Source organism: Neobacillus sp. PVCKKU3 (assembly GCF_058323225.1).
In genome coordinates, this window is record NZ_JBLVQN010000042.1 from 1 (window position 1) to 55,778 (window position 55,778).

A 55,778-nucleotide genomic window follows, 5' to 3' on the forward strand; every position below is an offset into this window, starting at 1 on the left:
GTCCTGAGCCAGGATCAAACTCTCCAATAAAGTTGAGTTGATTAGCTCGAAAATGTTACGTTGGCTTCATTTCATAAAGAAATGAATATTATTGTTTGTTGACGTTTTTGTTTGTTTAGTTTTCAAAGAACTATTTTTCTAAAGTGGAGCGGGTGATGGGAATCGAACCCACAACAACAGCTTGGAAGGCTGTGGTTTTACCACTAAACTACACCCGCATATAAAATTATGATGGTCGGGAAAACAGGATTCGAACCTGCGACCCCTTGGTCCCAAACCAAGTGCTCTACCAAGCTGAGCTATTTCCCGATATTGGAGTTAAACTTTAGAACGCGCCCGACAGGAGTCGAACCCATAACCTTCTGATCCGTAGTCAGACGCTCTATCCAATTGAGCTACGGGCGCTCTTTTTAATCAACTTTTATATCTTATCACATTCGATTTATTATGTCAATATATTTTTTGGTGCGGCCGAGAGGACTTGAACCTCCACGGTGTTGCCACCACTAGGCCCTCAACCTAGCGCGTCTGCCATTCCGCCACGACCGCATTTTAAATTAGTGACAAAGAAAATCATAACATGTTTCCCGATGTTTTGCAACAGGAAGTTATTGGTGCGGGTGAAGGGAGTCGAACCCCCACGCCTTGCGGCGCCAGATCCTAAGTCTGGTGCGTCTGCCAATTCCGCCACACCCGCATAAAAATGGCTGGGCTAGCAGGATTCGAACCTACGAGTGACGGAGTCAAAGTCCGTTGCCTTACCGCTTGGCTATAGCCCAATATATTTATTTTTCAAGAGAGAAAGAAACAGGAAATGAATTTGTTTCATTCCCCATTCCTGATGACCCCTACGGGATTCGAACCCGTGTTACCGCCGTGAAAGGGCGGTGTCTTAACCGCTTGACCAAGGGGCCGATATTTTAACCTGGCGGAGAAGGAGGGATTTGAACCCTCGCGCCGCTTACACGACCTACACCCTTAGCAGGGGCGCCTCTTCAGCCACTTGAGTACTTCCCCAATATGGCTCCGCAGGCAGGACTCGAACCTGCGACCGATCGGTTAACAGCCGATAGCTCTACCACTGAGCTACTGCGGAATAATAGCAAATATGAAGCTAGTCCAATAAGGCGTTGCCCTATCGACTCTTTAAATTATAATGACGTCTTTATCTAAAGTCAATACGAATTTTCATAGAAATAAATGGTTCTTCAAACTTTTATTCCAAAAGATATTCTTTGACCTTTTCTAATTTCCCTTTGCATTTTCCACAAACATAGCGACTTGTATCAATACTTCTTCTGCGCTGATATGGAAGGCTGCACTTTGTGCATTTATATAAAAGTATTTTTTTAGCTTTACGTTTTCTTTTTGGGACATCCGGAAGCTGATTGCAAAACCTTGGTGCTCCCACCTTTTTTAAGAGTGTTTTAAAATCTAAATCACGATGCTTGTATCCCTTGCCTTCAAGGTGAAGATGATAGTGAACTAGTTCGTGTTTGATGATCCCAATTAATTCTTGTTCGCCAAGCTGCTCCAAATACTTTTTATTAATTTCGATATTATGTGTCCCCAAAAGATATCTGCCGCCAGTTGATCTGAGCCGAGAATTAAAGGATGCCTTATGTTTGAATGGCCTCCCAAAGTACTCCATCGAGATATTTTCCACCATCAACTGAAGCTCCGAATCCTTCATTTAAGGTTCCCTCACTTTCTTTGCGAACGTGACAACCTATTATAGCATATATTGTATATACCCTTGTGGAGAAACTTTTCGGGAGGTTTAATTTATGCCTACTTGGTTTCAAAACCAAATGAAAAGAGCATTTTATGAAAAAAATCGATATCAAATTAAGATGTTAAATCAATGCTGGTTTTTTTACAGAAAAAAACACTGCTAAGCAAGCAGTGTTTTCATTTATTTTGCTGGAGGAAGCATCGTTAGTGCTACCCGGCCTTTTTTCATATCAACCGAATCTACCCAGACGGTTACTACATCCCCTACTGAAACAATATCGAGCGGATGTTTGACGAATCGAGTACTTAGTTTTGAGATATGAACTAGCCCGTCCTGTTTAACACCAATGTCTACAAAGGCTCCAAAATCAACAACATTTCTGACTGTACCTTGGAGCTCCATTCCGGATTTTAAGTCTTCCAATTTTAAAACATCTTTTTTCAAAAGCGGACGGGGCAGGTCGTCACGCGGATCACGTTCCGGTCTTACAAGTGCGTCAACAATATCCTTCAATGTTAACTCACCAATGGATAACTCTTCAGAAACAGACTTCAAATCAAGTCCGTTCAAGGCAGATATCAACTCTTCAGACCCTAGGTGAGCAGTTGTAAAGCCGAGGTTTTTAAGGAGTTTTTCTACCTCTTTGTAATTTTCCGGGTGAATTCCGGTCCGGTCCAGCGGCTGTTTTCCATCTAATACCCGCAGGAAGCCCACTGCTTGTTCATAGGTCTTTGCACCAAGGCGCGGAACCTTCTTTAATTGCGAGCGGCTGTTGAATTTCCCTTCCTCATCGCGCATTTTCACGATATTATTGGCTGCTGTTTTATTAAGGCCGGCAACATACTGCAGCAAGGAAGATGAGGCAGTATTCACATTCACGCCGACCTGGTTAACTGCCGTTTCCACGACGAAATGGAGTGATTCGGACAAAAGTTTCTGAGATACATCATGCTGGTATTGGCCGACGCCTACTGATTTCGGATCTATCTTAACCAATTCCGCAAGCGGGTCCTGCAGACGGCGGGCAATTGACACGGCACTCCGTTCTTCAACTTGGAAGTTAGGGAATTCCTCTCTTGCAAGATCGGAAGCAGAATACACACTTGCCCCGGCCTCATTCACAATTAGATAAAAGATTTCCCCCTTAACTTCTTTTAAAATATCAGCAACGAATTGCTCTGTCTCTCTTGAGGCGGTCCCGTTTCCGATAGCAACCATTTCCACCTTATAGTCGTTAAGTATTTTGATAAATTTATCTTTCGCTTCCTCAGGCTTCGCCTTCGGTGGGTGCGGGTAAATGACATCAATCTTTAACACTTTCCCGGTTTCATCCACAACCGCCAGCTTACAGCCTGTCCGATAGGCAGGGTCGACACCTAAAACGATTTTTCCCTTTAACGGCGGCTGGAGGAGAAGGTTTCTCAAATTCTCTGAGAATATATGAATGGCTTGGTTCTCAGCCTTTTCTGTCAACTCACTGCGGATTTCCCGCTCAATAGATGGCTGGATTAACCTTTTATAGCCGTCTTCAATTGCTTCTAATACCAATGGGGCTGACGGCGAGTGCTCCTTTTTAACCCATTTTCTGGACAAATACGAAATGATGATATCTGAGTTAATTTTGATAGACACTCTTAGAACGTCTTCTTTTTCGCCGCGGTTTAGGGCAAGGATACGGTGCGGAACGATTTTATTTACCGGTTCCTCGTATTCATAGTACATTTCGTAAACGTTTTTCTCATCCTTTTCCGTTTCCTTTACAACAGAGACCACCGTACCGGATTTGAAGGTTTCCCGACGAATCCACTTGCGGCCTTCCGCATCGTCTGACACCATTTCCGCAATGATATCCTTTGCACCAGCTAGCGCATCTTCTATTGTAAGAACCTCTTTTTCTTCCGATAAAAAATCTTTCGCCTTTTCTTCAACACTTTCTTTTGGGAGTGTCAGTAACCATTCGGCCAGCGGCTCAAGGCCTTTTTCTTTAGCTATAGTAGCCTTTGTTCGTCTTTTTTGTTTATAGGGGCGATATAAATCTTCTACCTCTTGGAGCTTTTCAGCTTTTACGATGCTTTGCTGGAGCTCTTCGGTCAGCTTTCCTTGTTCCGCAATGATCCGGAGAACTTCTTCTTTTCTTTGTTCGAGGTTTTGTATGTATTGCCAGCGTTCTAGAATGTTCCGGATTTGCACCTCATCGAGGGCACCGGTCATTTCTTTCCGATAGCGAGCGATAAATGGGACGGTATTTCCTTCATTCAGTAAGGAAATGACATTTTTTACTTGCTTATGATTGATTGCCAATTCAGCTGAAATTTTTCCTAACAGCTGATCGTCTTTTACTATTGTTTCGGCCACTGAATTTACCTCCAATTTCCTTTTATACTTATTGTATCAAATTAGCGCGGGGGTTTCATTAAACGGTAAATTAGTACGTTCTTCCTTAATATTGATTTCACTGTGTTTGATAAACGGAAAAATTCCGTTAAAATTGGGAAATACCTATATTTCCTTAAAAATAAGGGGAGTTTTTCCGTTTATACGGTCCAAATCTCCGGATTTTGCCTTATTTAGAGCTTTTAATCGGAATATCTCCGCTTATATCAGCTTCTTAAGCTTCCCCTACATACATTAGCCGGAAATTCTCCGACTATGAATTCTCATACCTACACGAAAATCAACAATAAATAATAAAAGAGCCTAAAAAATAAAAGAGGCAAGCTTCCATGAGCTTGCCTTAGCAATATGAGGGCAGAATTATGTACGAAAAAACGCTCTTTTTTTCACAAAGAGCGTTTTAAGTTAAAATTCGATGAGACCAAGACTTACCTGCAAGGCTTCATCCACTTTTTCCATCATTTCGTCATCGAGATGGGTAATTTTATCGGTTAACCGCTGCTTATCAATTGTGCGAATTTGCTCTAACAGAATGACTGAGTCGCGTTCAAATCCGTAGCGCTTCGCATCAATTTCAACATGAGTAGGGAGCTTCGCTTTCTGAATTTGAGCTGTAATCGCTGCAACAATCACTGTGGGACTAAACCGATTCCCGATGTCGTTTTGGATGACTAGTACAGGGCGGACGCCGCCTTGTTCAGAACCAACAACTGGGGAAAGGTCCGCAAAATATACGTCACCACGCTTGACAATCAAGGGATTATCCTCCGCTTACAAGACGTTCAACAGTATGCTCTGCCTCATATTCTGCTTGAAATGCTTCTGACGCAATCCGTAGATTAATCTTTGCCATTTCCATGTATCCACGTCTCATGGATTCGCGAATTTGTCTCGTTTTTCGTTCGCGTAAATACATTTTTGTTGCTTGGTAGATAAACTCACTGCGGTTTACATTTTCCTGCTTTACGAAACCATCTAATTCAGTTAATAGATGCTGCGGTAATTTTACCAAGATTTCCGTAGTTGCGCTGGATTCAGACACCCAACATACACCTCCACCATCACTACACACCATTTTTTTATCTATACCATATTTTATAATAACACTAAACGTTCTTCATGCATAGACTAAATATGATTCCTACTGTATTATAAGCCAACTAAACAAGCTTTTATGCACAAATTACCGCAATATCATAAATATGTTTCCTATGCATGATTTACACCTATACCAGGTAATTTTTTATCTCGACAATTCTTTCACTTTTCTTATAAATGCGCGGGACCCTGCTCGCAATGATACACGGTATCTCGTAATTAATGGTGTCAAGCTTGGCGGCAATTTCATTAACGGAAATCAGCTCGTCCCCTTCGCTTCCAATTAACGTGACGGTTGTTCCAACAGGAATCTCAAAAGGAAGACGGATCATGCATTGATCCATACATACCCTGCCGACAATTGGTGCACGAAGCCCCGCAATTATAACCTCTTGCCCCTGCAGCCTGCGAATCCACCCATCAGCATATCCGATTGGCAAAGTGCCAATCCATTCTTCCTGTTCACTTTCATATGTGGCCCCGTAGCTCACTTTATTGCCTTTTGGCAGCTTCTTAATATGGACAAGCTTTGTCTTTAACGAAAAAGCCTCTTTTAGGGGAAAAGGAATTTCCTGTTCCATTTCCGGTGATGGGGTTAACCCGTACATTACAATTCCAAGCCTGACAGCATTGAAATAGGCTTTTGGAAACCGGATAGCCGCTGCACTGTTGCTGGCATGAATATACTTTGGCCGTTCAGCCAGTGTGCCTACAAGTTCTTCGAATTTGCCTAATTGCTCATTGAAATAGGCAGTTTCCAACTCATCAGCCGTTGCGAAATGCGTAAAAATCCCTTCAAACAAAAGTCGGCTATCAGTTGCAATGGTTTGTTCAACAGCTTTTAATTCCTCGACAGTGCGGACGCCGATCCGTCCCATTCCTGTATCCACTTTAACATGGACCTTTAGCTGATCATTTGCATCCAACTGCTGTTTTGCTTCCTCGAGCCATTCCTTTTGAAAAACAGTTAGGGTGATATTATTTTGAACAGCCACCAAGGCGTCCCCTGGACGAGAAGCCCCTAAAACAAGTATAGGTGCTGTTATCCCTTTTTTTCGCAGTGCAATCGCTTCATCAATAAAGGCTACCGCCAGATACACCGCCCCTGCATTCAGTGCGGTTTCCGCCACTTGGATATCCCCGTGGCCATAGGCATTAGCTTTCACGACGGCAAAAATGTCCACCCCTTCAGGCAGTTGTTTTTTGACAGATGTGATATTCTCCGCAATACAATCCAAATCTACTTCTACCCATGTATCCCGATAAAAAGAATCTTGTTCTCCCATAATTCCACTTCCTAGAAACATTAATGTCAGTTTATTATAGCATATAAAAAAACAGGCCCCTAAGAGCCTGCTGGTGTAAATTATTGGTTCCAAATTACGGCAGGTGCAACACCACCAAGGTTTGAAACTTTATTTATTTTACTGCTTCCCCTTGGACGGATTTAGCGATCTCGACCATCTCTTTCTTCGTCAGGTTTTTGGAGGCAATCATATAATCGACTCCGCCCTGTGACCAGGAAATCGAATGATCAGTAACGGCCCCAATCGTAATGCCTAGGTCAACCAAGTCACCTTCTACATAAGTCGGAGTAGTCGAGGCAACCTTCGATTTCACCTTTTCCTGAACAAGGGTGAATGATTTTTTACCGTCGTAAGTAAGGACAACCCGTTTTCCATCCTCAATCTTGACAGTTTTCTCCTCAATCAGTTTTGTGCCTTTAATTTCATAGGTTGGATATTTAACCGTAAAGGCTTTATCTCCTCCATCTGCCATCGCCGGCATATTTAGCTCTGCACGGGTCATGTTCTTCTTCATATCGAAGTCGTCCTTGTCAAAGCTGGCGTTGAATTTAACCTTTGTAAATTCTACTGTTACAAGAGCATTTCGATCAGGGTCCATCACTTTAACGACTGCTGGTGACAAATCCTTTTTATTCAGCTTAATTTCCTGGATCGGAAGCATACTATTATTTTGATAGCGGGTTTTTGTTTCAAACACGTAGTGTTCTTTCGTAGCGGAAAATTTGGCTTCTTTATCGGCCACAATATCTTTAATTAATGATTCATAAAGATAAGCCTGGCTGCTGTTTTGCGGCCAATCGCTTTGGAAGCGGAAGCTCTTTTTCAGGGCAGGTGTTAACACAAACACGCCTTCATTATTTCTTAAAATCATTTGGCTTTGGTCTTTTTCCGCATTTTTTAGGTTAACACGGTAAAAGTTTGGGTCCATATGCCAGATTTCCACGTCGTAAACCTGCGAATCCGACCCCATTTTGAGGGTCATTTTTGCTTCAGCTTTATAGCTTGATAAGTCCTTTTGCTTTCCATTTAAATCTTTTACCACATCATCCTGTGATTTAGAACCGCAGGCAGCGAGCATGAAGATTGCGATCAGCCCCGTGATGAGCAGCACTAACTTTTTCCTCATTCCTTCAACCCCTTCTTGTCTCATTTCAGTGTTTGAGAAGAGAAAGGCAGGGATCAGGCATGATAACCAAAATGACCAAGCTGACCTTGTCTCTCCTTTTTCCCTATGAATATATGAGACAACCTTGGGGAATATGCTAACAGGCCTGACAAGCTTTTTTTAAATTAGTGATCCTCTTCAATCACAACCTGGGCGACAGCGTAATCCCGACTATGGGAAATGGACAAATGGGCACACACTTCCGGCTTTTTAATGACCGGTTTGCCCAACTCATCCGAACTAATTTCGATGTCCAAAAAGGAAAGCTCTTTACCAATCCCCGTTCCAATCGCTTTTGAGAAAGCTTCTTTTGCTGCAAATCTTCCAGCTAAAAATTCGACCTTTCGACGCTCTGCCAATTCTGAGAATCTTTGTTTTTCGCTGGCCGTCAAAACCCGGTCGATAAATTTGGGCTGCCGGCTGATGATTTCGTGTACTCTGGAAAGTTCAATAATATCAATACCAATTCCTTTAATCATCGCTAATCTTCCTTCTATTTCATTTCCTGTCAGCATAATAGTGTACAAGATAAAATAATAGTCTATGATGGTAGTAAGAGGTGGAAAATAATGTTTACTCGAACAGAAAGTCTTCGCGAGTTTCTTCGCTATTACCCGGTCGTTTCTATTATTGTGGCCATTCATCTCATTCTTTTTATCTGCACCATTTTACCAATATTCCCTAATTCCTGGTTTATTGAAACCCTCTCCGGGGTCAATCTTTACATTATGGAGGGAGAGTATTGGCGGCTGATTACACCGATCTTTATGCACAGCGGTTTCTCCCATATGCTTTTTAATAGTTTTGCCCTTGTATTATTTGGACCAGGGCTAGAGCGGATGCTCGGCGGCGGGCGATTTTTGATTGTATATCTGGTTTCCGGATTAATCGCCAACGTTGCCACCTTAATGCTTGAGGCGCTCACCTATACACATGTCGGATCAAGCGGGGCAATATTCGGGCTGTTCGGCTACTATTTGGCGCTAATTCTTTTTAAAAAGAATACACTTTCCAAAGCGAATTCCCAGATAATCATCACACTTACGGTTATCAGCTTAGTAATGACATTTCTTGAACCTAACGTGAATATTACCGCCCATCTTTTTGGGCTGCTGGGCGGGCTTTTGCTTGGGGCAGTTTCACGACAAAGCCTAGAATAGAGGGAGGCTTCAACCGTGCGCCCCCTCCCTCTTTTTCTGTTCCTTAGAGTACCAGCCGAAAATCTTCTCTACCTCACTTTTTTCCATGTCGACAACTGTACCGCCGGCACCGCCTAGTCCCGATTTTACAAAGGCCTCAATTGTCCCCAATTCTTTATTTCGTTGAAAATAACTTTCCCTTATTTCCAAACTTTGAATCTTGTTTTTCTTCATAAAGACAGTGGTGCGGTTGGTGGTCTGAAATCTAAGGGTCAGCTGCTGACCATCCAAACTCCAGCCTGCGGTTTTATATTTCAGTATCGCCCAAAATGTAAATATTCCAATTAGGATCAGCGAAAAGAGACCCCATATTTTGAAAAAAAAGATGGCTGCCGCTGCGATCGGAACTGGAATGAACCAGCTCCGGAAAATATAACGCCTTAATGCCCGCTTCGGGACTGGCGTGAAGGACGCCGTGAAATGATACTCCGGCAGGTAAGGACCAATTAATGCAGACAATTCCTTTACCTTCATGATTGGCAGTAGGATGACATTTGCGCCATCCTTGTTCTCAATGGATCCCCCGGCACTTTCCACATACACCGTTCCATAACCAAGCAATTGCCTGATTGGATTCTCACTGATTCTTATGGCTTGAATCCGGTTTAAAGGGATGGTGATTTGTTTTTTCTCAAGAAGCCCCTGTGAAATAACGAAGTTCTTTTCTGTTTGTACTACCGTAAAATGCGCATATTTCAGCATCGTCATCACTAAGGCAATCAGCCATGCCAGGAAAAAGCCGGCAAAGACAAGGATGGCGATAAGGATAAGATTGTGAACCGCCCAATCTTCCAACCCGCCAAAGACTTTTTTAAAAGGTATGAAATCGTCAAACTGGGAAAGCAGTGCGAATAAAGCAGATATCACCACCCCGATGCCTCCTGATGTTAACGATAAGAGCAATAATTCCGGTGTGGTTATTTTAAAAATTGGCTTAGCCACTTGGTGGCTTGCTGTTTCTGAATCACCCGTTTTAGCTGCTGCGACATACTCTTGAATGAGCTTTGCCTCTTCCTTGGTAATGGCTGAAAGAACGGCCTCCGCTTCCTCGTCTCCACTTGAGCCGGCTGTTTCAATCTGTACCTTCACAAGCCCAAACAGCTGCTGCAAAATGCCTTCTGTCAAATCGATACTTTGGATTCGTTCAAAGGGGATATATCGTTTTTTGCGAATGAAAATCCCGTATTCAACTCGAAGCTCATTATTTTCAAAACGATAAGTATATTTTAACCAAGATATCAGGCCGGAGATAAAAGTGGAAATAACAACAACAAAGGCTATACCAAGTGTAATGAAAAGAGATTCCTTGCCTTCTCGCCCTCCCGATAAAAATATTGCAGCTAAGGGGATGAAAAGGTTTTTTAATCTTTTTCCGGTATTAATGACGCTGGCGATGGGATGAAGCCGTTTTGGTTCAGACATCATCCTCAGCCACCCTTGCCAATTTTGAAATATAGAATCGTAATTCTTCCGCTTCGCTCTCCTCCAGGGCAGGGATTTCATGAGCGGTGGCCGCCGTATGGACGATGACCGATGCCAGCTTATATTTTCTTAAAATTGGGCCTTGTAAGGTATCGACATGCTGAACACGGACCATCGGCACGAGCGTACGACTAATGATAAAAATCCCTTCCAATAGTTCAATTTCTTCTTCACGGACATCGTACCGCCAGCGTTTCCATCTGATTGATGGGAATAAGAAAACATGTAAATAGGTTAATATGATGGCGAGCGCTATAAGGATAACCGATACCCAAATGGGTCCGTTAAATATATGTATTATTATGATGGCTGTAACAGCTATAGCCCACTCTATCGCCGCTTTTATAACACCAGAAATGCGCCAAACTTTTAGAGCTTTTTCCGATATGCGTTTTTGCGGTTCTGTTTGCACCTTATTCCCCCTCCCTTTTATAAGACCCACTTCACCAGTCTTTCTCTACTGCTTTTGGTCTTATAAATCCTTTATAAGACCACTTTACAGGGCTTTCTCTTCCGTTTCCGGTCTTATAAACCTTTTATACGACCACTTCACTGGGCTTTCTCTTCCGCTTCTGGTCTTATGAATCCTTTATAAGACCACTTTACAGGGCTTTCTCTTCCGTTTCCGGTCTTATGAACCTTTTATATGACCACTTTACAGGGCTTTCTCTACCACTTCTGGTCTTATGAACCTTTTATATGACCACTTCACAGAGCTTTCTCTACCGTTCTGGTCTTATGAACCTTTTATAAGACCGCTTCACAAGGCTTTCTCTGCTGCTTCTGGTCTTATGAACCTTTTATATGACCACTTTTTCCCTTCCCCATAAACCATTCTAGCCCTTTGAATCTCCAAAGAGGAAAATCGGCAAACTTTCACATATAAGTATACAAAGAAACGAATGGAACCACTACTACTATTCCATCAGAAAACTGGACTGATCCAGCATTTTGATTCCGCTCTTACCTTGCAAGTCCCGAGAAAGTTGAAAGAGTGCGGCATCCTTTTGCTTCGCTTCAATCATGCAATGAATCTCCGGAACCGTCCCCTTGATTTGAGCAAGAAACCGAAGGAACATCTCAACATCCACATAATCCGCATGAGCACGAAAGTCACGTTCGGACCGCGGGCTGGAAATATGCATTTTTATTGGCAGAGGAGAATCCTTCCAGGTCTCCACCACCCGGCCCCAATCCTCCTGCCAATTTTCGTCCTCGTGATTAGCCAGATGATGATGATAATCAAACACCATGGGAATGCCCAGTTTTTCACAAAGATATAAGGTCTCTTTAACGGTAAATGTCGTATCATCATTTTCCAGCATAATCATTCTTTGGATGGAGGGAGAAATATAGGCCCAGTTATGAATAAATAATTCGAGAGCCTTTTCCTTATCATCATAGCCGCCTCCGACATGAAGGACACAGCGGTGTTCCGTTTCGACCTCCATACCCTTCAGCAGGGCTTTATGCATAACAAGTGTTCTCAATGAGTTTTTTAAAATCTCTTTATCCGGTGAATTAAGAACAACAAAATGATCAGGATGGAAATCAATTCTTGCTGGGTGCTTCTTAATGTAGTCTGCCAGCTCTTTTAAGGGCTCTTTTAATGGTTTCATGTAATTCCAGTCGAGTAATTCCTCATGGTTGGCCAGTGGGATGAGCCGCGAGCTTAACCGAAAGAAGTGAATTTGATTGGCTTCATTATGCTTTAGGAGACGGAGGCAATTATGTAAATTTGATTCAGAAATTCTTTCCAGTTTACGAATAGCTGCATCCCTGTCTTTAATTTTGCTGAATTGCGCAAATGTCATTGTTTGCGATGGGGATGCATTTTGAAGTTCCACACTCATAGCAACATATCCGAGACGTATAATCATGTTAAATCCTCCAAAAAGTATTTAACATTAGCCTTCCCTTATTTCAAACATATAAAAAAGCATGGACACCTCCAGCATCCATGCTTTAAATCATCTTAATATGTCTTTGACTTCGGTTTGCCGCCGCCGGTTTTTCTTTCACCGCGAGGTTTTACCGGTGCTTTTTTTCTGCGGTCAGAATTATAGTTCCGTGAATCGTCTCTTCTGCGGCGATCCCCGCCACGGTCTCCACCACGGTCATGAGGTCTTCTTTCCTTTTTCGACTGAAGCGGCGCCTCTTCAGTCAATTTAACCGGTGTTGTATCAGGCTCTTTTGTCAGCATCTTCAACACTGCTGCAACAACCGTTGAAGCATCATTGGCTTCTAGTAATTCTTCGGCCGCATTCTTATAATAATGAAGATTGTTGGATTCAATCGTCTGCAGGATTTTATCAACAACAGCCCGCTGCTGTCCTTCCAATGCCTCATCAAGAGTTGGCGGCTTCATTCGCTCCATTTTGCGCTTCGTTGTTTTTTCCACCACAAATAAATATGGCTTTTCACGTGGTGTAATAAATGTCAACGCTACACCCGTTTTGCCGGCACGGCCAGTACGTCCGATACGGTGTACATAGCTTTCCGGATCCTGTGGGATATCGAAGTTATAAACATGGGTAACGCCGGAAATATCAAGTCCACGTGCCGCTACGTCTGTTGCAACAAGAACATCGATTGTACCTTCTTTAAACTTACGTAAAACAGAAAGGCGTTTCGCCTGGCTTAAATCACCATGGATGCCTTCTGCAGTATAGCCGCGAAGGTTCAATGCTTCCGATAACTCATCAACACGGCGTTTTGTCCGGCCAAACACAATCGCTAATTCAGGTGATTGGATGTCAAGAAGTCTTGTTAAGACATCAAATTTATTCTTTTCCTGCACTTCCACATAATACTGTTCAATTAATGGAACCGTCATTTCTTTTGTCTTTACACGGACAATCTGCGGATCCTTCATAAACTTTTCAGCAATACGCTGAATTGGTCCAGGCATAGTTGCCGAGAACAGCAATGTTTGCCGTCCTTCTTCAGGAACACCAGCCAAAATGGATTCAATATCCTCAATGAATCCCATGTTTAGCATTTCATCTGCTTCATCAAGTATAACCGTTTTAATCTGATCTAAACGCATCGTTTTGCGGTTGATATGGTCAAGAATCCGCCCTGGAGTTCCGACAATAATATGAGGTGCTTTCTTTAAAGAGCGAATTTGCCGGCCGATATCCTGGCCGCCATAAATTGGCAATACTCGGACTCTTTTACCGGCGCCAATTTTATAAAGCTCTTCAGATACTTGGATGGCAAGTTCTCTAGTTGGGGCAATAATAATCCCTTGGATGGCCTCTTGTTTCGTATCAACCTTTTCCACCAATGGAATTCCAAATGCAGCCGTTTTCCCTGTTCCAGTTTGAGCCTGACCGATAACGTCTTTATTTTCCATGCTCAATGGAATCGTCTCTGACTGAATAGGAGTTGCTTCTTCAAATCCCATCTTAAGGACAGCTTTCAACGTAGCCTGGCTAATGCCTAAATCTTCAAACTTCGTCAATGTATTCATTCTCCTTCATCTATTTAACAATATTTTTAATATCTAAAGCTAAATCTATTCTCAAGAAACACATCAAGTAACATCTTTATTTTACCAAAAAAAAGACATTCCTCCCAAGGAGTATGCCCATTTTTCACCAATCTTTAGACACATTGCTATTAATGATAACATTATCAATAGTATTATGCAAATAAAGTTTGGATGGTTCGTGCCATATTGTTTAAGAATTGCTTAAAAAATCCAGCACTTGGAAAAAGAGGACATTTCGCTCCTCACAGTGACAAATATGATGTTTAGATTCCCTTATATAGGTAATCTTTTTTTCCTTTGCACCAATCGTTCGATATAAATATTCCGCGCTTTTCGGCGGGACAATCCCGTCAGATTCCCCTTGGGCGATAAAGGTCGGCACCTTTACCTGATTCAGCATTGGCCGGATATAGGCAACAAGCCGGCGGAATTCCAGTGTTGCTGCAAGCGGGGTCTCAGTTATTTTCCTTTTATAACGCAGGAACAGCTCATTATTCCGGATGCTGCCGGTAAATATATCCTTAATAAACATCTTTACATCAGCCGCTAGTTGTTTGGGATGAATATAGTAGGCAGCAGCACTAAGCAAAATGAGCTTGTCCACAGGATAATGTGCTGCAAGAAAGCTGGCAATCAAGCCGCCCATGGAAAAACCAACGACATACACCTCATCACAAACTTCCAGAAGTTCCTTTAATTCTTCCTCGGCATGGCGGATCCATTCCTGGTAATGAACTCCTTTTAAATGAAGGGTTTCACCATGCCCCGGCAGCGTAGGAACACGAAAAACCCAATCTGTACGGTTCTTTAAATACTCCACCAAGGGCTCCACTTCATATGGGGCGCCCGTAAAGCCGTGAATGCACAAGCAGCCTATCATCCCTTTGTCACCTGCCCCATGGCCAAAAGCGGATTAACCTCCCGTCTGCAAGAGACTCAAATAACCGCTCGGCCAATCCTTATTTTTGCAGTGCCTTGACAACTTCCTCCAATTTCATCCCTCTTGATGCTTTAACAAGCACGAGAGTCTGCTCATTTAGATATTTTTTTAACGACTGAATTAATTCCTCTTTATCAAGAAAGTCAAAAACTCTTTCATCACCCAATACGTTTCTTGCCCCCGCAGCGATATGGCTGCCAAGTTGTCCATAGGTGAACAGGAACTCAATTTTGTCAGCATTTAAACCTTCACCTATTTGCAAATGATACTGCTCCTCCTGCGGTCCAAGCTCGAGCATGTCGCCGAGAACGAGGATTTTCCGCTCATAGCCCTGAAGGTTTGACACTAATTCAATTGCCGCCATCATGGACGTAGGGCTTGCATTATAAGCATCGTTAATGATTTTCTCACCATGCTTCCCTTCCACAAGCTCCATCCGCATATTCGTCAGTTTAGTTGTTTTTAACCCTTCAGTTATTTCTTCAAAGGAAACGGAAAAATATCGGGCAATCAGCATCGCCGCAAGTGCATTTAAAATATTGTGTGTCCCTAAAACCGGCAGTTCAAAGGTTTTATTAGAAGCATTAATCTTGAAGCTATTCCCCTGTTCAAGCTGGGTAATTTCAGTTGGAAATAAGTCATTCGTATCGCTTCTGCCAAAGGTTTGAACTTGAACATCTCCTTTAAATTGATGAATACGCTCCATCAACAGCGGCTCATCACCATGGAGTACTGCCAGTCCGCCTTTTTGAAGTCCCTGAAGAATTTCAAGTTTGGCTTCAGCAATCCCTTCTCTTGAGCCAAGATCAAGCAGGTGGGATTCACCGATGTTTGTAATGACAACGGCATCCGGACAGGCCAGTTTGGTAAGGAATTCAATTTCGCCGCGGCCGCTCATCCCCATTTCTAGGACAGCTATCTCCGTATCCTCATTTAAGCCAAGCACTGTTAAAGGAAGACCGAGATGATTGTTGTAGTTACCCTCGGTTTTTTGGACCTTATATTTAAGTGACAATAAACTTGAGGTCATGTCCTTTGTTGTTGTTTTTCCATTACTCCCGGTAATTCCCACTACTTTGACAGACAATTCCTTCCGATATTTGCGCGCCAATTCCTGCAAAGCCGAGAGGCAGTCATCAACCATCAACAGTGGCAGCCCTTGCGGCGGATTCGGAACATCCTTTTGCCAGAGCGCCGCGCCGGCCCCATTCTTGATGGCTTCTTCCACATATTTATGGCCGTCTACCTTCTCACCTTTAAATGGAACAAATAAGTTGCCTGGTTCAATTTTTCTGGAATCAATCGTTACACCTGCAATAACGATGTCAAGATATGACGTGATATCATTTTGCGCAGAGACCATTTCGGCAATCTGCTTTAACGATCGTTTAATCATGATTAACTCCTCCTCTTATGTCTTATTTATAAAAATGGACACGGCAAAAACAGCCGTGTCAAATGTTGTTTTTTATCCTAAGCTGCGCTTTTGTTATTAAACAGTATATTTAATCTGTTGCTTTTCGGCGTGTCTTTCTTTGGCTAGGTCCACAAGCCGCTCAATTAATTGCGGATATTCTACTCCGGTGTGCTTCCAGAGCAGCGGGAACATGCTAAATGGGGTGAAGCCAGGCATCGTGTTCACCTCATTAATTAACACCTTGCCATCTTGTGTTAAAAAGAAATCAGCCCGGACCAATCCCGAACAGTCAAGCGATTTAAAGGCACGAATTGCCATGTCCTTCATTACTGCGTATACATCCTCAGGTATCTCCGCAGGAATAATCAACGCTGTTTCCCCATCTTCGTATTTCGCCTTATAGTCATAAAAGTCCTTTTTCGGGACAATTTCTCCGGCAACGGAGCATTCTGGTGCATCATTACCAAGAACAGCAATCTCGATTTCGCGGGCAGTGACACCCTCTTCAATAATGACTTTTCGGTCAAATTGGAAAGCCTCTGAAAATGCAGTATCAAGCTCAGCCCGGTTGCGGCATTTGCTGATTCCAACGCTTGAGCCAAGATTGGCCGGCTTTACGAAGCATGGATAGCCAAGCTCCTTCTCAACCTGTTCGTAAGCTTCTTCTTTGGCGCCCAGCCATTCACTCTTAATAAAAGAAACATAGTTTACCTGCCCAAGACCTGCTTGTGCGAATATATTTTTCATGACGACCTTATCCATGCCGGCTGCTGAAGCCAAAACACCGTTCCCGACATACGGCAGGTTTAGGATTTCCAATAACCCTTGAACGGTTCCATCTTCCCCATTCGGTCCATGCAAAAGTGGAAAAATGACATCAAGCTCAGCGTTCTCTTGGTTCTCCGATTGGAATAGAGCAGGCGATAAAGCGGCCGGCACTTGACTGTCAGCGGAGTATGCCAGTTCCTTTACTGTTTCAGCCGGTTCCATTAGCTGCGGACCTTTAATCCAGCGGCCTTCAACATTTATATAAATTGGATGAATTTCAAATTTTTCAAGATCTAATGCTTTCATGACAGCAAGAGCTGTTTGTAATGACACCTGATGCTCTGCGGATTTTCCTCCGTAAAGCAATCCTAATTTTGTTTTCATGCTGAAAACCTCCATCTTTTCATTCACAGTTTATTTTATCACTTTCTTTAATCAGAAAGGAAATTCGATATACCTAAGTTTACTTGTTTTTCAAATTTATATTATGAAGCCCATAGTTTGTTTGTTTCCTCTTGGTTTTTCCGCGACAAAATAAGGCTGACTTTTAGGTCAGCCTTAAACAACGTTAAGTTTCCATTCTTTTGTCTTTTTGTCAAAAATAATTTTTGCATGATAAGGCTTTGTCCTAATATACTGATATTCCTCATACATATCATCCATATTGGCATAGTCGCCAATCACCCAAATTGGAATTTCGATTCGGGTCCGCTGAGCGTCCGCATCCCTAAACGAAATGCAAATTCCTTCCTTGATGAACGGCGTCAAGGACAGCAGGATTTCCTTATTCACCGGCGTGTATGTCCGTTTTTTACGAAGTCCAAGCAGCGATTTTTCCGGTTTTATTTCCCCCAGCTTATCGGAAACCACTTCACTTAGTAAATGGAAAAAGTCCTTGAAGCTGCGGTAATATGTTTTATTAAACCAGCCATCATCATGAGCTAAGTAAACGAAACGGTTGCCCAATTTATTGTAGAACGGGGTTTTTAAGTGTTGTTTATGGTGGCCTAAGTATAATAATTCCGCCATTTCCTGCCCAGAAAGTTCATTTAAAACATCTTCTTCCAGAAAATCAATCCAGCAGAAATCTCCGTAACCGTAAACATCCTCCGCAGCCAATTTGTTTATTCCTTCTTCCGGACAGTACTCGAGCAGTGTGTGCATGTTAAAATCAGCATCATCATAGCGGTGCTTAAGTAACAGCAGGTGATTTAAAGACCCGGAAAAAGCTGCCGCAAATTCTGCGAATTCAATCCCATAGGATAAAACATACTGGTCTGATTGATTTAAATGCAAATAAATAAGGTCCCGTATGTCTTGATGATGATGCTTTTTCAACGCCAAACTCCTCCGTTCAAACACGTTTTATATTTTATCAGTTCCAGTTTCCATGAAACTTCCAAATGCTTATAGACAATACCTCCTCATTTTATCAAAAAATAGGAAAAATAGCTTATTTCATTTCTTTTACAAATAATAATATTCGATTAATGATTTAACCTAAAGGTATTACCCATATTGACGTATACTATGGATTAACCATATTGACTATTCTATGTACTCCCGCCTTATTTAATTTATAGCGATTTGGTCTAGGAAAGGAGTGATCAACCTTGGTTAAAGATATGACTCATGAGGAAATAAGTTTATATATTATCAATACATTAACTGAAAATAAAAAGGCCGAATTTGAAGCTGCTCTGGATGAACTTCAGCCCTACGATGTTGCGGCGATTTACAAAGAGTTGCCAGAAAAGCAAAAGAGCCGGTTTCTACTTTATTTAAAATATGATCTTCTTGCCGACCTGATGGAAGAGCTGGAAAAGTCCGAACAGCTTGAATTGTTGAATATGCTGGGGATTGAGAAATCCAGCAAGGTCCTGGATTTAATGGACAATGATGATTTGGCCACGCTTCTGCATGAATTGTCCCCTGAAAAAATAGATTCCCTCCTTTCGGAAATGGATACAAAGGAATCTAATGCCGTCAAGGATATCATGAGTTATCCTCCTGAAACAGCAGGAAGAATTATGACGAACAGGTTTGTTTGGATTCGCAACTATTATACTGTCAGGGAAGCGGTTGATAAGCTTAAATCGTTTGCTGAGTTTGCCGAAACGCTGAATTATTTATATGTCATTGACGAAGATAGCAAGCTGGTGGGAGTTGTATCCTACCGCGATTTACTGCTGGCTGGTGAAGGCGACAGGATTGACAACATAATGTTTGAACGGGTTATTTCTGTGACCGTCACAACAGACCAAGAAGATGTCGCCAAGACCGTTGAACGCTACGACTTTATCTCTGTACCGGTTGTCGACGAGGATCATGTGCTGCTCGGGATTATTACGGTTGATGACGTCATCGATGTCGTGATTAAAGAAGCAAATGAGGATATCGAGAAGCTGTCTGCTTCAGGTAAAGCGATCGATTTTGATACGAAAACGCTCGTTGCCGCAGCGCGAAGGCTTCCTTGGCTTATCCTGCTTCTGTTCATTGGGCTTATTTCAGGACGGATTATTTCAAGCTTTGAAGACACATTGAAGCAGGTGGTCGCCCTTACCTTTTTCATGCCAATGATTGCCGGAATGACCGGTAACACCGGAACGCAATCGCTTGCCGTCGTTGTCAGAGGACTAATCTCTCACGATATTGATAAAAAGGTTATCTTTCGTTTAATCATGAGGGAGCTTGGAGTGGGAATTTCCATCGGCGCAACGTGTGCGATATTAATATCGATCATTGCGTATATTTGGCAGGGAAACCTGACGTTAGGATTTGTAGTCGGCAGCTCACTGTTTTTCACTCTAATCATCGGAACGCTTGCCGGGACCATCATTCCGATTATTCTTTACCGTATAAAGATTGACCCTGCAGTGGCCTCAGGACCGCTGATTACCACCTTAAATGATATTTTTTCCTTACTCACTTATTTCGGGATTGCGACGATGTTTCTTCATTATTTAATGTGAGACTGAAACTTTTCCTTCTTAAAATCGTTAAATAATATGACAGATTTTACCTATGTTGTTGTAGGGTTACCATTTCTTTGTTAGTCTGGTAATAACTAATTGTTAAAAATAAGGTGTGGTCTATGGATACAGAATTAAAAAAAGCGGACCGTTTTGATTGGACATTAACATTATTATTATTTCTTTTCTTTCTTATCAGCTGCCTAGCAATCTACAGTGCCCAATCGACCGGTCAATACGGGGAACGGAATTTCCTGATTATGCAGATCTTTTGGTATGTGGTCGGCGCTGCCATTGTTTTGGGATCCATTCTTTTCGACAGCTACCAGTACCGCAAACTTGCCTGGGTACTATATGGCTTTGGGATTTTCCTGCTAATCCTGTTAGCGGTTGCCCCGCCAAGTATTGCACCAGAAAGGAACGGCTCGAAAAACTGGTTTGTGATTAAAGGCATTGGGACCATCCAGCCTTCAGAGTTCGCCAAAATCTTTTTAATCTTGGCCTTAAGCCGGGCAGTGGCCGCTCATCATGAAAAGTATATTGAAAAAACGCTGACGACCGACCTGCTGTTGTTGCTGAAGCTTGGCCTTATTACCGTGGTGCCGCTTGGCTTAATCGTAGTGGAAGACTTAGGGACAGCCCTGGTCATCATGGCGATTTTGACCGGTGTTATCCTTGTTTCCGGCATTTCATGGAAAATCATCTTGCCCATTTGCAGTGTTGGCGCTTCGTTTGTTGCCCTAATCTTTTATCTTGTGTTAAATAAACCGGAAATTCTTGAAAAATATCTCCATGTGGAAACCTATCAATTCAATCGAATATATTCCTGGCTTGACCCGGCTAATCATTCATCCGGATCAAGCTTTCATCTGCTGCAGTCATTAAAAGCAATCGGGTCAGGTCTTATATCCGGCAAAGGCTTCAGCAATGGGGTGGTTTATGTCCCCGAAGCCCATACCGATTTTATTTTTAGTGTGATCGGCGAGGAATACGGTTTTGTCGGCGGCAGCGTTGTCATTGGACTGTACTTTTTGCTAATTTACCATTTAATTAAAACGGCGCTGGATACGAATGAACCGTTCAATACATATGTCTGCACGGGCATTATCTGCATGATTACCTTTCATGTGTTCCAAAATGTCGGCATGACGATTCAAGTGCTTCCGATTACCGGAATTCCCCTGCCCTTTATCAGCTACGGCGGCAGTTCGCTGATGGGGAATATGTTTGCGATGGGTCTTGTCTACAGCATCCGCTATCATCATCGAAACTATATGTTTTCTACAGAAAAATCATTAAGTTCCTGATTGTCTATGAGGCAGCGGCTGTTAAGCTGCTTTTTTCTTTTTGAATGGAATGTCTGGATGAAAAAGACCATATATATTTCTTTATGAGACAAACTATTATAAACTGATGAGAGTGACTATTATTTACATAAGTGAAGGTGTGCTATGACAGAGTTTATTTTTTCGGTATTGGATTTTCTATCACAGTTAGGTTATTTCGGGATTGCTTTGGGATTAATGATTGAAATCATCCCAAGCGAGTTCGTTTTAGGATATGGCGGCTACATGATTTCACTCGGAAAAATTAATTTTTTAGGGGCCGTAATTGCCGGGACCATCGGCGGAACACTTGCACAGTTGTTTTTATATTGGGCGGGCTATTATGGCGGACGGCCATTTTTGGAGAAATACGGAAAGTATGTCTTGATAAAAAAGAAGCATATCGATGTAGCGGAGCATTGGTTTGAAAAATATGGAGTAGGCGTCATTTTTACAGCCAGATTCATCCCTGTTGTCCGCCACGCGATTTCCATTCCTGCGGGAATTGCAAAAATGTCTGCGCTAAAGTTCACTCTTTATACCGTGGCAGCGATTATCCCGTGGACCATATTGTTTCTTGTGTTGGGCAAGACATTGGGTGCAAACTGGTCGCATATTAAAGAAGCGGCGCAGCCATACGTCATGCCGCTCCTGATCGCAGCTATCGTATTAGGAGTCATTTACTTTTTAATTAAAAAGACGAAGAAAACCACTGACTAGACTTGTCAGTGGTTTTCTTTGGATAATGAAAGGCAAACTAGGAAACCATCTTCAACCCAACCGCCGCACTCAAAACCATGGCAATAAACAGAAGTCTCTTCCATTCCCTCGATTCACCATAAAATAACATACCTAATAACGCCCCGCCTGATGCACCTATTCCAGTCCAAATGGCATAAGCTGTGCCCATCGGCAATGTTTTCATTGCATTAGCGAGAAACAAGAAACTGCCGCCGAAGCCAATCACCAATAACACAAAGGATTGCCAGTTTCGATCCCTATGCAGTTTGTTAATCATCGCCACACCAAACATCTCAAAAAAACCCGCCAACATTAGCGAAATCCAAGCCATCAGGAATCAGCCCCTTCCTCAGCAGAATCTGTCGTTACTAATTTCAAGCCAACCACTCCTGCCAGCAGCACGAGTATTAAAAGGATTTTTACTATATCAAACGGTTCCCCAAAAAAGAGAATATCCGAAATAACCGTACCGGCTGTGCCTAATCCTACAAAAACGGCATATACCGTACCTACAGGGAGTTTATTCCCCGCAGCGATTAAAGCATAGAAACTGATAATTATAGACACACCCGTACCGGCCCATTCCCAAACATTATCAGCATGCTTTAATCCTACCACCCAAAAAACTTCGAAAAATGCTGCAAAAAACACCTTCATCCACTGTAAATTCATTTTATTCACTCCTTCCCCAAATACTGGAACAAACAAAAAAAGCCCGGAGATAACTGCTTATCAGTATCTCCCAGGCTTTTATCCCTCCGTGTACACAGAAAAGCGGAAGCGCCTTGACCAGGGCCCCTAGGCACTGAAGCTAGACAGCTATCCATTCTGTGCGTTTTCTCTCGGACCAGACCAGCGCATGCACCCGCGCCGCGGAACCCTAGAAAACTTTCAGCTATTTAATTTATACCGCCATTATAGCACAATTTATTTATGAAATTAGTTAGCAGTTTCGACCATTTCAAGCCAAACCTAGAGCATCACCTTATGCGGCGCTTCTTCTTTCATTTTGCGGCCTTCAAGTTCAAGCAGTTGCTGTTTAATCGGGGTATTGCTGCCGGCATAGCCGGTTAGGCTTCCGCTTTTTCCAATTACCCGATGACACGGGATAATGATCGGCAGCTGGTTCGCCCGGTTGGCTTGTCCGACGGCCCTGACCGCTTTCGGATTGCCAATCGTCTCCGCGACATCCGCATAACTGCGAACTTCGCCATAAGGAATCCTAAGCAGCGCATCCCAAACCTTCCTGCGAAATTCGGTCCCCTCGACGGAAATCGGTAAGTCAAAATCACGGCGCTGGCCGCCGAAATATTCATCCAATTGCCGGACCGCTTCCTGACAAATGGATGAATCCTCTTGTAAATCAGGATTTTCTTCCAAAAACTTAACCCAGTCCTCTTCAAACAATTCAATTCTTTTTAAACCCGTTTCGTCTGCAATAATCCGCAATGTTCCAACTGGGGACTGATAGACAGCAAAGCCTAAACTCATCGTAATCGCTCCTGGACTTTGTATTTATGTTTATTATACAAAAAATAAAGAAGACTTGCCTATGCAAATCTTCGATTCGATTTTTCCTTATTCATTTTTTCCTTATATAAGAAAAAGACATACAAGAGCATTGAAAGGAATACAGACATTGCGGCTGCTTTATAGATGCTGCTATAGCTCATCAGATGGCCAATTTGACCAAACACCATTGCGCCTACTCCGATTCCTAAGTCAAAAAAGGAGAAAAAGGTGGCATTGGCCATTCCTCTACGGTTAATGGGTGTCTTTTCAATGGACCACGCCTGCAGGGCAGGCTGAACGGTACCAAAGCCAAGGCCGTACAAGCCTGCCGCAGCAAAAAGAATAATGCTGTTGGGAAGCCATGATAACAATAGCATCGCCGCTAAAATTAACAACGTCCCAGGAATAAAGACTGCCTGATGCCCCTTTCGGTCGTATAACTGTCCTGCAAAGGTTCTTGTAATCATTAAGGCTATGGCATAAATCAGAAAATACCATTCAATTCCTTCAATCTGTTTTTGGGCCGTATAAAGGGGGAGGAATGACGCTATACCGCCAAAGGTAACGGTCAAAAAGAACATCAGCATCGATGGCTTTAGAGCGCTTTTTTCGTAAAAATTAAGTCTCCCCTTTGGCTTTTCCTGTCTCGGCTCCACCTTTTTATAGGTTATTCTTGATGACAATAATAAGGCAATCAGCCCTAAACCCGAACAAATTAGAAAAAATGTTTCAAACTTCAATACCCCGGCTAAAACCAAACCTAGCGCCGGACCAAAGGCGAGGGCCAGATTCCCCGACAGCCCATAATAGCCCATTCCCTCTCCACGCCGGGATGCCGGAATTAAATCGGTGGCGATGGTTCCCGATGCGGTGGTAGAAAGGCCCCAGCCCACCCCTTGGACAACACGCATCACAAATAAGAAGGCAATGCTTGTCAGGAAGCCAAAGGATCCCACTGATAGGACAAAAACGGCCAACCCCAATAAGTATACGAAGCCTCTCCCCTTTGTCTCCAGTGCTTGCCCCGCAAAAGGGCGGAGAAGCAGTGCAGAAAAGGTAAAAATACCAATGACGAAACCTATTAACTGGTCATTGCCACCTAGTTTCTCAACAAAGAGCGGAATCGTTGGCAAGGTCATTTGAAATCCAAGGAAGATAAAAAAGTTCGCGAATATGATAAGGACAAAATCTTTTGTCCAAATTCTTTCTTTCAGTCTTTCCTGCTGATTATCCATAAAAATTGTTAGACGTCCTCTCTTTTTTCTATGTTTCCCTATATATAACGAAAAATCGTTTCTACTAGAGCAGAAACGAAATTTCGCTTTTTATTTATTTCACTTGAGCCGCCGCTTGGACAACTCGTTTCATTGCTGAAATTTGCCCTAAGTGCATGGATTCATGGAAGATGGCAAAGCTCGTCAGTTCACCGTACGTTTCTTGGCCAAGAAATGGTGTTTTAAGTTTCTCTGCGAAACTTTCAACCGGAATTTCTTGAATTCGTTCAAATTGTTCCTTTAACTGAACCGTCAATTCCTGGACAGATGGGACTTCACCATTCCAATCAGCCGGTTTTGTACCGTTGCCAAATAGTTCTAAATAATTGGCTGGTAAATTAGCTGACTTTTTCGGAAAGCCAAACATAAATTGTTCGGCAACAGTTAACACATGGCCCACATGCCAGTGGATTGTATTATTGAATCCTTCCGGCTGGATATCTACAATGTTTTGATCCAGCACCTCTACATTTTTTAGCAGGTAATTCCTCGCTGTTGCAAAACTTTTTAATAATACCTCACTCATCCCTTAGCCCTCCAATCATTAATCTAACTTTTATTGTATCCCATTTTTAACCAATCGTTAAGCAAAATGCTTTACATTTCTTCAGGCGCCTCAATCCCTAAGAGACGCAAACCTTCTTTAAGAACGACTGTTACAGAATAAACCAGTGCCAGGCGTGCGTTTTGTTCCTCGCTCTGCTCGAGTACTTTAACTTCCGCATAGTATTTATTGAAGACTTGAGCAAGGTCGACAATGTATTTTGCGACTTGGGATGGATCATAATTTTCGCATGCACGCTTAATGGCGTTGGAGAATTCCAATAACATGCTGATTACCTTCCACTCGTTTTCCCATGTAGTCTGGTAGACGGACGCCGGTGCCGATTCCGCCTTCCATCCAGCTTTTCGTAATATTGAGCTAGCTCTCGCAAATGTATACTGAACATAAGGGCCGGTTTCCCCTTCAAAACGAAGCATTTCCTCTAAGGAAAATTCAATATCGTTCATCCGGTTGTTTTTTAGGTCGTGAAAAATAACTGCGCCGACACCGACCTGTTTGGCCACTCCATCTTTGTCTGCCAGATTTGGATTTTTTTCCTCAATATTATGCCTGGCCATCGCGATTGATTCGCTCAAAACTTCCTCCAGGAGGACAACCTTGCCTTTACGGGTCGACATTTTCTTGCCGTCTTTTAGCATCATTCCAAATGGAATATGGACCATTTTATCAGCCCACTCGAAGCCAGCTTTATTCAGTACCGCAATCAGTTGTTTAAAATGAAGGCTTTGCTCATGGCCGACGACATATAAGGATTGTGCGAAGTCGTAATTTTCTTTCCGGTAGATAGCAGCCGCGAGATCACGAGTGGCATACAGCGTCGCTCCGTCCGATTTTTTAATGAGGCATGGCGGAAGCTCCTCTTCGGTCAGTTCGACAACCTGGGCCTGATCAGATTCCACGAGCAGCTGTTTTTCCTCGAGAAGCTGGACAACACGGTCCATTTTATCATTGTAGAAAGCTTCCCCGGCATAGGAGTCAAAATCCACGTTCATAAGCTGATAAATTCTTGAGAACTCCTTAAGGGACTCATCACGGAACCATTGCCATAAGGAGTGCGCTTCTTGGTCGCCATCTTCAAGCTTTTTGAACCAGCCGCGTCCTTCGTCTTCAAGAGCCGGAGTCGTTTCCGCCTCTGCATGGAATTTAATATACAGGGCGAGCAGTTCCTTGATTGGATTTGCCTTGACCTTTTCCTCATCTCCCCAGCGTGTATAGGCAGAAATCAGCTTTCCGAACTGGGTGCCCCAGTCGCCTAGGTGGTTGATTTTAATTGGCTTGTAGCCGCACTTTTCAACAATTAAGGCAAGCGCATTTCCAATAACAGTAGAACGCAGATGTCCCATGGAAAATGGTTTTGCGATATTAGGAGATGACATGTCAATGGTAACATTGCCACCCTGGCCAAAATCATGGGCACCATATTGGCCTTTTTCAGTCATAATGTTGTTAATGATTTGTTCGGAGACAAGCTTTTTATTTAAAAACACGTTAAGATAGGCTCCGACCACTTCTACTTTTTCAAAAGTGGGTGACTGGATTTTTCCACTTAACTCTTGGGCAATTAAATTCGGTGCCTTACGTTTCAGTTTCGCGAGTGAAAAACACGGGAAAGCTAAATCCCCATGGTCCTGATTTTTTGGTTTTTCAATTAACTGCTCGATATTATGGGAGGCTAATTCGCCTTCTAATGCTTGATATAAGACTTCTGCAAGCTCTTTCTTAAAATTCATTTCCTATGACCTCCTTCATTTTTCTATAAATGCAAAAAACTCCCGTCTCTATTTAAAGAGACGAGAGTTTGAAATTCCCGCGGTACCACTCTAATTGTTCATACTGAACCGGCTTTGATCTTTGTTAACGGAGGATTCTCCGGCACCCCCTACTATTTTCAAGGGCACTTCTCCAAAGTGCGTTTCATTATCTGCTCCGTATCAGGCTTCCACCGCCCCTGACTCGCTTGGACTTCCGAGATAATTACTCTCTTTTTCACTGAATTTATTCGCTTAATTATCAGTTATTATACTGGAAAGATACGGTTTTATCCAGTCCTTGCCGGTGTTTTTGATGAATTTTTCCGTTCTGGAAATTCTATTCGTAAAGGAGGGATTTGTATGGCGAGAAGAAACAAAATTCTTGTCCCAGAGGCGAGAAGCGGGTTGGATCAGTTAAAGGCTAAGGTCGTGCAGGCACAGCGTCCTGAGGATGCTAAATTTGAGGCCGCTGAAGAAGTGGGCGTACCCTTGTCAAAAGGCTATAACGGCAAGCTTACCTCGGAACAAGCCGGCAAGGTTGGCGGCCGGCTTGGCGGCAGCATGGTCCGCGAGCTCGTCAAAATGGCTCAGCAAAACCTAAGCAAAAAATAACCCTAACTAAAAGCACTGGAGCACTGGGGCCTGTCCCCCAGTGCTTTATCGCGTTACTTTCCTCTCGGCAGCCCCTTTAACAAAAACACCTTCATAATTTCCGCAATTTGCTCAGAGCTTAGCGGGTCATGATTTTTTTCCCAATCCGAAACCAATGCGATATACATTTTTAGCAAAAGAAAGCTAGTTATTTCCGGGTCCACCGCTGGGATTGCTCCCTTAGCAATAGCTGTTTCGATTTTTTCCTTTAAATAACCAATAATTTCGTCCTCCACATGCTGGAGCATTTCCGAAACGGCTAAAGTTCCCATTTCCGCCTCTTCTTGTACCAACTTAATCATTAATTGGTGCCTTGAGCGGAATTCCAGTAAACGATAAAGGGCCCGATGGACATTTTCCGTAAAGGGCAATTCCGTGTTAATGACAGAATCCGCCTCCGCAATCATTTCCTTCACTAAAGAAGAAATGATTTCTTCAAATAACTCCTCTTTATTTTTAAAAAATGTATAAATGGTTCCCTTTCCGACGTTTGCAAGCTTGGCAACTTGGTCCATGGTCGTTGCTTTATAGCCAAACAAGGAAAAAGACTTAGTTGCTGCCTCCACAATCATTCTTCTGCGATCAGGTGCCATAGCGCACATCCTTCTCATTGACTAATTTGGTTCTACGGTCAATTAATATGCTTTTACTATAGCACAGCCTGAATTCGGTTTCAATTTTTTCTGGAAGGTTTTTGGAAGGCTGTCAAACTTGCGGAAATTTGGCTAGTCAATAATTATAAAATCGTACAGTGTCAATCTCAGACACTCTGCAGTTAGAAAACCGGAGGCGGTTTGCCTCCGGTTTTAATCTTCTTCTTTTTCATTGGACGTCTTTGAGTTTTTTAATCTTCCGGCATCCTTTAATGCTTTTTTTATAATCAGTTCAATCTGGGCATTCACACTGCGGAATTCATCGTCTGCCCATTTCTCCAAGGCATCATATATTTTCTGATCGACGCGCAGTAAAAATCGCTTTTTTTCAGCCACATCATCACTACCTTAATAAATCGATCCTGTATTAATTACCGGCTGGCTTCCTTTATCAGAAACGATGGCAACCATTAAATTATTCACCATTTGCGCTTTCTTTTCCTCATCCAGTTCGACAATTCCTTCATCCTTTAATTGATCAATTGCCGATTTGACCATGGATACCGCACCTTCAACAATGACCTTGCGCGCTGCGAGGACCGCTTTGGCCTGCTGTCTTTGCAGCATTGCATGGGCAATTTCACTCGAGTACGCCAGATGCATGATCCTTGCTTCAATAATCTCCACTCCGGCCAATTCCAAGCGTTTCTGCAAGTCCTTGGTCAACTTGTCACCAACCTCATCCGAGTGCTGCCTTAACGATACTTCATAATCATTGTTGACATTATCATATGGGTACTGGCTAGCGATATGGCGCAGGCCTGTTTCACTTTGCGTATGCACAAACGTTTTGTAGTTTTCAACATCAAAAACCGCTTTGGCAGAATCAAACACCTTATATACAACTACCGCGGCGATTTCGATTGGGTTCCCTTCCAAATCATTTACCTTTAATTTATCACTATTGAAGTTAATTACCCTTAGGGATACTGTTTTTCTTAAGGTTAAAGGAATCGTCAACCAAAATCCTTCCTGTTTGATCACTCCGAGGTAGCGGCCAAATAAAGTAAATACCTTTGCTTGATTCGGCTGAATGACAGTGAACCCGGAAAGCAGGAGAAACAACACCACAACACCTATCACCGCGAGGACAATAGATACAGGACTTTCAGTTAAGGTAAATTGCCTGAATGAAAATACCGCTGCCGCCCCGATTAACAGAAACAATAATACCCCCAAAAATCCATTAATTTTGTTCATATCTTTCTCTCTCATCCCAACCGCTCCCTATTTGAAAAATTTTTCCATATATATCATTATGATATCATTTTGGTATCGAAAGGTGAAGGAATATTTACCTATATTTTTTTACCTCGTTTGGCGTTATTAACGGTAACATTTTCACTAACTTTATAGTATAATCCCTTTATCTGGTAGATTCGGAGGTTATAATTTAGCATGTCTATTATGGAAATTAATATTAATGTGTTTCGAATGATTAATAATTTGGGGAAACAATACGACTTTTTGAATCCTCCCATTATGGCTATCGCTGAATACACGCTGTATGTGTTAATAGTGGCTTTAGTGTTGTATTTGTTTACAGGCGGTCGAAAAAATAAAGTGATGGTCATTTGCTCGGTATTCACCTTGTTAATGGCAGAAGGTCTAGGAAAACTAGCAGGAATGCTCCACTCCAATAATCAACCCTTCGCTGAACTGTCCAACGTCAATAAACTTATCGAGAAAGCAGTCGACAATTCCTTCCCTAGCGACCATACGATGATATTTTTCTCCCTATGCGTAACGTTCTGGCTTTTCAGGAGAGGCTGGAGTTTCTTGTGGATCCTGTTGGCTGTGCTTGTTGGGTTTTCGCGGATATGGGTAGGGGTTCATTATCCAGGAGATGTTTTGGTCGCTGCTATCCTTAGTATCATATCTGCTCTAGTTGTGCACCGGTTCGTTCCGAGACTTAAATTTATGCAAAACTTAGCAAGGGAACAAAACATTCCAAACCGAACGAAATATGAAGAGCTTTAATATTTAATAGCATAAAGAAACGCTTGGATAAAAATCCAGGCGTTTCTATTTGTACTATACTACTCAAACGTTTGATTAAAGCGGCTAGGCTTATGTGCTTTACTATTCAAACGTTTAATTAAATATCGGAATGGGGGAAAATCTTGTATTTACAGGAGTTCCCTTTTTTTATGTTATACAAATCAATCGTTTAATTAAAAGAGGTACTATACTATTCAAACGTTTAATTAACTTAAACAACAATATCTGATCTTTGTAATTGTCGATATTTTTAGAAGGTTAACAAAATATTCATTTCTTGAGGCAGTAGGGCTGGCCGATTCCGTTTAAAATAGACTTGGAGTTTATTTTTAGAAAAGGATGTGGTGGAATGTGAATTTAAAACCGCTCGCTGAATCGAAGAGATTTAAAATTTACCGTTCTCTTAATACGAGGATGGAGTTGCTTCCAGACGATAGGTGGAATTACAAAAAATTGAAAAGCGGCTTTGAAGGTGAGTTGTTTTTTCAGTCTTTAACGGACAAGCTTCAATGTGGTTGCTATGTGTTAAACGATTTACTATTTGAATTAAATGGCACTACGTTCCAAATCGATTCATTGATTATTTTTCAAGATATTATCTCGTTGAATGAAGTTAAAAATTTTAGAGGCAATTTTTTTTATGAGGATGGTAAGTTCTATGATTCTAATGGAAAAGAACGAAAAGACCCCTTAGTCCAATTGGAAAATTGCGAGTCTATGTTTCGCCAATTGCTGGAAAAGCTTGGCTTTAAATTCACTGTTATAGGGAAAGTTGTCCACGTGAACCCCGAATTCACCCTTTACCAAGCTCCTCTAAAGGTACCAATCATTTTTCCAACCCAACTAAATACTTATATGCGGAAATTGGAAGCGGCCCCGGCTGGGCTGAATAGCAAACATCGGAAACTCGCAGAAAAATTATTATCCCTACATCTGGCAGAAAACCCCTATGCCAAATTGCCTCCGTATGCGTACGGCCAGTGCCGAAAAGGGCTCACATGCGCTCATTGCTTGTCGTTTGAGGTTTCAGTTGTCGGCCAGCGGTGTGTTTGCGGTGATTGTGGGCACGAGGAAAAAGTGGAGTCGGCGGTACTGCGGCACGTGGAGGAACTGCGGCTGCTGTTTCCGGATTTCAAGATTACGACTAATTTGGTGTCTGAGTGGTGTGGTGGGGGTGTGGATAAGAAGAGGGTTCGGCGGATTCTAGAAAAGAAATATAAAAGAGTCGGGGTTCATCAATGGACATACTACGAATAAAGATTAAGGTAACTTAAAAACAGGTAATTTTTATTGGGTTTTATTTGCCCTTTGGGCGTCTTGTTCTAATGAAGGACATCATCCCGCTTGCTTTGGATGGTTTTGGGCTTCATCAACTTTATGAAGGACATTTCCCCACTTGTTTCGGGTGGTTTTGGTCTTCATCGGCCTTATGAAGGACATTTCTCCACTTGTCTCGGGTGGTTTTGGTCCTCATCAGCCTGATGAAGGACATTTCCCCACTTGCCTCGGGTGGTTTTGGTCCTCATCGGCCTTATGAAGGACATTTCCCCACTTGCCTCGGGTGGTTTTGGTCTTCATCAGCCTGATGAAGGACATTTTCCCACTTGCCTCGGTGGTTTTGGTCCTCATCAGCCTGATGAAGGACATTTTCCCACTTGTCTCGGCTGGTTTTGGTCTTCATCAGCCTGATGAAGGACATTTTCCCACTTGCCTCGGATGGTTTTGGTCCTCATCAGCCTGATGAAGGACATTTCACTCCTCGCCTTGGGCGGGTTTGGCCTTCATTAACCTAAAACTAAATAACAGGCAGCCACTCCCCACAAGCGGCTGCCCTAAAAAATTCAAAGATATAACCCCGCCAAAAAGATCCCCAAAGCCTTCTCATAAATTTCATCAAACTGCGAAAGGGGCAGCGGGTTCACCCCGTGGCCAAGTTCGACCGTGAAGCCTGGCCGCTGCCAATCCTGAATGAACCAGTCTTTGTAGCCGGCATAGCTCTCGAGGGTTTTAACAGGTTTATACCCACTGACCCTGCTTAACTCATTGACCATCCCCTCAGATTCCGGCGGTTCCATGTTCTCAAAGCCCCAATAGATTTCCTCACCCTGGGTATGGAAGGCAAAGACTCTGGCATAATCGCGTTCCCGAGTTAAGTCTGCCATCGCGATAGCTTCCGGTTCTGACAACGGCTTCTCGCCGCCATAATCGCGCGGGCCCGGCTCTTTTGGATTCCGTGCCCGTTCCAGCTCCCAGCGTGCCGGGAACTGATCATTCAAATCGACACCCCGGATATTCGCTTTCCAGCCGGAAAAATCGGTGCTTCCTTTGTTGAATTCGACGACTCTATTTTTCCACTCAGGATTTTCAGGCGGTCCATGCAAAACGAGATTAACCCCGTCCGGATTGACCATCGGCACCACCGATAAAGCGGTTTGCTGATACAATCTGGACATCTCAAGGCCGCGGATCGGATTTTGATTAGTCAGCGACAACAAGTAATCGTTTAAAAATGTCATTAACACCGCTGTCGTGATCCATTCATTGGCATGGAAGGATGCATTATAATGAATTGTTTTTTTACCCTTGCCCATCCGCAGTTCAGACAACTCGTTTCCGAGAACCGATTTCCCGATTGCATTTACCTCCATAAATGGATATACGCTCAGCAATCGCCTGATATCCTTCATCGTTCGACTGAAATCGTAATTCTGCTTTCCTTGGACCAATCTCCAGGTTATCCTAATCGGCACTTTTATCATTTGCCCAATCTCCAGTTGGTTCGGGTTAATGTGTTGATTAACGAGTAATAATGCATCCACGCCGAGATTCCGATGGCGGGCAATGGCCCATAAGGAATCCCCCTGCTGGACCTGGTAATCCTGTGCAACAAAGCCAGGAATTCTAATTCGCTGTCCGACGGAAATTTTATCGGGGTCAATGTCTCGATTTGAATCCAAGATAAGCTGTAAATCCAGATGAAACAATTGGCTGTAGTACCATAACGAGTCCCCACGCCTAACGATAATATCCATGCATGCCTCCTACAGCTAAAAATTGGTATCAATAAAAATGTATGCTGGCATTCCTGAAATATTAATTTGCAACCAGTTATTTACGCACGGCCAGATGAGCGAAGTGAAAATGGTCAAAGGCGTGGAGACTATCTTCCCTGTTGGAAAAATATAAATCTTCGATATTAGCAGGAGCCAGGTTTTCATATACGAGCATGTTACAATTCTGCAGTTCGAGGTCCAGTTCCAACGGGTCAAAGCCTGTTTTCATCGGTTCTCCCGTTTGCGCGGTAATTTGGCGCATCTGAATCAGTCTTTTGGAGGCAAACCGGTCGTCAAACGCAGCATCATCCAGGTAATCGAATACGAGAGAAGTTCCATTAACAGACATCCCTGAAATGGTTGACAGGAGTTGAAAAAAGTCTTTTTTCTCAAGGTACATCACTACACCAAGCAAACTAAAAAAGCTTAACTTTTGCGGATCATAACCGTTTTTCTTGAGTTCATTCTGGAGTGAATTGTGTTTAAAATCTACGGGGACAAATTTTACGTTGGCTGGCAAGTCCATGCCTAGTTCTTGAAGCCGATTTTGTTTAAAGGCTTGGGTTGCGGGATGGTCGACTTCATAGATGGTGAAATCTTCGGGTAGATCCAACTGCCTTAACGAAAAGGTATCAAATCCGGCACCTAAAATCACATATTGCCGAACACCACGTTCAATCGCTGCCATTAGCGCATCCTCTGCATACCTTGCCCTGCTGACCAATTGCGGAACCGTCTGATTATTCATGACCCAGGCTAATTTTTCCTCAAAGGCAGTCAATTTTGTACCTGGATCAAAGAAGGCAATGGCGTTGGCCCAATTAGCGCCAATCAATTGCTTTTCCTCCTCAAGTAAAAGGGCATTGGCCATATTGTCTTGAAAAATTGGCTGGCTCGATGCAGCTGCATGATAGCCCCTGGCAAAGCAGCTTACTAACGCTGTCAAACTTTCCTTTGTTTTTTCCAAATCAATTCCCCCTTCTTTTAAAAAAAGAAAAAACCCCCAGCAAAAAAATTCGCTAGGAGTTAATAGTAAGTTATCTATCAATACGTGTCAATTGCATAATATTTTATTATAACATAAAAATTTTTATTTGTCAACACACATTTTATTTAAGTTCAAATGGAGCTGACAAAGGAACATTGTCGAAAATCTTCCCTGGATTTAAGATATTGTTAGGGTCAACCATTGTTTTTATTCCCTTCATAATGGAGAGAGTATCCCCATGTTCCTCTTGAAGGAATTTCTTCTTGCCGAGGCCAATTCCGTGCTCACCTGTACAGGTTCCCCCTTTGGACAGGGCATACTGAACGATTTGCGTATGAACTTCCTCGACCTGTTTCATGTGCTCTTCATCCTGCGTGTCCACCGAAAAGACGGCATGGTAATTCCCATCGCCAACATGGCCGAAAATGACTGCATCAATTCCATACTGGTCAACAATTTTTCTAGTATATTGTAAGGCATCGGAAAGCTCCGATAACGGTACGCATACATCCGTTACCATATGCCCCTTACCAGGGTTCGCGGCGATGATGGCCAGAGCAGCCTGGTGGCGCGCCTCCCAGAGCTGTGCTCTTTTAATAGAATCATTTTCGAATTCAAAGGTGACACATTGCTCATCCTTGATAATTTCTTGGACGATTTCGAGGCTGTTGGTGACTTCCGGTTCACTGCCGCTAAATTCCATAAACAGCGTCGGTTCCTCCCGATATGATGTGTTTTTAAAGGCATTCACGGCTTGGATTGTTTTTTGATCAACGAGTTCAATCTTCCCAATCGGCAGGCCGGCTTTTAGAAGTACAGTGGCCGCTATTCCCGCTGCTTCAATCGATGGGAATGTTGCTTTGATATCAATGGTGGTCTCAGGGATGCCTTGCAGTTTCAGGATAATTTCTGTAAATACTCCCAGGGTACCTTCCGAGCCGACAAATAAACCGGTTAAGTTGTATCCTGCTGATGATTTATACGAATATCCTCCAGTGCGAATGGAGGAACCGTCTGCCAGGACTAGCTCCAGTCCTAGAACCTGGTCCCGCATGACTCCATACTTAACTGTATTCGTCCCGCTCGCGTTGGTAGCCGTCATGCCGCCGATTGTCGCATCTGCCCCCGGATCGACCGGAAAGAAGAGTCCATACTTTTTCAACGCTTGGTTTAGCTGATTTCTCGTAACCCCCGGCTGAACCGTGACAATAAAATCATCAGGGCGAACGGAGATAATTTCATTCATCAACGTAAAATCAAGACTAATGCCGCCGTTTAAAGGGATGATATGCCCCTCAAGGCTCGATCCCGCCCCAAACGGAACAACCGCAACCTTATTTTCATTTGCAAACCGCATGATACGGCTGACCTCTTCCTTAGAAACCGGGAAAACCACCACATCAGGCATCCGCGGCGAGTGATACGAAATCCCCTTGCTATGCTGCTCCAACACCGCCCCATTCACACTAACCCGCTCAGCATCCCCAACAATCCTTAACAACTCATCATACAGCCACACAACCTAGCCCCCTTACAAACTCATAAATTCACAAATTCACAAACTATCCACCCACGGCGGACAAATGTCCGAACGTGGTGCCTGACTTCATATTAATTCACCCAATCAAATTATCGCCCTTCCAGGATGAATAGTTCCGGGTTTCCGATAAGGGCGCCGATTTCTTCCATGAAGGCGTTGGCAGGGGCCCCGTCGATGACGCGGTGGTCGAAGGTGATGGACATGCCCATGACCTGACCGATGACGATTTGGTCGTCCTGGACGATCGGTTTTTTCTTGATGCTGTGGACACCCAATATGGCGACTTCTGGATAGTTGATGATTGGAGTGGCAAACCAGCCGCCATTTCCGCCTGTACTCGAAATTGTAAATGTACTGCCCGAAAGCTCATGCGGTTTTAATTTTCTTTCTCTCGCCCGCTTTGATAGATCTTGAAGCTCCGCTGCTATTTCCAAAATCGTCTTTTGGTCAGCATGTTTGATGACCGGGACGAGCAAGCCGTCATCCGTGGCCACGGCAACCCCAATATGAATATTTTTCTTATAGATAATTTCCAGCTTCTCATCGTCTACCGTTGCGTTAAAGATAGGATACCGGCTTAATGCCTTGGCTGCGGCCTTCACGAAAAACGGAAGATATGTAAGCTTGACTCCGGCCCTTTCAGCATGCGGCTCCAGCTGTTTCTTTAAGTCAACAAGCTTAGTGACAACGACCTCGTCCATCCCGCTGCAGTGGATAGCTGTGGATTTTGATAGTTTCATGTTTTGGTAGATTTTCTTCCTTAAGCCCCGGATTGGCTCCCTTACTTCCTCTTCCAGCCTTGCTGCTGTTTCAAGTACTGACGGAGATTCCTTAAACGGCGCAAATACTGCCGCTTCCTCCTGCAACTCAACTGCCGCAACAGTCGCCGCTGCCTCCTTCTCTGCAAGCGTCTTGAAGTTTCTGACGTCCTCTTCCGTCACCTTTCCGCCTTTTCCTGTTGGCACAACCTCGGTAATATCGATACCAAGTTCCCTTGCCAGCTTTCTGACAGACGGTGCCGCAATGACGCGTTTTTTTGGTAAAATACCTACTGAATTTTGCTGTTTATTATGTTGAGTAAATGAATTGGTTTGTGTGGAGACTTGTTTCGTGTGTTCAAATTGTGTGGATTCTCGTTGTAATGTATTGATCCCGTTTGAGCCTTGTTGGATGGATTCATGTTGTCCGGATGTTTTACTAGCTGACACCAGCACTCCCGCTCCAGCCTTTACGTCCTCAAGAACGGTGAATAAAACCTCGCCGACCTTAACAACCTCGCCGACTTCCGCGCCGAAGGATTGTACTACTCCCCCGACTGGTGACGAAATTTCCACCACAGCCTTATCGGTTTGCACCTCTACGATGTTCTCATTTTCCCTTACATAGTCACCGGCTGCCTTAAACCATGTCAAAATCTCTGCTTCGTGTAAGCCTTCGCCAATATCAGGAAGACGGAATTCATAAGCCATATTTTTATGCCACTCCCATTTTTGAAAAATTAATGTGCTAATACCTCTCTAATCCCTTGGCTGATTCTGTCTGCATTTGGAAGCCAGTCTTCTTCCACTGATGGTACCGGATATGGCGTGTCAAAGCTTGTAACCCGCACAATTGGCGCCGACAGATGGAACAACGCTTTTTCATTAATCATCGCGGAAATTTCAGCACCCGGTCCGCCGGTTTTCACAGCCTCATGAACTATCATGGCCCGTCCTGTTTTTTGCACGGAAGCAATGATGGTATCCTCGTCAATCGGCGACACCGTCCGCAGGTCAATAATCTCTATCGAAACAGGCTGCTCCTGCTCCCACTGTTCCACTACCTTGCTTACGAGCGGCACCGTCTGTCCCCACGTAATTACCGTTAGGTCTTCGCCATCTTTTACAACCTTGGCTTTGCCAATCTCAATGATGTAATCCTCTTCCGGCACTTCCTGCTTGAAAGCGCGGTATAACTTCATCGGCTCCAAAAATAAAACAGGGTCATTATCGCGGATAGCCGCTGTTAACAGCCCCTTGGCATCATAAGGGGAACTTGGCATTACCACTTTCAGCCCCGGTGAATGCAAAAATAAACCTTCTAAACTATCAGAATGCAGCTCCGGAGTCTTGACTCCCCCGCCATACGGTGCACGGACAACCATTGGCGCACCCAGCACCCCGCCAGACCGGAAGCGAAGTCTCGCTGCCTGTGCTGCCATTTGGTCCATCGTTTCATAAATAAACCCGAAGAATTGGATCTCCGCTACCGGGCGCAAGCCCCTTGCTGCCATGCCGACTGCCGTGCCGACGATTGCCGATTCCGCAATTGGCGTATCTACTACCCGGTCTTCTCCAAAAATAGCCTGCAGACCGTCAGTTGCCCGGAACACACCGCCGTTTTTTCCAATATCCTCTCCCAAGCAAATGACTCTCGGGTCTCTCTCCATTTCCTTCTTTAAGGTAAAATTAATTGCCTCTATCATGGTCATCGCGGTCATTATTTCAAAACCCCCTCTGATGAAACAGATTGCTGCTGCTCAGTAAGCTGGCTGGTCTTCTTCTCATAAACAATTTCAAATAGATCTTCGACTTTACTTTTCGGAGTATGTGCAGCCTGTTCAAAGGCTTCTGTGACCTTTTGCTCTGCTAGCGTAAATTCTCTCTGCTCCAGTTCTTCGTTCCAGATTCCTTTTTCGAGTAAAAATGCCTTTATTCGCTTGAGCGGATCCTTGGCGAGCCAATCTTCCACATCGCTTTTATTTCGGTATTTCGTCGGGTCATCCGCAGTGGTATGCGGGCCCTGTCTGTATGTAACTGCCTCAACTAATACAGGCTGTCCGCTGCGCGCCCTCTCTAACGCCTGCTTCATAGTCGTATAGACCGCCAGGACATCGTTGCCATCCACCTGAATTCCGGTGATTCCATAGGCAACCGCCTTTTGGGCAATCGTTCGGCTCGCCGTTTGTTTTGATCTAGGAACACTGATGGCCCACTGGTTATTCTGAACGAAAAAGACCATCGGGAGCTTGTAAACACCGGCAAAGTTGAGGGCCTCGTGGAAATCACCTTCGGAGGTGCCGCCGTCACCGATATAGGTCACACTGACACTGTTTTCACCTTGATATTTCCCTGCCCAGGCTCCGCCTACAGCATGAAGGCACTGCGCACCGATGATAATCTGCACCGGGAAAACATTGGCCCCTTCGGCATCAGTACCCTTTAAATGCCCCATCGTATAAAGGAAAAAGTTTTTCATTGGGAATCCGTGAACAAAAAGGGCCGCCCCTTCCCGATAGCTTGGATAAATCCAATCCTGCTTTTCTAGTGCGAAAGCGCTGCCAACTTGCGCCGCTTCCTGCCCGCTTAACGGTGCATATGTACCAATTCTCCCCTGCCTCTGAAACTTTAAGGCTCTTTGGTCAAATACTCTTGCTTGCACCATCCATTTGTACATCGCAATTAACTCGTCATCACTTACCTCAGGCGCCCCGCTTGTCAGCTTTCCGTTTTCATCCAAATACTGAACCCTGTTGACTGGCAATTCATTCGGTTCAATCCACATATAATTACCCCCTTTTAAAAATCTCCCTAATTCCACCGGCTGGCATTTGTCCATGCTTGCGACTAGCATATATGCCCTCTATGTTTTTGTCAATACAGTTGTTCGAAGGTTCAGAAAATACACTTATTTTTAAAAAAGCAGAAGCATTGCTGCGCTCCTGCCTAAATTATTATTTATTTTGGTTTAATTGTTTAATAAATTCCCTCATAAAGCCAGGCAGGTCTGGCCAGGCATGGCCGGAAACGAGATTTCCTTGAACATGGAGATGGTTTGCAATATAAGTCGCTCCTGCCGCTTCCACATCTGGTTTGCAGGCAATATAGGCAGTTAGCTCGCGGCCTTCCATATACTTGCGCACCGTTGTTAGCACGAGACTAGCATGGCAAATGGCACCGACTGGTTTGTTTGCCTCAAAGAAATGGGCAACAATTCGCGGCACATTCTCATTTAAGCGGATATATTCCGGCGCCCTTCCCCCTGGAATAATCAGCCCGTCAAATTCCTCAGGATTTACATCCTCAAACGCAGTTTGGGCTTCGATTAAATATCCTTTGCTTTCCGTATAAGTATCCCAGCCGATAAAATCATGAACGACCGTCTGCAGCTTCTTTTTCGAAGGAGCTGCGATTTGCACCTCAAACCCTTCTTCCAAGCAGCGAAAATATGGATAATAGACCTCCAGCGCTTCTACAGCGTCCCCTGCTATAATAAGGACTTTTTTAGACATTGAAAATTCCTCCTCTCTAAAAATAGGGCCTTTGCCCTTTATTTATATATTCTGAATCTCGAATTCTATTTCCTTCCAATTTTATTTTTTTCAGAAGTTGGACACTCGAAGGTTTAATAGAAAATTAACAAAATGTTCAAGAACAAACTAATGCCAAGATCGAAATCTTTAGTAAACTTGAGGTGGATTTTTGAGAAAAGAGAGGACGTGGACTATGGCATATAAGCCCCGAGTTGAGCCGGATTTTTTGAAAATTATGAGGTTGTTGAATGCACGTGGAAATTTAACCGAACAAGAAAGGAGATATTATGAGAATAAACAAAAGGGATATGATGGAGAAGTAATGTTTGACCAACTGGTAACTGAACAGCTCAGGTGTGAAGGACTTGTTTTAAACGATTTGCTTTTCAAATTTAATAACACCTATTTCCAAATTGATACCACAATAATTTTTAAAGAAACAATTAATCTTTACGATGTAAAAAACTTTGAAGGCGATTACTATTATGAAGGCGAGAAATTCTTTGCCATCAATGGGGAGGAGCGAAAGAATCCACTGCTCCAGTTAGAAAGATGCGAATCCTATTTTCGCCAATTACTCCATAGCCTCGGCTACAAGTGTAACGTTGTATCTCACCTTGTTCACATAAATCCTGAATTTACCTTATACCAAGTACCTCGAAATTACCCAATTATCTTTCCATCGCAATTAAATTCCTTACGAAAAAAGTTAAACAATCACCAATTAAAATTAGGAGACTATCACAAAAGGCTTGCTGACAAATTAATATCCATGCATTTAATTAAGTCCCCTTATGAAATGGTGCCTGCTTATTCGTATGAACAATTAAAAAAAGATATGATTTGTGATAAATGCCAATCTTTTTCGATTTTGGTTGTAGACGGAAAGCTGGTGTGCGAAGATTGCGGCCACCAAGAGATGATTGAATTTGCGATTTTGCGGTGTGTGAAGGAGTTTAAGCTGCTTTTTCCAGAGAGGAAAATTACAACTATTGTTATTTATGAGTGGTGTGGAAGAGCCGTTTCTAAAAAGATTATTAGACAGGTATTAAAAAGGTATTTTAGAACAATAGGATATGGTAGATGGTACTATTTCGAGTAAATAACTAAATCATTAATAGGAGCGCATTCTTCTGTATTACTAGGCTTCATTTATTATAGAAAGTTTCTAAAAACCTTGTTCATGTTCTTTTCTCTTGGGTTTGGGCACGTAGAACTTCCCTACGTGACCTTGTTCTTGTTTTTTACTTAGGTCCGGGCGCGTAGAACCTCCCTACATGACCTTGTTCTCGTTTTTCACTTAGGGGCGGGCACGTAGAACCTCCCTACGTGACCTTGTTCTCGGTTTTCACTTGGAACCGGGCACGTAGAACCTCCCTACGTGACCTTGTTCTCGTTTTTTACTTGGAACCGGGCACGTAGAACCTTGCTACGTGACCTTATTCTCGGTTTTCACTTGGGCCGGGCACGTAGAACCTCCCTACGTGACCTTGTTCTCGTTTTTTACTTAGGTTTGGGCGCGTAGAACCACTCTATACGTCCACTTTTTATATATCAAATAATAGGGTGTAATTAACCGTGCTTTACACCTTTCCGACCATTCCCTTTCGCCGCCAATAAACATAAAAAACGCCGAATAGAATAAGTGCCAACAAAATAATGTAAATACTGTATTTAGATAAATATCTCTCAACCAAGATCCAGTCCTGCCCAAGTCTTTTTCCTAATGTGATGAATGTAAAGGTCCACAATAGTGCTCCACTGTAGGCATAAACGATAAATTTTTTAAGCGGATATCTATTTATGGCAGCCACGTAGGCTGCCAGGTGACGGATTCCTGGGATAAAATAGCCGACTAGCAAAAGAGGCGGCCCAAATTTTTCAAACAATCTTCTGGTTCGATTGATTTTTGCCTCGGTAATGTGAAATTTCGGGCCATACTTTAACAGCAGAGGCAGCCCGAATTTATATCCAATCAAGTAGCTAAGGGAAATACCGCCGACGGCCCCTATAAAAGCACAAACCAATGATGTTAGGAATGCCATCTTCCCTTGGAAAACATTATAACCGACGTAGGTCAAGAGCACCTCGTCAGGTATCGGCAATCCAATAATGCCGCCGATTAAAGCAATAATGATACCAAAATATCCATAATGCATAAGCAGATAATCTATATGCTGCTCCACTCTTATCCCCGCCTATTTAAAACAATTCAACATTCTTTATATTGATATTAAACCGCACAAATCATGCATTTAGCAAATCCGTTTATCCCACATATAATCTAAACAAGCTCTTGAATAGTTTTACCAATAATTAGGGTAATCTATTTTTTAAAAAGAAGAAAGAGATGAAGCCAATGCTGTTCAGACTATTTCTATTGTCCGTTACTTTGGTTATAACAATGTCCTTTACTCAATCTATCAATGGGCAAGAATTGAAACATATGAACCTTCATTATGGTGCAGATGTGAAGCAAACATTAGACATTTATACACCAAGTGGTAAAGAGAGCATAAATCACCCGGTTATCATTTATGTCCATGGCGGCGGCTGGATGCGCGGGGATAAATCTAATGTCTCGGATAAGCCCTCTTTTTACACAAACAGGGGGTATGTATTCATATCCGTTAATTACCGGCTCCACCCAAATGCAACGTACAATGACATGGCGAATGATATCTCTACCGCGGTGAAATGGGTTTACGACCGTGCTGACCAATATCATATAGATAAACAACGGTTCAATTTGATGGGACACTCTGCAGGCGGACATTTGATCATGCTCATCGGTACGGATCATAGCTATTTGCAGCATGCGGGGATACCAGCAAACACGGTACAATCCATAGTGAACCTGGATGGGCCAATCGACTTAGTGAAGTTTCTCCCTAAAAATGAGCAATATAAAGAGGTTTTTGGATATGATCGTAACGCATGGATGGAGGCATCACCTGCTGCTAATGCTATTAATCAACACTTGCCGCCCATGTTGTTGGTTACCCAAAACAGAAATAGCGTTTTTGATTTTATAGAAAAAACAAAAAACGCCGGCAATACAGCAGATATATTTGTAACCCATTCATTAACACATCGGGAGATTACCAAGCTGCTTGGTTCAAATAATAACTCGGCTGAAGCGATGAGTTTGACTAAAGCAGTAGAGAATTTTCTGAGGACTCATAACTCAATGTAAGAGCGCTTTTGGATAAAGGGTAAGCTGGGGCTTACCTTTTTCTTTGCTGTTATTTACTCGCTTTTAGATTTTGAGGCAGAAGAACCGTCCCCATGTCTCACCCACGTCTCAAAGATTTACATTGTCTTTACTTTAGATTTACATTTCCCTAATAAAGGATTAACAATTTGTATGTATTCTTGAATGGGGGTGTATTATGAAAACTAAAGTACTTGTTGTAGATGATGAACAGTCTATTGTGACGCTTCTTCAATATAATTTGGAGCAGGCTGGTTTTGAAGTTATAACAGCGATGGATGGTGAAGAAGGAAAACTGTTAGCGGAACAGGAGTCACCGGATATTATCGTTTTAGATGTAATGCTTCCAAAATTAGATGGAATGGAAGTATGCAAACAACTTCGTCTTGAAAACATCAAGACTCCTATTATCATGTTGACAGCAAAAGATGATGTATTCGATACCATATTAGGTCTTGAGCTTGGCGCCGATGATTATATGGTAAAGCCATTCAGCCCGCGAGAAGTAATTGCCAGAGTAAAAGCGATCTTAAGAAGAATCCAGGCCCAAGCGGAGCAATCTTCTGAAAAGACTAATGAGGAGCAACAGGAAATAGTAATTGGTAATTTAGTCATCCATCCTGAACGATATGAAGCCTACCTTCAGAAAAAACCGTTATATTTAACATTAAAGGAATTTGAATTGCTTCTATTTCTAGCCCAAAATAAGGGTCGAGTGTTAACCCGGGAGCAGCTGCTCAGTGCTGTTTGGAATTATGACTTTGTAGGGGATACTAGAATTGTCGATGTAAACATCTCGCATTTACGAGAAAAAATAGAGGAAGATACCAAGCGGCCAGTTTATATTAAAACGTTACGTGGACTGGGCTATAAACTTGAGGAGCATAAAGACGAATGACCATTTTTAGGACAAGATTAGTAATGGCATTAATTGCCCTAATCAGTTTCGTATTAGTTTGTTTAGGAATATTGCTTGGTGAGCTGCTTAAAAGCTTCTACATTGAATCAATGAGCGATGGCCTAAAAATGAACATCATATGGGGCATTGCCTTATTCCTTGTCATTGCTGTAGTGGTCATTATTTTTCTTGGAATAAGAATTATCTCAAAGTTTACAAAACCAATTGTTGAAGCAACAGATGTTGCTATTGAACTTGCCAAAGGAAATTATCGGGCAAGAACAAACGTAAAACGTCTGGACGAAACAGGCTTGTTGGGCACATCCCTTAATAGACTTGCCCAGAACCTTCAAGAACTCGTTAAATCCCAAGAAATGCAGCAGGAGCAGCTTAAGGTATTGATTGAAAATATGGGAGCGGGTTTGGTCCTAATTGATAGCAAGGGATACATTAATTTAATAAATAGAGGATTTATTGATATTTTTCAAGTTAGCCAAGCCGATTATTTAAATAAGCTTTATTACGAAGTCATCGATCAAGAAGAAATTCGTGATTTAGTGACCGAAGTTTTTCGGCTAGAACAAAAGGTAAGTAAACAATTACTCATTCCATTATTAATTGAAAGAAGATATTTTGTTGTATACGGCGTGCCGATTATTGGAACAAATCATGTTTGGAAAGGTGTTTTGCTCGTCTTTCACGATATTACAGAAATTAAAAAGCTCGAGCAAATGCGAAAGGATTTTGTCGCAAATGTTTCACATGAATTAAAAACCCCGATTACATCGATTAAAGGTTTTACTGAAACTTTGTTGGATGGTGCGATGAACAATCAAGAGACGCTAGTATCGTTCCTGTCCATTATTTTAAAAGAAAGCGAACGGCTCCAATCACTCATACAAGACCTTTTAGACCTTTCGAAAATAGAGCAGCAAGGCTTCAAGTTAAACATACAGAAAATCGATTTATTTAAATTGCTTGAAGACGTTATTACACTTCTCCAAGGGAAGGCTGAGGAAAAGAAAATTAGCCTCGAACTTCTTTGTCCAGAGGAACACGTACAAATACATGGGGATGTAGATCGGCTGAAACAAGTGTTTATCAATTTAATTGGCAATGCTATTACCTATACACCAAGCAATGGGAATGTAGGGGTAATCCTTCTCGAGCATGGCGAAACTGTCCGTGTTCATGTTAAAGATACAGGCATAGGAATTAAAAAAGAAGAGATCCCCCGTATTTTTGAGCGGTTTTACCGCGTCGACCGTGCCAGGAGCAGGAACTCCGGCGGAACAGGTCTTGGCCTGGCCATCGTTAAACATTTAATCGAAGCCCATCATGGTCAAATCAGTGTAATAAGTGCTCCTAGTGAAGGAAGCGAATTTATTATTGAACTTAAAAAATAATTGCTTTTTATTATTGAAGAAACAGTTCACTTTCCTGAACTGTTTTTTCTATGTTCGATTTGAGATAAGGTTTTAACCTAATCTTTTCATTCCCTTAACAAAACTCTAATACGCGCTTAACAAGTATTTTGTTTAATTGAATAGGAGAGTTTAACTTTTCTATTATACGAGGAGGGTCATCCTAATGAAAAAGATGTACTTTGGAAAGAAATATCCTACTATAGCTCTTGCTCTATCATTAACAATTCCTGCCCTAACACCCGCGGCAGCTGCATCCAATAATCAAGTAACAATTGATTCTGTTAAGTTTAATGGAATGCCAGCACCTACTACTATTGATAAAATGGTAAAAACGTACACAGAAGCAACAGTAGATGTAAAATACAGCAATGGTGAAGTAAAGAACTTCCCGCTTACTTATAAGAAACTATTTAAATCTGAAGATAAAGTGGCTATCAATAAAGGTGAGCTGATTCCTGCTGGTACTCCGATTGATGTAAACGGAAATCCGATCATGGATACTAGTGTAGAAGGGAAGCCAACGTACTATGTATCCGATGCTCCTGATTCCAATAGTTTATTAAAGCCAATTGCGGGAAAACAATACATGGTCACCCATTATGAATACCAAACGATTGATGCTGCTGGCAAATCCGCTTATGGAATTGTTCCTGCATCCATGTCCCTGACAACTCTTGACCAAAATAATAAAACCGGTGAACTAACAACGAAAGAGGTAAAGAAGATTGATTTTTCGAGCGTAAATGGTCTTTGGATTCCATGTAATGGATCCCTATCACCTTGGAATACCCATTTAGGTTCTGAAGAATATGAGCCGGATGCCCGCAGTTTTGAATTGGATTCAACATCTTATGCCAGAACTCAGGTAGAAAGCTTTGCAAAGCTTTATTTCGGGGATGCTTCAAAGGCAAATCCATATTTCTATGGATTCATTCCAGAAATTACTGTAAACAAGGATGGTTCTACATCTGTTGAAAAACATTACAGCGCCGGCCGTTTCTCGCACGAAGTAATGAAGATGATGCCGGATAAGCGCACTGCCTTCTTCGGAGATGACGGATCGTATACAACGATGTTTATGTATGTAGCAGATAAAGCGAAGGATCTTTCTGCTGGTACACTCTATGCAGCGAAATTCCATCAAACAGGAACTGAGAATGGCGGTGCTGGAGACTTGGAATGGATTAAACTCGGTCATTCAACTGATAAGGAAGTCAAAGACATCATTGACAGCGGCGTTAAATTCAGTGATATTTTCGAAACATCCGATGCACCGAAAGAAGGCTTTAAAGCTATTAAGCAATATTCATACGGGAAAACGGAATACTTGAAATTGAAGCCTGGTATGGAAAAAGCCGCCGCGTTTTTAGAGTCCCGCCGTTATGCAGCAATGCTTGGAGCTACAGCTGAATTTAACAAAATGGAAGGCGTTACCCTAAACGAAAAGGACAAGAAAGTATACATTGCGATTTCTGACCAAAGCAAAGGGATGGAAGCAAGCTCCACGGATCCAGTTGATGATATCCATCTTCCAAAAATTAAATCTGGTGTTACGTATCAATTAGATTTAACAGCTGGACAAAAGGACAGTCAAGGCCAAAAGATTAACAGTGAGTATGTAGCGGCTAAAATGTCTGGGCTTATTGCTGGGAAGGACATGCCATCTGCAGATGCATATGGAAATACAGCAGATGTGAATTCAGTAGCCAATACCGATAATTTAAGCTATTCCGAAGCATTAAGAACATTGTTCATTGGTGAAGACAGCGGAATGCATACCAATAACTTCGTATGGGCCTACAATGTTGAAACAAAGGAATTATCAAGAGTTTTATCAGTACCAGCGGGGGCTGAATCAACTGGTTTATATGCAGCAGATAATCTAAAAGGGCACGCTTATATTATGAGCAATTTCCAGCATCCTGGTGATGAATTAGATACAAAGAACATTTCTGCCGTGGATAAAGAGGAATTAATAAAGGCAATGGAAAAAGAAATTGGTATTAATCGTACCGGCGGGGTTGGATATATTTCTGGACTTCCTTCTTTAGAAGATTTGAAAAAATAAATAGGTAAAGATGATGATTAAAACTTTGCTCCGGTAATCTACTGATTCCCGGAGTTTTTTCAGGTCCATCTAACTGCTTTCGTTGGGAAATCCCCGGTGCTTTTAGTTTATTAAATATTTAAAAAGGAGGCTGCCCCAAAAGGTCGTTGAACAACGACTCTTTTGGGGCAGTTTTATATTTATTGTAGAGTCGCAATGGAAAGATTTTTCTATTTTTTGTTTAAAGTCGCTAATTAAATTTTTACAAGGGTCCGTACTTTTCGGTTGGGGGTTCAGGTTAAGCACCCAGTCTGATTAGTAGACGGAAAAATTCCGCTTAATCAGTAATTATTATTTAAAAAGTCCTAAATAGGCGAAGAGATTCCGCCTATTTACTCAAAAAACTCGAAAAGGTGAGATTTTGCTTTGCATAATCGGAAAATCTCCCCTTATATCCCCCGAAACGAGCTATATTCTGCATTTAATCGGAAAATCCCCGCTTATTTTATTTTTGCTGGTTACTCGATTAAGGACAAAGCATCTTATTTAATAGAGAGTGAGTTTTATCTCATAAATCCAAAAGAACTTCATTTTGATGGCATTACGGTAATCCGATTACAAGTAAGCGAGGTTATAAATAAGGGTTGTGTATTCCTAATAAAGAAACTCGCCAATTACGGCGAGTTTTACTTTTTTATATACCGATAACGATGCCAATACCACTGTCATTTCGGCTCGTATTTTAAGAAAAGCACCTCAAAACGGAACCCTTTAATAAAAAAGGGGCTGCCCCTAAAAGTTACACTTTTGGGACAGCCTCTTTTTGTGAACATTATAGATTTTTTTGTTTTCCTTCAGCGTCACGTTCTACTTTCATTTTCGTTACAGGAAGGTAACCTTGTTCTTTCAATAAAGTTGTTTGAACATCGTCACTCATTAGGTAGTCAAGGAATGCTTTTGCAATTTCAGTTGGCTCACCTTTAGTATATGAGTGCTGGTATGCCCACACTGGGAATTTACCAGATTGAACGTTTTCTGCAGTTGCTTCAACGCCATCGATTGCAAGTGGAGTTACAGTATCATCAGTGAAGTAAGAGAATGCAAGGTAACCGATCGCACCGTCTGTTTCGCTAATAATCTTTTTAACAGTGTTTGAAGAATCCTCAGTCACGCCTTCAGCAGGTGTTGCACCGTCAAGAGCAAACTTATTGAAAATGGCACGAGTACCTGAAGAGTCAGGACGGTTTACAAGAACGATTTTTTGATCTTCCCCGCCAAGTTCTTTCCAGTTTGTGATTTTACCAGTGAATACTTTGATTAAGTCATCTTTTTTAATATCTTTAATTCCAACTTTAGGGTTAACAGCTGCAGTCATTCCTACAACAGCTACTTTATGGTCTTTAAGTTCGCTTGCTTTATCAGGAATTTTTTCTTCAGCAAAAACGTCTGAGTTACCAATTTGAACTGATCCTTCAGAAACTTGTGATAAGCCTGTACCAGAACCGCCCGCATTTACTTGAATATCAACTTTAGGATTTTCAGCCATAAATTCTTCTGCTGCCGCTGCAACTAATGGCTGCATTGCAGATGAACCAGAGATAACTAATGAACCTGATAGTTCTTTCTTTTCCTCAGTTTTAGGTGTTTCTTTGCCGGTATTCCCCTCTGTCTTTTCTGTAGAAGCTCCGCCTCCACATGCCGCCATAAATACCATTAATGCAGCAAATAATGTAAGAAGGCTTAATTTTTTCAAGCTTTTCATCGTATTGGTTCCTCCTCAGGAAGTTTGATTATATTTATTTGCCTTACACATATAAAGATAGTCCAATAGTATTAACGTGGTTTTAATTGGATGTAAAGGTTATGTAAAAATAAGTTAAAAAGCGAGAATCATAAATTTACAAAAAACATGGGGCGGTCCATCTGCTTCCTGGATGAAAGCAAGAGAACCGTCCCCATGTTTCTATGCATTCAAATCATAACGTTCCCCAGTCACAAGGTAAATAACATGCTCTCCAATATTAGTTGAGTGATCCGCAATCCTTTCGATATATCTGCATACAAATGCTAACTGACAGATGGATTCGTAAATATCGTATCCGTGATGTCATATTCTATCAAATCACCGCTCAGGAAGAAGGCTGTTTTATCAGAAATACGCGCCGCCTGCTGCATATTATGAGTAACAATGATGATTGAATAGTCCTTTTTCAACTCCACGATAAGATCCTCAACCTTGGCATTCGAGATAGGGTCCAGCGCTGAAGATGGCTCGTCAAGGAGCATGACAGTTGGCTTCATAGCGATCGTCCGGGCAATGCAGAGACGTTGCTGCTGCCCTCCAGACAGTGATAATGCAGATTTATGCAGCCGATCTTTTACTTCCTCCCATAATGCTGCTTTCTGAAGACTTTCCTCAACGATTTCATCAAGCTTGCTTTTCTTTCTGATGCCTGCAAACTTCAAAGCGTGGGTGATATTATCGTAAATGGATTTTGGAAATGGATTCGGCTTTTGAAAGACCATCCCTATTTCTTTCCGTAACGCTACAACATTGATTTGATCTGATAATATATTTAGGTCATCATAGATAATTTCTCCTTCTGCCCTTGCTCCGGGTATCAAATCATTCATCCTGTTGATACTTCGCAAAAAAGTCGACTTTCCACAGCCGGATGGGCCGATAAGGGCAGTTACTGAATTTTCTTCAATATCCATGGAAATTCCATTAACTGCTCGTTTTTCACCATAGAATATTTCTAAATTTTTCACATGCAAAACCATATTTCTTTGCTGATTTTCATTACGTTGAGCCATTTCTGTTTCGGCTGGTCTTTGCTTCATAGCTGTCGCCATATTTTTTCACCTGCTTTTATTTAGTTGCCGTAATTTTGCGATGAATCAAACTTCCAATCCATCTTGCCAATAAATTAAAAATTAATACGGATAGGACTAAAACGGCAGCCGCACCGCTTGAGACCTCTTCCACATCAGGAATTAAGCCCTGCGTATTGACAGCCCAAATGTGTACTGCCAAGGTCTCAGCCGGACGAAAAATATTTAAAGGGGAAGTGGCAGAAAAGGGGTTCCAGTTTGCATAATCAAGTCTTGGTGTAGACAAGCCGGCAGTAAATAATAATGCCGCTGCTTCCCCAAATACACGGCCGGAAGCAAGGATGATACCCGTTAAAATAGTGGGAAAAGCGCTAGGCAATATAACCGTTTTAATGGTGTGCCAATGGGTAATCCCTAATGCAAGGCTGGCTTCTTTTAACTCCCGGGGAACAGACCGAATCGCATCCTCACTCACCCGCACAATGACTGGCAGATTAAATACAGTAAGAGCTAATGCCCCCCCTAAAATCGTATAACCCCATCCAGTTAAATTAACAAACATCAATAAACCAAACATCCCAATCACAATTGAAGGCAGAGAGGCTAAAACTTCGATACAAGAACGAATAGTATCAGTAATCTTACCCGGCTTAGCATACTCTGCCATATATATGCCTCCGCCTAACCCTAATGGGACGGCAATTACCATGGTAATCACCAATATATAAAGGGAATTGAACAATTGATCGCGGATTCCCCCTCCAGCTCTTACGTTGCTTGAGGGAGATGTCAGGAAATCAAGCGATATATTTTTTAGCCCGTTAACCAAAATATAGTAAAAAAGGCCAACAAGAATCAAAATGATAATAAGTGCGATTGCATAGAACACACCAGTAGCTATTCGATCAGCGGTTTTCGTATTCATTATAATTTCCTCCTTGCTGATAAATAACGAATGAGGAGAATAAATGCGAACGACATGACTAATAGAATCAATCCCATTGACCAAAGCGTATTATTTTCCACACTTCCATATGTAGTATGACCCATGTTTAACGTAATAATGGTAGTTAACGTGGCAGATGCATCCAATAAACTTGAAGGCAAACTCTTCACGTTCCCTATGACCATTTGGACAGCTAGTGCTTCTCCAAATGCTCTTGCCATTCCAAGTACAATAGCTGTCAGCAGTGATGGCATAGCAGCAGGAATAAGCACTTTTTTGATGGTTTGCCAACGGGTGGCACCCAAAGCAAAAGAACCTTCTCTTAATGCCCCTGGCAGAGAACCCATTGCATCGGTAGCGATAGATGTTACTGTAGGCAAAATCATAATGGAAAGAACAATGGTTCCGGAAAGCAGGCTAAACCCAAGTCCTCCTACATTTTCCCTGATAAACGGGACTAATACAGAAAGCCCGATGAACCCATATACAACAGAAGGAATTCCAACTAACAACTCAATAACAGGCTGTAATATTTTTCTACCCCAAGATGGGGCAATTTCTGTCATAAAGATGGCCCCGCCAATCCCTAATGGTGCTGCAACAAGTGCAGAAAGAAAGGTGACGGCAAATGACCCAAAAATAAACGGCAGCGTACCATATTGCGGATTAGCCTTATCAGTAGGATTCCAGGTCTTACTCGTTATGAATTCAATTAAGCTAACGCCATTTCTTATAAAGGATTGGAGCCCTTTTGTCCCTAGAAATATCGTAATGGCAATGGTGGCAGAAATCATAATAACCGCACATAAGATGACCAGGGTCTTTCCCCTAAATTCTCCACCCAGCCAATCTTGGCCGGATTTCATCAGCCTATCTTTTGCAGAACTCACTTTTTCCATATTGCACCAACCCCCTATAAGGGTAAATGTGGTGACACATTTACCCTTTTACTGCCAAATGCGATTATTTGTTTGTTTGATTCCCCTTGGCATCACGTTCTACCTTCATTTTTGTTACAGGTAAATATCCCTGGTCCTTTAACAAAGTATTTTGAACATCGTCTGACATTAAATAGTCTATGAATGACTTCGTAACGCCGCTTGGTTCACCCTTTGTATAAGAGTGCTCATACGCCCAAATTGGGAATTTACCTGATTGGACATTTTCGTCTGTTGGTTCAACGCCGTCAATCGATAGTGGGGTCACCTTATCATCGGTGAAGTAGGAGAATGCCAAGTAACCAACTGCCCCATCTGTTTCATTGACGATTTTTTTTACCGTGTTAGAGGAGTCCTCTGTAATTCCTTCCGCAGGTGTTGCTCCATCAAGCCCATATTTATTAAAGACTGCCCGCGTTCCGGAAGCATCCGGGCGGTTCACTAAGACGATTTTTTGATCTTTACCACCGACATCTTTCCAATTTGTCACTTTGCCCGTAAACACCTTAATTAAATCAGCTTTTGAAATATCCTTTATGCCAACGTTTGGATTTACTGCCGCAGTGATTCCTACAACTGCAACTTTATGGTCCACCAATTGGTCAGCCGGAATCCCTTCTTTTTCTTCTGCGAACACATCAGAGTTTCCGATTTGAACAGACCCTTCAGCAACCTGGGATAATCCCGTACCAGACCCGCCCGCATTGACTTGAATGTCAACCTTTGGATTATTAGCCATAAATTCTTCCGCCGCCGCCGCTACAAGAGGCTGCATGGCAGATGATCCGGAAACGACTATCGACCCGGAAAGTTCCTTTCCGGCTTTATCACCGGTATCTTTAGTTGTGTCTTTTTTCGTTCCGCCGCCGCACGCAGCTGCAAATACCATTAAAGCTACAATTGTTATCAATAGGCTGATTTTTTTAAAACCTTTCATTTGTGTAAATTCCTCCCGGATAAGGCTTAGTATTAGGAATTGCATTATACTTTTTTATGATGCCTTTGCCAAAGATAAATATTTAAGTTTGATAAAAAACTTTCAAGGCAAGCAACCTTTACTTCACTTGCTGCACTTGTCCTAAGATATTCCTAGTGTTCTGTGAATTTATTTTTTCAAAAAATTGAACATTAGAAGGGAGAACAAATCAATGAAGAAGAGAGGGATTAGCGTGTTCGAAAGTGAAGAAAACAAAAATGAGGCTAGAGAAGCAAATCAATATTTAAATGAAGAATTTAAAGATTATAGTGCAAGGTATTCTCAGGTAAACACCGAAACAGAAAAAGCAAATCAGGAAATTCAGGAACAATTCTATGGAGAAAATAAAGAAAACAATCTGCTTCCTTTTCATGTTGATAGTAATACCCCTCCCATAAAAAAATAGCAAGCGCTAGAACAGATGCATGGGGACGGTTCTTCTGTCTCCTTTTAAGGTGGAAACAGGAAAAGCCCGTCTCCGCATCAAGTTGCGCCTAAATACAAAAAAAGACGGTTCTTATGCTTCAAAAACTGAAGCAAAAGAACCGTCCCCATGCCTTACTCCACTGTTACCGACTTCGCGAGGTTGCGTGGTTTGTCGACGTCGCAGTCGCGGTGCAGGGCTGCGTAGTAGGCAAGGATTTGTAATGGTATGACAGAGATAAGTGGTGTTAATAATTCGTGAACTTCTGGAATGACGAAGCTGTCTTCGTCCATGTTAAGTCCGTTCATTGAGATAATGCACGGGTTGGCGCCGCGGGCCACAACTTCCTTCACATTGCCGCGAATGCTTAAATTAACGCTTTCCTGAGTGGCAAGAGCAACGACCGGAGTCCCTTCTTCGATTAAGGCAATCGTTCCATGCTTTAACTCGCCGCCAGCAAAGCCCTCTGCTTGAATATAAGAAATTTCCTTAAGCTTCAAGGCGCCTTCCAAACCAACATAAAAGTCAATGCCGCGGCCGATAAAGAAAGCATTCCGTGTGACTGAGAAGAATTCACGGGCAATGACTTCAAGTATTTCCTTAGAGTCACATAGAACATCCATCGCGTTAGCAACTAAGCCAAGCTCATGAATCAGATCAAAGCCAACTTCTAAACTGCGGCTCTTGGCTGTCACTTCGGCTAAAATCGCAAGAACTGCCAACTGTGCTGTATAAGCCTTAGTCGAAGCTACAGCGATTTCCGGACCGGCATGCAGCAATAAAGTATAATTAGCTTCACGTGATAAGGTCGATCCAGGCACGTTTGTAATCGTCAACGCTGGATAGCCCATTTCTTTTACCTGAACGAGCACGGCACGGCTGTCGGCAGTCTCACCGCTTTGTGAAATGAACACAAACAATGGCTTTTCAGATAAAAGCGGCATATTGTAGCCAAATTCGCTGGAGATATGGACTTCAACCGGAATTTTTGCCATTTTTTCAATGAACTGCTTACCAACAAGTCCTGCGTGATAAGAAGTCCCTGCAGCAATGATATAGACGCGGTCCGCAGCGTTTACAGCATCAATGATGTCGCGGTCAATCACAAGCTTGCCCTGCTCATCTTGATAATGTTGAATGATTTTACGAATAACAGCAGGCTGCTCATCAATTTCCTTCAACATATAGTGAGGATATGTCCCCTTTTCAATATCGCTGGCATCAAGCTCGGCTGTGTATGGCGTACGGCTGATGACTTCTCCATCTAAGTTTTGAATAGTTACAGCATCTTTTGTTACGATGACGATTTCTTTATCCATTAATTCAACAAACTGATCGGTGACTTGAAGCATTGCCATCGCATCGCTTGCGACCACATTGAAGCCGTCTCCTAGGCCGACAAGCAGCGGGCTTTTATTTTTTGCTACATAAATGGTGTTGTTGTCTTCTGCGTCCAATAGCGCTAGTGCATATGAGCCATGCAAAAGTGTCAATGTTTTGCGGAAGGCCTCTAATACGCTTAGGCCTTCATTTGCAAACTTCTCAACAAGCTGCACAATGACTTCTGTATCGGTTTCACTTTTGAAAGAAACATCCGCTAAATATTCGCGCTTTAGCAGGTCATAGTTTTCGATGACGCCGTTGTGAACAAGCGTAAAGCGGCCGGATGCGCTTTGATGCGGATGGGAATTTCCTCTGCTTGGAACCCCGTGTGTTGCCCAACGTGTATGGCCAATTCCAACGTGTGCCAATACT

At 42.5% G+C, this 55,778-nt stretch carries 53 protein-coding genes, 9 tRNA genes, 1 pseudogene, 1 riboswitch and 1 other annotated feature; of the genes and pseudogenes, 14 read left to right on the forward strand and 49 right to left on the reverse strand.

The window, feature by feature from the left end; translation table 11 throughout:
* Window positions 1-144 precede the first annotated feature (144 nt).
* The 10 genes from ACNQGS_RS22905 to ACNQGS_RS22950 all read right to left on the reverse strand — a co-directional run bounded on the left by ACNQGS_RS22905 (window position 145) and on the right by ACNQGS_RS22950 (window position 1,693).
* Window positions 145-218, reverse strand: a tRNA-Gly gene (locus ACNQGS_RS22905).
* A 14-nt stretch (window positions 219-232) separates the two neighbouring features.
* A tRNA-Pro gene (locus tag ACNQGS_RS22910) sits at window positions 233-309 on the reverse strand.
* A gap of 22 nt (window positions 310-331) precedes the next feature.
* Window positions 332-405 (reverse strand) — tRNA-Arg (locus ACNQGS_RS22915).
* 58 nt (window positions 406-463) lie between these two features.
* Window positions 464-549, reverse strand: a tRNA-Leu gene (locus tag ACNQGS_RS22920).
* Window positions 550-612: 63 nt separating this feature from the next.
* Window positions 613-697 (reverse strand) — tRNA-Leu (locus tag ACNQGS_RS22925).
* Between the two features lie 7 nt (window positions 698-704).
* A tRNA-Gln gene (locus ACNQGS_RS22930) sits at window positions 705-779 on the reverse strand.
* Window positions 780-842: 63 nt separating this feature from the next.
* A tRNA-Glu gene (locus ACNQGS_RS22935) sits at window positions 843-914 on the reverse strand.
* A 12-nt stretch (window positions 915-926) separates the two neighbouring features.
* Window positions 927-1,017, reverse strand: a tRNA-Ser gene (locus ACNQGS_RS22940).
* Between the two features lie 4 nt (window positions 1,018-1,021).
* Window positions 1,022-1,096 (reverse strand) — tRNA-Asn (locus tag ACNQGS_RS22945).
* A gap of 120 nt (window positions 1,097-1,216) precedes the next feature.
* Entirely contained in the window at window positions 1,217-1,693 is a 477-nt protein-coding gene (locus ACNQGS_RS22950) for a SprT family protein (protein WP_491489358.1), read from the reverse strand.
* A gap of 94 nt (window positions 1,694-1,787) precedes the next feature.
* Between ACNQGS_RS22950 and cmpA the strand changes: the two genes are divergently transcribed.
* Complete coding sequence (gene cmpA / locus ACNQGS_RS22955) at window positions 1,788-1,898, forward strand: cortex morphogenetic protein CmpA (protein WP_213148129.1); 111 nt, start codon at window positions 1,788-1,790, stop codon at window positions 1,896-1,898.
* 17 nt (window positions 1,899-1,915) lie between these two features.
* Here cmpA and ACNQGS_RS22960 read toward each other — a convergent pair whose 3' ends face one another.
* The 6 genes from ACNQGS_RS22960 to acpS all read right to left on the reverse strand — a co-directional run bounded on the left by ACNQGS_RS22960 (window position 1,916) and on the right by acpS (window position 8,178).
* On the reverse strand, window positions 1,916-4,090 hold the full coding sequence (locus ACNQGS_RS22960) for a Tex family protein (RefSeq protein ID WP_491489359.1): 2,175 nt from the start codon (window positions 4,088-4,090) through the stop codon (window positions 1,916-1,918).
* Between the two features lie 444 nt (window positions 4,091-4,534).
* On the reverse strand, window positions 4,535-4,885 hold the full coding sequence (gene ndoA, locus ACNQGS_RS22965) for a type II toxin-antitoxin system endoribonuclease NdoA (RefSeq protein WP_007083556.1): 351 nt from the start codon (window positions 4,883-4,885) through the stop codon (window positions 4,535-4,537).
* Between the two features lie 4 nt (window positions 4,886-4,889).
* Window positions 4,890-5,171: a CopG family ribbon-helix-helix protein gene (locus tag ACNQGS_RS22970; protein WP_213120931.1), complete on the reverse strand. Its 282-nt coding sequence runs from the start codon at window positions 5,169-5,171 to the stop codon at window positions 4,890-4,892.
* Between the two features lie 184 nt (window positions 5,172-5,355).
* Entirely contained in the window at window positions 5,356-6,513 is a 1,158-nt protein-coding gene (alr, locus tag ACNQGS_RS22975) for an alanine racemase (RefSeq protein WP_491489360.1), read from the reverse strand.
* 133 nt (window positions 6,514-6,646) lie between these two features.
* Window positions 6,647-7,660 (reverse strand): LolA family protein, encoded by a 1,014-nt coding sequence (locus ACNQGS_RS22980; protein ID WP_491489361.1) that lies wholly within the window; start codon window positions 7,658-7,660, stop codon window positions 6,647-6,649.
* Window positions 7,661-7,824: 164 nt separating this feature from the next.
* Window positions 7,825-8,178, reverse strand: coding sequence for a holo-ACP synthase (acpS, locus tag ACNQGS_RS22985; RefSeq protein ID WP_213148133.1), 354 nt, complete (start codon window positions 8,176-8,178; stop codon window positions 7,825-7,827).
* Between the two features lie 90 nt (window positions 8,179-8,268).
* On the opposite strand from acpS, the gene ACNQGS_RS22990 reads away from it, so the two are divergent.
* Window positions 8,269-8,859 (forward strand): rhomboid family intramembrane serine protease, encoded by a 591-nt coding sequence (locus ACNQGS_RS22990; RefSeq protein ID WP_423800405.1) that lies wholly within the window; start codon window positions 8,269-8,271, stop codon window positions 8,857-8,859.
* Window positions 8,860-8,868: 9 nt separating this feature from the next.
* On the opposite strand, the gene ACNQGS_RS22995 is transcribed toward ACNQGS_RS22990, so the two are convergent.
* From ACNQGS_RS22995 to ACNQGS_RS23030, 8 genes are all read right to left on the reverse strand, one after another.
* On the reverse strand, window positions 8,869-10,320 hold the full coding sequence (locus ACNQGS_RS22995) for a PH domain-containing protein (RefSeq protein WP_491489362.1): 1,452 nt from the start codon (window positions 10,318-10,320) through the stop codon (window positions 8,869-8,871).
* Entirely contained in the window at window positions 10,313-10,792 is a 480-nt protein-coding gene (locus ACNQGS_RS23000; RefSeq protein ID WP_491489363.1) for a PH domain-containing protein, read from the reverse strand. The genes ACNQGS_RS22995 and ACNQGS_RS23000 overlap by 8 nt, the downstream gene beginning before the upstream one ends.
* A gap of 505 nt (window positions 10,793-11,297) precedes the next feature.
* Window positions 11,298-12,260, reverse strand: coding sequence for a UV DNA damage repair endonuclease UvsE (gene uvsE / locus ACNQGS_RS23005; RefSeq protein WP_491489364.1), 963 nt, complete (start codon window positions 12,258-12,260; stop codon window positions 11,298-11,300).
* Between the two features lie 95 nt (window positions 12,261-12,355).
* Window positions 12,356-13,846 (reverse strand): degradosome RNA helicase CshA, encoded by a 1,491-nt coding sequence (gene cshA / locus ACNQGS_RS23010; RefSeq protein ID WP_423800401.1) that lies wholly within the window; start codon window positions 13,844-13,846, stop codon window positions 12,356-12,358.
* A 220-nt stretch (window positions 13,847-14,066) separates the two neighbouring features.
* Entirely contained in the window at window positions 14,067-14,756 is a 690-nt protein-coding gene (locus ACNQGS_RS23015; protein ID WP_491489366.1) for an alpha/beta hydrolase, read from the reverse strand.
* A 79-nt stretch (window positions 14,757-14,835) separates the two neighbouring features.
* On the reverse strand, window positions 14,836-16,212 hold the full coding sequence (locus tag ACNQGS_RS23020; protein ID WP_491489367.1) for a UDP-N-acetylmuramoyl-tripeptide--D-alanyl-D-alanine ligase: 1,377 nt from the start codon (window positions 16,210-16,212) through the stop codon (window positions 14,836-14,838).
* Between the two features lie 96 nt (window positions 16,213-16,308).
* Window positions 16,309-17,385 (reverse strand): D-alanine--D-alanine ligase, encoded by a 1,077-nt coding sequence (locus ACNQGS_RS23025; protein WP_491489368.1) that lies wholly within the window; start codon window positions 17,383-17,385, stop codon window positions 16,309-16,311.
* A gap of 174 nt (window positions 17,386-17,559) precedes the next feature.
* Window positions 17,560-18,339 carry a hypothetical protein gene (locus ACNQGS_RS23030; protein ID WP_491489369.1) on the reverse strand — a complete coding sequence of 260 codons (780 nt, stop codon included), beginning with the start codon at window positions 18,337-18,339 and terminating at the stop codon, window positions 17,560-17,562.
* 275 nt (window positions 18,340-18,614) lie between these two features.
* Here ACNQGS_RS23030 and mgtE point away from each other — a divergent pair, with 275 nt between their 5' ends.
* The 3 genes from mgtE (at window position 18,615) to uptA (ending at window position 22,018) form a co-directional block, all read left to right on the forward strand.
* Entirely contained in the window at window positions 18,615-19,973 is a 1,359-nt protein-coding gene (mgtE, locus tag ACNQGS_RS23035; RefSeq protein WP_491489370.1) for a magnesium transporter, read from the forward strand.
* 122 nt (window positions 19,974-20,095) lie between these two features.
* Window positions 20,096-21,280 (forward strand): FtsW/RodA/SpoVE family cell cycle protein, encoded by a 1,185-nt coding sequence (locus ACNQGS_RS23040; protein WP_491489371.1) that lies wholly within the window; start codon window positions 20,096-20,098, stop codon window positions 21,278-21,280.
* Window positions 21,281-21,424: 144 nt separating this feature from the next.
* Window positions 21,425-22,018: an undecaprenyl phosphate transporter UptA gene (gene uptA / locus ACNQGS_RS23045; protein ID WP_491489372.1), complete on the forward strand. Its 594-nt coding sequence runs from the start codon at window positions 21,425-21,427 to the stop codon at window positions 22,016-22,018.
* Window positions 22,019-22,055: 37 nt separating this feature from the next.
* On the opposite strand, the gene ACNQGS_RS23050 is transcribed toward uptA, so the two are convergent.
* The 6 genes from ACNQGS_RS23050 to argS all read right to left on the reverse strand — a co-directional run bounded on the left by ACNQGS_RS23050 (window position 22,056) and on the right by argS (window position 27,120).
* A complete protein-coding gene (locus ACNQGS_RS23050) occupies window positions 22,056-22,370 on the reverse strand; it encodes a DMT family transporter (RefSeq protein WP_491489373.1) in 315 nt (104 codons plus the stop codon).
* Window positions 22,370-22,711, reverse strand: a complete 342-nt coding sequence (locus ACNQGS_RS23055) for a DMT family transporter (RefSeq protein ID WP_213148146.1) — start codon at window positions 22,709-22,711, stop codon at window positions 22,370-22,372. Before ACNQGS_RS23055 ends, ACNQGS_RS23050 begins: the two co-directional genes overlap by 1 nt.
* Before the next feature lie 65 nt (window positions 22,712-22,776).
* Window positions 22,777-22,934: riboswitch (guanidine-I (ykkC/yxkD leader) on the reverse strand.
* Window positions 22,935-23,011: 77 nt separating this feature from the next.
* Entirely contained in the window at window positions 23,012-23,530 is a 519-nt protein-coding gene (locus ACNQGS_RS23060; RefSeq protein ID WP_491489374.1) for a methylated-DNA--[protein]-cysteine S-methyltransferase, read from the reverse strand.
* A gap of 59 nt (window positions 23,531-23,589) precedes the next feature.
* Window positions 23,590-24,786, reverse strand: a complete 1,197-nt coding sequence (locus ACNQGS_RS23065; protein ID WP_491489375.1) for an MFS transporter — start codon at window positions 24,784-24,786, stop codon at window positions 23,590-23,592.
* 94 nt (window positions 24,787-24,880) lie between these two features.
* Window positions 24,881-25,351 (reverse strand): DinB family protein, encoded by a 471-nt coding sequence (locus tag ACNQGS_RS23070; protein WP_378581883.1) that lies wholly within the window; start codon window positions 25,349-25,351, stop codon window positions 24,881-24,883.
* Window positions 25,352-25,422: 71 nt separating this feature from the next.
* Window positions 25,423-27,120 carry an arginine--tRNA ligase gene (argS, locus tag ACNQGS_RS23075; protein WP_491489376.1) on the reverse strand — a complete coding sequence of 566 codons (1,698 nt, stop codon included), beginning with the start codon at window positions 27,118-27,120 and terminating at the stop codon, window positions 25,423-25,425.
* Between the two features lie 53 nt (window positions 27,121-27,173).
* Window positions 27,174-27,389: a binding site (T-box leader), on the reverse strand.
* A gap of 112 nt (window positions 27,390-27,501) precedes the next feature.
* On the opposite strand from argS, the gene ACNQGS_RS23080 reads away from it, so the two are divergent.
* Complete coding sequence (locus ACNQGS_RS23080; RefSeq protein ID WP_213148151.1) at window positions 27,502-27,753, forward strand: alpha/beta-type small acid-soluble spore protein; 252 nt, start codon at window positions 27,502-27,504, stop codon at window positions 27,751-27,753.
* 53 nt (window positions 27,754-27,806) lie between these two features.
* Here the strand turns inward: ACNQGS_RS23080 and ACNQGS_RS23085 are convergent, their stop codons facing one another.
* The 3 genes from ACNQGS_RS23085 to ACNQGS_RS23095 form a co-directional block, all read right to left on the reverse strand.
* Entirely contained in the window at window positions 27,807-28,385 is a 579-nt protein-coding gene (locus tag ACNQGS_RS23085; RefSeq protein ID WP_491489377.1) for a TetR/AcrR family transcriptional regulator, read from the reverse strand.
* A 213-nt stretch (window positions 28,386-28,598) separates the two neighbouring features.
* Window positions 28,599-28,781: a type II toxin-antitoxin system antitoxin gene (locus tag ACNQGS_RS23090; protein WP_491489378.1), complete on the reverse strand. Its 183-nt coding sequence runs from the start codon at window positions 28,779-28,781 to the stop codon at window positions 28,599-28,601.
* Window positions 28,782-28,793: 12 nt separating this feature from the next.
* Entirely contained in the window at window positions 28,794-29,660 is an 867-nt protein-coding gene (locus ACNQGS_RS23095) for an SPFH domain-containing protein (RefSeq protein WP_491489379.1), read from the reverse strand.
* 183 nt (window positions 29,661-29,843) lie between these two features.
* Here ACNQGS_RS23095 and ACNQGS_RS23100 point away from each other — a divergent pair, with 183 nt between their 5' ends.
* Together ACNQGS_RS23100 and ACNQGS_RS23105 are read left to right on the forward strand one after the other, a co-directional pair.
* Window positions 29,844-30,425 carry an undecaprenyl-diphosphatase gene (locus tag ACNQGS_RS23100; protein ID WP_491489380.1) on the forward strand — a complete coding sequence of 194 codons (582 nt, stop codon included), beginning with the start codon at window positions 29,844-29,846 and terminating at the stop codon, window positions 30,423-30,425.
* 372 nt (window positions 30,426-30,797) lie between these two features.
* Window positions 30,798-31,703, forward strand: coding sequence for a nuclease-related domain-containing protein (locus tag ACNQGS_RS23105; RefSeq protein WP_491489381.1), 906 nt, complete (start codon window positions 30,798-30,800; stop codon window positions 31,701-31,703).
* Between the two features lie 274 nt (window positions 31,704-31,977).
* Here the strand turns inward: ACNQGS_RS23105 and ACNQGS_RS23110 are convergent, their stop codons facing one another.
* The 8 genes from ACNQGS_RS23110 to ACNQGS_RS23145 form a co-directional block, all read right to left on the reverse strand.
* A complete protein-coding gene (locus ACNQGS_RS23110; RefSeq protein WP_491489382.1) occupies window positions 31,978-32,127 on the reverse strand; it encodes a hypothetical protein in 150 nt (49 codons plus the stop codon).
* Window positions 32,128-32,287: 160 nt separating this feature from the next.
* Entirely contained in the window at window positions 32,288-33,478 is a 1,191-nt protein-coding gene (locus ACNQGS_RS23115; protein WP_491489383.1) for a M14 family metallopeptidase, read from the reverse strand.
* 76 nt (window positions 33,479-33,554) lie between these two features.
* On the reverse strand, window positions 33,555-34,466 hold the full coding sequence (locus ACNQGS_RS23120; RefSeq protein WP_491489384.1) for a class I SAM-dependent methyltransferase: 912 nt from the start codon (window positions 34,464-34,466) through the stop codon (window positions 33,555-33,557).
* A 142-nt stretch (window positions 34,467-34,608) separates the two neighbouring features.
* Window positions 34,609-36,006 (reverse strand): FAD-binding oxidoreductase, encoded by a 1,398-nt coding sequence (locus tag ACNQGS_RS23125; protein ID WP_213148159.1) that lies wholly within the window; start codon window positions 36,004-36,006, stop codon window positions 34,609-34,611.
* A 110-nt stretch (window positions 36,007-36,116) separates the two neighbouring features.
* Window positions 36,117-37,496, reverse strand: a complete 1,380-nt coding sequence (locus tag ACNQGS_RS23130; protein WP_491489386.1) for a dihydrolipoamide acetyltransferase family protein — start codon at window positions 37,494-37,496, stop codon at window positions 36,117-36,119.
* 29 nt (window positions 37,497-37,525) lie between these two features.
* A complete protein-coding gene (locus ACNQGS_RS23135) occupies window positions 37,526-38,506 on the reverse strand; it encodes an alpha-ketoacid dehydrogenase subunit beta (protein ID WP_491489387.1) in 981 nt (326 codons plus the stop codon).
* The gene (gene pdhA, locus ACNQGS_RS23140) at window positions 38,506-39,570 is read right to left on the reverse strand and encodes a pyruvate dehydrogenase (acetyl-transferring) E1 component subunit alpha (RefSeq protein WP_491489388.1); all 1,065 of its coding nucleotides are present in this window, start codon (window positions 39,568-39,570) and stop codon (window positions 38,506-38,508) included. The genes ACNQGS_RS23135 and pdhA overlap by 1 nt, the downstream gene beginning before the upstream one ends.
* 169 nt (window positions 39,571-39,739) lie before the next feature.
* Window positions 39,740-40,297, reverse strand: a complete 558-nt coding sequence (locus ACNQGS_RS23145) for a DJ-1/PfpI family protein (RefSeq protein ID WP_491489389.1) — start codon at window positions 40,295-40,297, stop codon at window positions 39,740-39,742.
* Between the two features lie 256 nt (window positions 40,298-40,553).
* Here ACNQGS_RS23145 and ACNQGS_RS23150 point away from each other — a divergent pair, with 256 nt between their 5' ends.
* On the forward strand, window positions 40,554-41,420 hold the full coding sequence (locus tag ACNQGS_RS23150; protein WP_491489390.1) for a nuclease-related domain-containing protein: 867 nt from the start codon (window positions 40,554-40,556) through the stop codon (window positions 41,418-41,420).
* Window positions 41,421-41,901: 481 nt separating this feature from the next.
* Here the strand turns inward: ACNQGS_RS23150 and ACNQGS_RS23155 are convergent, their stop codons facing one another.
* Window positions 41,902-42,504, reverse strand: a complete 603-nt coding sequence (locus ACNQGS_RS23155; RefSeq protein ID WP_491489391.1) for a DedA family protein — start codon at window positions 42,502-42,504, stop codon at window positions 41,902-41,904.
* A 173-nt stretch (window positions 42,505-42,677) separates the two neighbouring features.
* On the opposite strand from ACNQGS_RS23155, the gene ACNQGS_RS23160 reads away from it, so the two are divergent.
* The 4 genes from ACNQGS_RS23160 to ACNQGS_RS23175 all read left to right on the forward strand — a co-directional run bounded on the left by ACNQGS_RS23160 (window position 42,678) and on the right by ACNQGS_RS23175 (window position 47,925).
* Window positions 42,678-43,514 (forward strand): alpha/beta hydrolase, encoded by an 837-nt coding sequence (locus ACNQGS_RS23160; RefSeq protein WP_491489392.1) that lies wholly within the window; start codon window positions 42,678-42,680, stop codon window positions 43,512-43,514.
* Window positions 43,515-43,710: 196 nt separating this feature from the next.
* A complete protein-coding gene (locus tag ACNQGS_RS23165) occupies window positions 43,711-44,430 on the forward strand; it encodes a response regulator (RefSeq protein ID WP_491489393.1) in 720 nt (239 codons plus the stop codon).
* Entirely contained in the window at window positions 44,427-45,836 is a 1,410-nt protein-coding gene (pnpS, locus tag ACNQGS_RS23170; protein WP_491489394.1) for a two-component system histidine kinase PnpS, read from the forward strand. The genes ACNQGS_RS23165 and pnpS overlap by 4 nt, the downstream gene beginning before the upstream one ends.
* A 184-nt stretch (window positions 45,837-46,020) precedes the next feature.
* Window positions 46,021-47,925, forward strand: coding sequence for a PhoX family protein (locus ACNQGS_RS23175; RefSeq protein ID WP_491489395.1), 1,905 nt, complete (start codon window positions 46,021-46,023; stop codon window positions 47,923-47,925).
* Window positions 47,926-48,736: 811 nt separating this feature from the next.
* Here ACNQGS_RS23175 and ACNQGS_RS23180 read toward each other — a convergent pair.
* The 6 genes and pseudogenes from ACNQGS_RS23180 to ACNQGS_RS23205 form a co-directional block, all read right to left on the reverse strand.
* Entirely contained in the window at window positions 48,737-49,666 is a 930-nt protein-coding gene (locus tag ACNQGS_RS23180; RefSeq protein WP_491489396.1) for a phosphate ABC transporter substrate-binding protein, read from the reverse strand.
* Between the two features lie 201 nt (window positions 49,667-49,867).
* Window positions 49,868-49,984 (reverse strand): annotated as a pseudogene (locus ACNQGS_RS23185) (PhoU domain-containing protein); the annotation flags it as partial.
* Entirely contained in the window at window positions 49,972-50,748 is a 777-nt protein-coding gene (gene pstB, locus ACNQGS_RS23190; protein ID WP_491489402.1) for a phosphate ABC transporter ATP-binding protein PstB, read from the reverse strand. The pseudogene ACNQGS_RS23185 and the gene pstB, both read right to left, overlap by 13 nt.
* A gap of 28 nt (window positions 50,749-50,776) precedes the next feature.
* The gene (pstA, locus tag ACNQGS_RS23195) at window positions 50,777-51,664 is read right to left on the reverse strand and encodes a phosphate ABC transporter permease PstA (RefSeq protein ID WP_491489397.1); all 888 of its coding nucleotides are present in this window, start codon (window positions 51,662-51,664) and stop codon (window positions 50,777-50,779) included.
* Window positions 51,664-52,584 (reverse strand): phosphate ABC transporter permease subunit PstC, encoded by a 921-nt coding sequence (gene pstC / locus ACNQGS_RS23200; protein ID WP_491489398.1) that lies wholly within the window; start codon window positions 52,582-52,584, stop codon window positions 51,664-51,666. The genes pstA and pstC overlap by 1 nt, the downstream gene beginning before the upstream one ends.
* 64 nt (window positions 52,585-52,648) lie before the next feature.
* A complete protein-coding gene (locus ACNQGS_RS23205) occupies window positions 52,649-53,560 on the reverse strand; it encodes a phosphate ABC transporter substrate-binding protein (RefSeq protein WP_491489399.1) in 912 nt (303 codons plus the stop codon).
* 211 nt (window positions 53,561-53,771) lie between these two features.
* Between ACNQGS_RS23205 and ACNQGS_RS23210 the strand changes: the two genes are divergently transcribed.
* A complete protein-coding gene (locus tag ACNQGS_RS23210; protein ID WP_491489400.1) occupies window positions 53,772-54,005 on the forward strand; it encodes a hypothetical protein in 234 nt (77 codons plus the stop codon).
* A gap of 152 nt (window positions 54,006-54,157) precedes the next feature.
* Here the strand turns inward: ACNQGS_RS23210 and glmS are convergent.
* Window positions 54,158-55,778, reverse strand: a 1,621-nt coding sequence (gene glmS / locus ACNQGS_RS23215; RefSeq protein ID WP_491489401.1) for a glutamine--fructose-6-phosphate transaminase (isomerizing), incomplete at its 5' end; no start/stop codon positions are given.

Excerpts from the sequence above, each read along its gene's own strand:
- ACNQGS_RS23085 (WP_491489377.1), bottom strand. The coding sequence starts at position 28,385 with ATGGCACCTGATCGCAGAAGAATGATTGTGGAGGCAGCAACTAAGTCT.
- ACNQGS_RS23065 (WP_491489375.1), bottom strand. The coding sequence starts at position 24,786 with ATGGATAATCAGCAGGAAAGACTGAAAGAAAGAATTTGGACAAAAGAT.
- acpS (WP_213148133.1), bottom strand. The coding sequence starts at position 8,178 with ATGATTAAAGGAATTGGTATTGATATTATTGAACTTTCCAGAGTACAC.
- ACNQGS_RS22990 (WP_423800405.1), top strand. The coding sequence starts at position 8,269 with ATGTTTACTCGAACAGAAAGTCTTCGCGAGTTTCTTCGCTATTACCCG.
- pstC (WP_491489398.1), bottom strand. The coding sequence starts at position 52,584 with ATGGAAAAAGTGAGTTCTGCAAAAGATAGGCTGATGAAATCCGGCCAA.
- ACNQGS_RS23210 (WP_491489400.1), top strand. The coding sequence starts at position 53,772 with ATGAAGAAGAGAGGGATTAGCGTGTTCGAAAGTGAAGAAAACAAAAAT.
- ACNQGS_RS23165 (WP_491489393.1), top strand. The coding sequence starts at position 43,711 with ATGAAAACTAAAGTACTTGTTGTAGATGATGAACAGTCTATTGTGACG.
- uptA (WP_491489372.1), top strand. The coding sequence starts at position 21,425 with ATGACAGAGTTTATTTTTTCGGTATTGGATTTTCTATCACAGTTAGGT.
- pdhA (WP_491489388.1), bottom strand. The coding sequence starts at position 39,570 with ATGTGGATTGAACCGAATGAATTGCCAGTCAACAGGGTTCAGTATTTG.
- ACNQGS_RS23160 (WP_491489392.1), top strand. The coding sequence starts at position 42,678 with ATGCTGTTCAGACTATTTCTATTGTCCGTTACTTTGGTTATAACAATG.
- uvsE (WP_491489364.1), bottom strand. The coding sequence starts at position 12,260 with ATGATTATACGTCTCGGATATGTTGCTATGAGTGTGGAACTTCAAAAT.
- ACNQGS_RS23135 (WP_491489387.1), bottom strand. The coding sequence starts at position 38,506 with ATGACCGCGATGACCATGATAGAGGCAATTAATTTTACCTTAAAGAAG.
- ACNQGS_RS23115 (WP_491489383.1), bottom strand. The coding sequence starts at position 33,478 with ATGGATATTATCGTTAGGCGTGGGGACTCGTTATGGTACTACAGCCAA.
- argS (WP_491489376.1), bottom strand. The coding sequence starts at position 27,120 with ATGAATTTTAAGAAAGAGCTTGCAGAAGTCTTATATCAAGCATTAGAA.
- ACNQGS_RS22950 (WP_491489358.1), bottom strand. The coding sequence starts at position 1,693 with ATGAAGGATTCGGAGCTTCAGTTGATGGTGGAAAATATCTCGATGGAG.
- ACNQGS_RS23130 (WP_491489386.1), bottom strand. The coding sequence starts at position 37,496 with ATGGCTTATGAATTCCGTCTTCCTGATATTGGCGAAGGCTTACACGAA.
- ACNQGS_RS23070 (WP_378581883.1), bottom strand. The coding sequence starts at position 25,351 with ATGAGTGAGGTATTATTAAAAAGTTTTGCAACAGCGAGGAATTACCTG.
- ACNQGS_RS23060 (WP_491489374.1), bottom strand. The coding sequence starts at position 23,530 with ATGAGTTTAGGCTTTGCTGTCTATCAGTCCCCAGTTGGAACATTGCGG.
- pstB (WP_491489402.1), bottom strand. The coding sequence starts at position 50,748 with ATGAAGCAAAGACCAGCCGAAACAGAAATGGCTCAACGTAATGAAAAT.
- ACNQGS_RS22980 (WP_491489361.1), bottom strand. The coding sequence starts at position 7,660 with ATGAGGAAAAAGTTAGTGCTGCTCATCACGGGGCTGATCGCAATCTTC.
- ACNQGS_RS23145 (WP_491489389.1), bottom strand. The coding sequence starts at position 40,297 with ATGTCTAAAAAAGTCCTTATTATAGCAGGGGACGCTGTAGAAGCGCTG.
- ACNQGS_RS23020 (WP_491489367.1), bottom strand. The coding sequence starts at position 16,212 with ATGATTAAACGATCGTTAAAGCAGATTGCCGAAATGGTCTCTGCGCAA.
- pstA (WP_491489397.1), bottom strand. The coding sequence starts at position 51,664 with ATGAATACGAAAACCGCTGATCGAATAGCTACTGGTGTGTTCTATGCA.
- ACNQGS_RS23100 (WP_491489380.1), top strand. The coding sequence starts at position 29,844 with ATGTCTATTATGGAAATTAATATTAATGTGTTTCGAATGATTAATAAT.
- ACNQGS_RS23080 (WP_213148151.1), top strand. The coding sequence starts at position 27,502 with ATGGCGAGAAGAAACAAAATTCTTGTCCCAGAGGCGAGAAGCGGGTTG.
- ACNQGS_RS23150 (WP_491489390.1), top strand. The coding sequence starts at position 40,554 with ATGAGGTTGTTGAATGCACGTGGAAATTTAACCGAACAAGAAAGGAGA.
- ACNQGS_RS22995 (WP_491489362.1), bottom strand. The coding sequence starts at position 10,320 with ATGTCTGAACCAAAACGGCTTCATCCCATCGCCAGCGTCATTAATACC.
- alr (WP_491489360.1), bottom strand. The coding sequence starts at position 6,513 with ATGGGAGAACAAGATTCTTTTTATCGGGATACATGGGTAGAAGTAGAT.
- ACNQGS_RS23015 (WP_491489366.1), bottom strand. The coding sequence starts at position 14,756 with ATGATAGGCTGCTTGTGCATTCACGGCTTTACGGGCGCCCCATATGAA.
- ACNQGS_RS23050 (WP_491489373.1), bottom strand. The coding sequence starts at position 22,370 with ATGGCTTGGATTTCGCTAATGTTGGCGGGTTTTTTTGAGATGTTTGGT.
- ACNQGS_RS23110 (WP_491489382.1), bottom strand. The coding sequence starts at position 32,127 with ATGAAGACCAAAACCAGCCGAGACAAGTGGGAAAATGTCCTTCATCAG.
- ACNQGS_RS23095 (WP_491489379.1), bottom strand. The coding sequence starts at position 29,660 with ATGAGAGAGAAAGATATGAACAAAATTAATGGATTTTTGGGGGTATTA.
- ACNQGS_RS23040 (WP_491489371.1), top strand. The coding sequence starts at position 20,096 with ATGGATACAGAATTAAAAAAAGCGGACCGTTTTGATTGGACATTAACA.
- ACNQGS_RS23055 (WP_213148146.1), bottom strand. The coding sequence starts at position 22,711 with ATGAATTTACAGTGGATGAAGGTGTTTTTTGCAGCATTTTTCGAAGTT.
- ACNQGS_RS23205 (WP_491489399.1), bottom strand. The coding sequence starts at position 53,560 with ATGAAAGGTTTTAAAAAAATCAGCCTATTGATAACAATTGTAGCTTTA.
- cmpA (WP_213148129.1), top strand. The coding sequence starts at position 1,788 with ATGCCTACTTGGTTTCAAAACCAAATGAAAAGAGCATTTTATGAAAAA.
- ACNQGS_RS23025 (WP_491489368.1), bottom strand. The coding sequence starts at position 17,385 with ATGAAAACAAAATTAGGATTGCTTTACGGAGGAAAATCCGCAGAGCAT.
- pnpS (WP_491489394.1), top strand. The coding sequence starts at position 44,427 with ATGACCATTTTTAGGACAAGATTAGTAATGGCATTAATTGCCCTAATC.
- ACNQGS_RS23175 (WP_491489395.1), top strand. The coding sequence starts at position 46,021 with ATGAAAAAGATGTACTTTGGAAAGAAATATCCTACTATAGCTCTTGCT.
- ACNQGS_RS23180 (WP_491489396.1), bottom strand. The coding sequence starts at position 49,666 with ATGAAAAGCTTGAAAAAATTAAGCCTTCTTACATTATTTGCTGCATTA.